Below are 57,017 nucleotides of genomic sequence, written 5' to 3' on the forward strand. Positions count from 1 at the left end.
CGACTGGTCGGGATACATGGCGGAGGCCGTATTGGCATCGGCGGCGACCTGCCAGCCCGAGAGATAGATCGCCTTCAGCCCGGCACGGACCATCTGCATGGCCTGATTGCCAGACAGCGCACCCAGCGCGTTGACGAAGTCCTCTGTCTCGACAAGCTGCCACAAGCGCTTCGCGCCCATTTCGGCGAGCGTATGGCTGATCTCGACCGAGCCGCGCAGGCGGCGCACATCGTCGGGACTGTAGGGGCGCTCGACCCCGTCGAAACGGCCGGCGGCTGCGCCCGAGACCAAAGTGTAAAAATCAGTCATGATCCTGCTCCTCCTCAAGCATCCCTGGCGCTGTCTGCCAGTGCAATTGGTCAAATGCTCTGTCGAAAGAATTACAGCGGCCCAGGATTGCAAGCGAGGGGAAACGGAAGATCTATGTCTTGAAAAGAGTTAGCCTGTCACGCGCTTGACAGGACGTCATTGTGAAGTTGTAAATCTTGTAAAGACGAGATGGTGCCGTCTGTTGTAAAGCTTCCGACAGGAGAGGGTCTATGAGCGACGTCAAGCTGTTTGCGGGGCCACGTGTCCGCCGCATTCGCAATGGTCTTGGTCTCACCCAGACGGGAATGGCCGAAGGCCTTGGCATTTCGCCGTCCTATCTCAACCTGATCGAGCGCAACCAGCGCCCGCTGACGGTGCAGCTCCTGCTGAAGCTGGCGTCGGTCTATAAGGTCGATCTTGAGGGGTTGCGGGCCGAGGCGGGCGGCAGCGTGGCGGAGCTGAAGGCGGTCTTCGCCGATCCCCTACTGGCTGGCGAGCTGCCGGGAGATCAGGAGCTGGTGGAGATCGCCGAGGCGGCGCCGAATGCCACGGCCGGCATCGTCAGGCTCTACCGCGCCTATCGCGAGCAGGCCGAGCGGCTGCGCGATCTTTCGGGCCTCCTGTCTGGCGACGGCGCGGCTCTTGCCGCGTCCTTCGAGACGCGGCTTCCGGCTGATGCCGTGCGCGATCTCTTCGAAAGCCGCCCCAATGTCTTTCCCGAGATCGATGCGGCAGCGGAGGCCTTTCATGCGGCGCTCCAGCCGGGAGAGGAGCTGGTGGTCGGGTTGAAGGACTGGCTGCGGCGCATGCATGGCATTGCCGTGCGCAGCCTGCCTATTCATGTCATGCCCGGCCACCGCCGCCGCTATGACCGTCATTCGATGCGGCTCTTCCTGTCCGAGCGCCTGGGGCCCGAAGACCTGCTGGAGGAGATCGCCGTGGAGGTCGCCGGGCTCGCATTTGACGAGGCGCTGGCCGCCGCGCTTGCGCGGCTGCCGCTAGAAGGGCCGGAAGCCAGACGCATCGCCCGTCGGGTCCTGCTGCGCTATGCAGCACGGGCGCTGATCATGCCGCTGTCGGCCTTTTATGCCGCGTGCCAGCGTGCCTACTATGATCTCGATCTGGTGCGCAGCCGCTTCTCCGTCTCTTTCCGCCAATGTGCGGAGAGAATGACGACACTGAAGCGGCAGGGCCTCCAGGCGCCCGGCTTCTTCCTGATGGAAGTGGATCAGGCAGGCAATCGGCTGCATGCGCGGGGCGCCGAAGGGTTTCCCCGCCATCGCTTTGGCGGTCACTGTCCCAAGCTCGGGCTCCACAGGGCCTTCGCGCAGCCGGGGACGCTTCTGGCCGAACGTGTCGAGATGATCGGCGGGCCCATCTATCTGACGCTGTCGCGCAGCATCGAGGGGCCGCAGGCTGGCTTTGGGGAGCTTTTGCGCCGCACCGCGCTGCTGATCGGCTGCGAAGAGGCCTCGGCCGGCGAGACGGTCTATGGTGCGGCGGCGTTGGCGCTTATCGAAGGCGGACCCGCCTGCCGCCTTTGCGAACGTCAGGGATGCCTGGCGCGCGCGCAAGCGCCGCTGATCCGTCCCCTGGGGCTCGACGAGCGTGTCACCGGCCTCAGTGCCTTTGATTTCGAATGAATATTCTGATGTTCTCCCTGAAAAGAAACGGGATTGCCAATGCAGTGCGAAAAGGCGCTCTTCGCATTGCGCAAAGCTCTTGAGCTTGCCCGGAAAGCTGCCTAGGTTCGCTTCTATCGCGCGCTCGTCCACGTCATGCCCAGGGGAACGACCATGTCCGTCAAAGCCGCCCTTCTCGCCACCGTCATGGCCGCCGTTTCGGCCGGGCTTGCCCACGCGCAGGAGCGCGTCGTCAATATCTACAACTGGTCCGATTATATCGATCCGGCCATTCTGGAAGCCTTCACCAAGGAAACCGGCATCAAGACCGTCTACGACGTCTATGATTCCAACGAGATCCTGGAAAACAAGATGCTGACGGGCGGCTCAGGCTACGACATCGTCGTGCCCACGGGCGATTTCCTCGCCCGCCAGATCGCCGCCGGCGTCTATCAGCCGCTCGACAAGTCGAAGCTCAGCAATCTCCCCAATATGTGGGACGAGATCATGAAGCGCGCCGAGAAATACGATCCCGGCAACAAATACAGCGTCCCCTATATGTGGGGCACGGACGGCATCGGCTATAATGTCAAGAAGGTCAACGAGATCCTCGGCGAGGGCAAGCGCCCGGGCCTGGAGGTGATCTTCGATCCCGCCGTCGCCGCCAAGTTCAAGGATTGCGGCATCTATGTCTTCGACAGCCCGCGCGACGTGATCGGCGCGGCCCTGCATTATCTCGGCCTGTCTCCCGACAGCAAGAACCCGGATGATTTCGCCAAGGCCGAGGCGCTTCTGACCGCCGTCCGCCCGAATATCCGCAAGTTCCACTCCTCCGAATATATCAGCGCGCTCGCTAATGGCGATATTTGCATTGCGATGGGCTATTCCGGCGACATGCTGCAGGCGCGCAAGCGCGCCCAGGAAGCCAAGGCCGGCGTCGAGGTGGATTATTCGATCCCGAGCCAGGGCACGCAGGTCTGGATCGACTCCATGGTCATGCCCAAGGATGCGCCCCATGCCGAGGACGCTCAAACCTTCATCAACTACATGATGCGGCCTGACGTGGCGGCAAAGGCGTCGGAATATGTGTTCTACGCCAATGCCAACAAGGCCTCGCAGGCGGTCATGAGCAAGGAGGTTCTGGAAGACCCGGCGATCTATCCGGATGCCGAGACCTTTGGCAAACTCTATACGGTCAGCGGCTGGGACGCCAAGACCCAGCGTCTGGCGACCCGGATCTGGACCAAGGTTATTACCGGCCAATAAGATCTCTCCTAAGCGCCGCCTCTCGAGGGCGGCGCTTTCGCAAGTGGGATTCAACCCCGTGAGGGCTCCTGTGCGGCCCAGCGGCTTTTGGACCAGAGACGCTCGACACTGTTCGCCGAGCTGTCGATCGCTGATTTAACGCATGCCGTCATCGCGATGTCGCTGCTCTCCTTGCGCGACATGCTTGAGAGGGAACATAAAAGCATGAAGTCACTCGGCATTTTCCGCCGCTCCTTCGCCCCCTGGGCGGATCCGAATGCCAAGCCCTTCATCTCCTTCCGCAACGTCACCAAGCGCTTCGGCGATTTCACCGCCGTCGACAATCTCTCGCTCGATATTTTCACGCGTGAATTCTTCGCCCTGCTCGGCGGCTCGGGCTGCGGCAAGTCCACACTCCTGCGCATGCTCGCCGGCTTCGAACAGCCGACCTCCGGCGAGATTACGCTGGACGGACAGTCACTTGCCGGCATTCCGCCCTACCGCCGGCCGGTGAACATGATGTTCCAGTCCTATGCGCTGTTTCCGCATATGACGGTGGAGAAGAACATCGCTTTCGGTCTGAAGCAGGACGGCATGCCCAAGACCGAGATTGCCGAGCGCGTCGCCCAGATGCTGAAGCTCGTCAAGCTCGAGTCCTTTGCCGGGCGCAAGCCGCACCAGCTCTCCGGCGGCCAGCGCCAGCGCGTCGCCTTAGCCCGTTCGCTCGCGAAGCGGCCCAAGGTGCTTTTGCTCGACGAGCCACTCGGCGCGCTCGACAAGAAGCTGCGCGAGGAAACGCAGTTCGAGCTGATGGACCTGCAATATGAGCTTGGCCTGACCTTCGTCGTCGTCACCCACGACCAGGAAGAGGCCATGACCATGTCCGACCGCATCGCGGTGATGAGCCAGGGCCGGGTCATTCAGGTGGCGACGCCGGCGGAAATTTACGAGGCGCCGAATTCGCGCTTCGTCGCCGAGTTCATCGGCGATGTGAACATGATGGAAGGCCGGGTGGCGCTGGAGAATGGCCACTCCGTGCTGAAGACCGAGGACGGCGTCTCCGTTCCCCTGCCGGAGCCGTTGGCCGAGGGACGCGAGGTGGCGCTGGCCGTCCGGCCGGAAAAGCTCAAGGTCAGCCGTGCGGCCCCGCCCGAGGGCGCCAACCTCTATGCGGTGCGCGGCGAGATCTGGGACATCGCCTATTTCGGCGACATGACTGTCTTCCATGTGAAGCTGCCGAGCGGCAAGATCGTCAAGGCGTCCTCGCTCAATGCCACGCGTGGCGTCGAGGATCCCTTCGGCTATGACGAACAGATCTGGGTGTCCTTCGAGCCGCAGGCCGGCGTCGTGCTGAAGGGCTGAGCGCCATGCAGAACGCGATCTCCGCCGTCACCCGCCGCCTGGTCATCCTCATTCCCTATGGCTGGCTTCTGTTCTTCTTCCTCATTCCCTTCCTGATCGTCCTGCGCATCTCCATGTCGACGACGGCGGTGGCCATGCCGCCATACACGCCCGTCTTCGACTGGACCGGGGGCTGGGAGAGCATTCGCGCCTCGCTGTCGCAGCTGTCTCTCGACAACTACACCTGGCTTGCCGGCGACCCGCTCTACTTCAACGCCTATATTTCCAGCCTCTTGATCGCTCTGGTTTCGACCGCGCTCACCCTTTTGGTCGCCTATCCCATGGCCTATGGCATGGCCAAGGCCCCAACGACGATCCGCCCGACGCTGGTCATGCTGGTCATCCTGCCCTTCTGGACCAGCTTCCTCATCCGCGTCTATGCCTGGATCGGCATCCTGAAGCCGGAAGGGTTGTTCAACCAGTTCCTGCTGTCGCTCGGGCTGATCTCCGAACCCTTGATCATCCTCAACACCAATTGGGCGATCTATATCGGCATCGTCTATTGCTATCTGCCCTTCATGGTGCTGCCGCTCTATTCGGCGCTGGAGAAGATGGATCATAGCCTGACGGAAGCCGCGCTCGATCTCGGCTGCACGCCGATCCAGGCGTTCTGGCGCGTCACCTTTCCCTTGTCGCTGCCGGGCGTGATCGCCGGCTGCCTGCTGGTCTTCATTCCCGCCGTCGGCGAATTCGTCATTCCCGATCTGCTCGGCGGATCGGAAACGCTGATGATCGGCCGCACGCTCTGGAACGAGTTCAACGGCAATCGCGACTGGCCGGTCTCCTCGGCGGTCGCCGTGGTCCTGCTGCTGCTGCTCGTCATCCCGATCATGCTGTTCCAGAATGCGCAGGCGCGGGCCGAGCGCGCCGAGAGGGAGGGCCGCTGATGGTGCGCTGGTCTCGCTTCAACATCGCCTCGATCGTCTTCGGCTTCGCCTTTCTCTATCTGCCGATCGTTCTCCTGGTGATCTATTCCTTCAACGAGTCGCGGCTCGTCACCGTCTGGACCGGCTTCTCGACCAAATGGTACGGCACGCTTTTGACCAATCAGGCCTTGCTCGATGCGGCCTGGGTGACGCTGCGCGTCGGCCTGCTTTCGGCCAGCGCCTCGACCGTTCTCGGCACGCTCGCCGCGCTATCGCTGTCGCGCTATCCGGATTTTCGCGGGCGGGTGCTGTTTTCCGGGATGATCTATGCGCCGCTGGTCATGCCGGAGGTGATCACCGGCCTGTCCATGCTGCTGCTCTTCGTCGCCATCGGCATCGATCGCGGTTTCTGGACGGTGACGCTGGCGCACACCACCTTCACCATGTGCTTCGTCGCAGTGGTCGTGCAGTCGCGGCTGCAGAGCTTCGACCGGTCGATCGAGGAGGCGGCGATGGATCTCGGCGCCACGCCCGTTGCCACCTTCTTTCAAGTCACGCTGCCAATCATCCTGCCGGCCGTGCTCTCCGGATGGGTGCTGGCCTTCACGCTGTCGCTCGACGATCTCGTGATTGCCTCCTTCACCTCCGGGCCCGGCGCGACCACGCTGCCGATGCGCATCTACAGCCAGGTGCGCCTCGGCGTAACGCCTGAGATCAACGCCATCTGCACCATTCTGATCGGCGTCGTCGCCTGCGGAACGCTGATCGCGGCGCTGGCCACACGCCGGCGTGAGTTGCAGCGTCAAAAGGACGAGCGCGCCGCCTTTGCCGAAAGCATGGTCCGCACGGTTGATCCGCCGCCGGCCGCCGCTGGGGGCTGAGCATCCTGCCACGGCAGGCGATCTTGGCGGATCGGCCGCGCAAGAATGGCTGCCGCCTGGGTTATAGCCTGCTTTCCACCTTGCAGCGCAGCGTCCCATCCGCTTTCATACGCGGGCTCTGTTTCAGAGCAGGGCGATGCGCAGCCTGGCTCACGGACGCGAAGAAGGATCGGCCGCGGCAGCCAGGCATGAGTGCCGGCGATGTGGCCCTGGGGAGGATGACGACATGCAGCCCGACAGCGTGACCCATGCCGCAACGGAAGCGCCGCTTTGGGTGCCCTCGCCTGAGAGCATTGCCAAGGCGCCCTTGACCCGCCTGATGGCGCATTGCGCCGCGCGGCACGGCGTGCATTTCGCTGGCGTCGATGCCTTTCAGGCCTGGTCGGTGGCCGAGCGTGGGCTGTTCTGGGAGGCGGTCTGGGATTTTTGCGGCGTGATCGGCGAAAAGGGAGAGACCCTGCTGGTCGATGAAGGCCATATGACGCAAACGCGCTTCTTCCCGCAGGCACGGCTGAACTTTGCGGAAAATCTGTTGCGCGGCTCCGGCGCGGGCGATGCGATCCTCTTTCGCGGCGAGGACAAGGCCGAAGCCCGCTGGTCGCATGACCGATTGCGCGAAGAGGTCTCGCGCCTGCAGCAGGCGCTTGCCGCGCTCGGCATCGGGGAAGGCGACCGGGTAGCGGCGATGATGCCGAACCTGCCGGAGACGCTGGCGCTGATGCTGGCGACCGCCTCGCTGGGGGCCGTCTGGTCGTCCTGCTCGCCCGATTTCGGCGAGCAGGGTGTGCTCGACCGTTTCGGCCAGATCGAGCCGAAGCTCTTCGTCGCCTGCGATGGCTATTGGTACAATGGCAAGCGCCAGGATGTCGCCGACAAGGTGGCGGCGATCGCCGGCAAGCTCGGCTGCCCGGTGCTCGTCGTGCCCTATGCGGGCGATGCACCGGCGCTCGCCGCGCGCCTGGCCGACGGGCGTACGCTGGATGCCTTCACCGCTCCCTTCGCGCCGGCGCCGCTCAGCTTCGTGCGGCTGCCTTTCAGCCATCCGCTCTATATTCTCTTCTCCTCCGGCACCACGGGCGTTCCTAAATGCATCGTCCATTCGGCCGGCGGCACGCTGTTGCAGCATCTGAAGGAGCATCGCTTTCACTGCAGCATCGAGGAGGGCGAGAAGCTCTTCTACTTCACCACCTGCGGCTGGATGATGTGGAACTGGCTGGTCTCCGGCCTTGCCTGCGGCGCCGTGCTTTGCCTCTATGATGGCTCGCCCTTCTATCCCGATGGCCGCGTGCTGTTCGACTATGCCGAAAGCGCTGGCTTTGCCGTCTTCGGCACCTCGGCCAAATATATCGACGCGGTGCGCAAGGCCGAGATCGTGCCGGCCCAGAGCCATGATCTGAGCCAACTCCGGCTCGTGACCTCGACCGGCTCGCCGCTATCGCCGGAAGGCTTCTCCTTCGTCTATCAGGGCATCAAGCCGGATGTGCAGCTCGCCTCGATCTCCGGCGGTACGGACATCGTCTCCTGCTTCGTGCTCGGCAATCCCCTGAAGCCGGTCTGGCGCGGCGAAATCCAGGGGCCGGGGCTTGGTCTGGCCGTCGATGTCTTCGATGAGAACGGCCATCCCGTGCGGGGCGAAAAGGGCGAGCTGGTCTGCACCAAGGCCTTTCCCTCCATGCCGATCATGTTCTGGAACGATCCTGAAGGCACCAAATATCGCGCGGCCTATTTCGAACGCTTCGACAACATCTGGTGCCATGGCGATTTTGCTGAATGGACCCTACATGGCGGGCTGATCATCCATGGCCGCTCGGATGCCACGCTCAATCCCGGCGGGGTGCGCATCGGCACGGCCGAGATCTACAATCAGGTCGAGCAGATGGAGGAAGTGGCCGAGGCGCTGTGCATTGGTCAGGATTTTGACGATGACGTGCGTGTGGTGCTGTTCGTTCGGCTTGCGCCGGGGGTGACCCTCACCGAAGCGTTGGAAAAGGCCATTCGCAGCCGCATCCGCTCCGGTGCCTCGCCGCGCCATGTGCCCGCCAAGATCGTCGCCGTCGCCGATATTCCCCGCACCAAGTCCGGCAAGATCGTCGAACTTGCCGTGCGCGAGGTGGTGCATGGCCGGCCTGTGAAGAACAAGGAGGCGCTCGCCAATCCGGAGGCGCTGGACCTCTTTGCCGATCTGCCGGCGCTGAAGGATTAGCCCAGTGCGCCGACGACCTGCCTCGTGCGTTCGCCAGCTCGCGAAAAGGGAGGTACGGGACTCATCCTTCAAGCCATGTAGGAGAGCGGAGCGCGCTCCATCGTCAGACGGATGCTCGGGGCACAAGCCTCCTCTCCCCAGCGGGGAGAGGGAAGGGTGAGGGGGATCATTGACGCTAGGCTGGGGTGCGCTCGCAAGCAACGCGACGCAATTGAGGATCGCGCTGCGCCTTAAGCCCCCGAGCAGGTGTGGCTGCCTACTCCGCCAGAACCCGCTGCGGCGGAAAGGCGATTTCGACCAGCGTGCCCTCATTGGGCGCGGACGAAATGGCGAAATTGGCGCGGTTGGCCTCCACCATCGCTTTGGTCAGCGGCAGGCCGAGGCCCGTGCCGTCGCCGCGCGCGCGGGTGCCCGTCGTCACCTGGCGGAAAGGCTTCATCGCCTGTTCCAGCTCGCCGCGCGTCATGCCGACGCCTGTGTCACGGATGCGCAGGGTCACCGTGCCATTCTGTTCATAGGATGACGAGACGACGATCTGGCCGCCCGCAGGGGTGAAGCGGATGGCGTTGGACAGGATGTTGAGCACGATCTGCTTGATCGAGCGCTGATCGGCCACGACGCCGGGCACGGCGGAAGACAGCGAGGTGCGGATGATCACGCGCTGCGCATTGGCCTGGGGCTGAACGAGCGCCACGGCCTCCGCCACGGCCTCATTGAGCAGAACGGCCGCGAAGTCGAGCTCCATCTCGCCGGCTTCGATTTTGGAAATGTCGAGCAGGTCGTTGACGATATCCAGGACATAGCGGCCGGACCGCCCGATATCGCCGGCATATTCGACATAGCGCGGATTGCCGATCGGGCCGAAATGCTCGCTCGCCATCATGTCGGAAAAGCCGATGATGGCGTTGAGCGGCGTGCGGATCTCGTGGCTCACACGAGCGAGGAATTCGCTCTTATGCGCATTGGCGGTTTCGGCGGCCCGCTTGGCGTTACGCAGCTCGTCTTCCGTGCGCTTCCACTGGGTAATGTCGCGGATGACGGCGCAATAGCCCTTGGAAAAGGAGAGCCGGCCCATGGTCATGAACAGCGGAATGAAGCCGCCGGAAGCCTCGCGCCCGATCACCTCGCGCCCATCATTGAGCACGCTCGCCACCCCATGGCCGGCAAGCCCGGCCAGATAGTCGATCACGCTTTTCTGGCTTTCATGGGCGAAGAGCATGGCGAAGGGCTTTCCGCGAATGTCCTCGTCGTCATAATTGAACAGCGCATTGGCCGAGCGGTTGAGCGAGCGGATCTCGCCTTCCGGTCCGAGCACGACGACGCCGTCCGTCGCCGTTTCGAGAATCGCGCTGAGTTCGTCCACCTCGATGCGCAGTCGGCTAATCTCTGCGTCGCTGTCGGCGTGGGCAGGCGTCTCGTCCATCGATGACGGCGTGCTTTGCGCAGCGTCATCCGCTGAGGCCGGCTTGAGGACCGGGGCCGGCTGGCTTTGGGAAACCGCGTGGAGCGACGTCTGGCCATTGCCCTTTGGCGGGTCGGAATCGAGCGCGGACAGCGCCAGCATCAGCACGGTGCCCCGATCTTCCCAGCGCACGCTCTGCAGCCGGGCCGACACGGGCACGAGGCGGCCATCATTGCGGATCATCATCACCGCACCGGCCGGCACGTCATCCAGGCCATCATCCTCGCCGACGAAAAGGGCCTCAAGCCCGCCTTCGCCGATCAGTTCGGCCAGCGATCCATAGCCGGTCAGCATCAGCAGGGCAGGATTGGCGTGCAGCAGATCCTCGCCATTGTGAATGAGGATCGCGACCGTCTGCGGATCGACGATCTCTGCCGTCAGCACCGGGCCTTCGCCCGCCGTCGGCCCGAAATGCGCAGTCGTCGCCTGTGTCGGTCCTGCCTGCTCGTTCTGCGTTTGCGGCGTCATTTGCGCGCCGGGTTCCTCGGCCAAATCCGCCTGCGGGGCACCGAAGGCCTCGCCAAGCTGGCGGGCGATCTCGCGGAACGCGGCCTGTTCGCTGCGGCTGAGCCCATCGACGGCACGCCGATGATCCTGAAGATGCACGACCCGGTCATCTTCCGGCGGCGCAGGCGTTACGATCCGCAAAGCTGGTCGCTCGCCACGGAAGGGGTCGTCGGTTTCGTCAGCAGCCGGCTGGTCGTCTTGCGCCGCAGTCCGCTCGTCGCCGAGATCGGCGCGCGGTTCAGCGCCGGCGGGCTCGCCTGCTTTCTCGTCGGTTTCCGGCAAGGCGCTGTGCACTGTGTCGCCATGCGGGCGGTCGGCCGGATTCGCGTGACCGTCATCTTGGTCGAGATCCGCTTCGTCGCCATTTTGGACGCTACCCTGCGCCGCATCCGCGCTGTCCGCGTGCCCTGCAACCGGGGCTTCGTCCTCAAATGCAATAGCCTGGTCATCCGTCCTAAATACAAGAAGGTCTTCGGCATCCGCCTCAGCTTCATCGTCTGAAGCGGGGAAGTCCTCGCGGTCCGAGGTGCCGCTGTTTGCCTCTCCGTCCGTATTGCTCAAGGGTGCCGGCGCGGCATCCTCGGTGACATCGAGCCAATCCAGTCCGTCCACTTCATCAATGGTCTCGGCGTCGGCGGCGTCCTGCGCGAGCGTCTGCGTCTTCGCTTCGGTCAGCGATGCCAGCGTGCCGTCCAGGGCGCCGATCATGGGTCCGATGCCGCTCGTGTCCTCGATCGCATCGGCCAGGCGGACGATGCCGAAACCGCGAAAGCCGTCGAAGGCGCGTTCGCGCGAATAGGTCGGCAGGGCGGCCAGATCGACAGGTGCCCGCAATCTATGGCTTTCAACCGGCCAATAGATCGTCTTGCCCGACCAGGTGTCATGGCGCGCCAGAAGGCTGGCGATGGTTTCCTGCGGGTCGAGGTCCAGCAACGCGGCCAGATCGACGAACAGCAGGCCAAGCACATCCGCAGCCTTCGGGCCGACGGCCTGGGCGAATTCCTCGGAGATCTCGGTAAAACGGCCATCCGCGTCGATCTTCCAGACGAAACGCACCGTGCGCAAAGCGGGATCGAAACGAAAGCCTCCGGAGGCAGCCGTGGGCGAGCGGTCGTCCATCTCCCCTGTCAGCACCTCCGATGCGGCAGGCTCGACGACCTCTGAAATCGGCCCTGCCGGGTCGTCCTGCGCAAGAGCCGTCTCCGCCTGTGCGCCATCGTCTTTCGCAACGCTATCCTGATGCACCACGGCGTTTTCGCCTTGCGCATCGGATGGCCCGTCTCGATCTTCGACCTCTTCCGCCCTCTGGCTTTCATAGGCCATCAGCGCTTCGGCCAGGGTCGTAGGCAGACGCGGTTCATCCTCGCTCGAGGACCGATCGTCCGAAGACGTTGGCATGGGGTCGACTGACAACTCATCCTGCGGCGGACGTGCCGGCGCGTCTGCAGCCAGGTCGATCAAGGCGGCAGCGTCTGCGTTCTGCATGCTCTCGCTTTGCTGATCGTCCTCAGCGGTCTCTCGTGCAGGCAAGACGGCCTGTTCATCGCCGGGCGCATCCAAGTCCGGGGTTTCGTCTGCCGACCTGTTCAAGAGACCGGCAGGATCGGAGGTCTCGGACGCACGCGCTTCACCCTCAGCCGGCGCGTCCGGCACGGATGCCTGGTTTTCGGCGGTCTCGCTGCTCCCCTCCAACAGCACATCGTCCACGGGCATGTCAGGACCGGCCGACGCCTTTGGCGCGTCCAAGGCTTCGGCGCGCGATGATGTGTCGAGCGTGCTCTGCAGCGGCTCCTGGACCAGATCGTCGGTTTCGCTGTTTCGACCGTGCTGCGGATCTGTCGCGGCCCCGGCGCCGTCGTCAGCCTCCACCGCCTGCTCTGCCGTATTCGCTGCTGCCACGAGAGGAGCGGTTGCGGCATGCGACGGGGCAGCCTCGACATTGGTCGTCTCGACCGGGCGCTGTGGCTGAGCAGGGCCATCGAAATCCGGCATGGCATCGAGATGGCCGAGGATCGTTTCGACCGCCAGCAACAGGCTCAAGGGCGGATCGTCGCTGATGCGGCCGATGGCGGCCGGCAGATGGCCCTTGCCGGTCGGCACCGGGCGCTTGATCAGCCATCCGGCATCGCGCGCGGCGGCGCGCACCAAAAGCCGACGCGTGTCCGCCGTCATGCCCAGTGCCGTAAAGCCTGCGGAGGCGGCTAGGACGCCACCGTCGCCGTCCAGCACCGCCATATGCGTATCGGGATCTTCCAGCCCGGCGATCATCCGCTCCGCTGCCCGCGCGTTGGACAGCGATGCGCCGGCGCGCGGTGCGGTGAACAGCACGGCGCGCTCGCTGTCTTTCAACAGGATCAGCTCGACGCTCGCCTGGACCGTGACACGGCGGAAGCCGGCCCCCACGCGCATGGTGAAGCCGCGCCGGTCACCCGGCTGCGCCAGCGCGCGCGCCGCGGCCGCCATCTGCCGGAAGGCAACATCGCCGGCCGGAGGTCCGGCTTCCAGGAAATCGTAGATCGATCCGCCGGAAAACAGCGCCGCACCCTCGCCATTCGACCAGAGAACCTGACGCATGTCGGGCGAAAACAGCACAGCCGCTTCGCCGCGGGCAAAATGCACGCGCACACGCTCGTGAACGGCAATGTCGATGAACGGATAGGATGTCGCGGGCATCGGCTTGAACTTCAGACACGGAAAACGAAGGGCGAGGTGGAGCAGGGAGGTTTGACCCTCCCAATTCTTAACAAGCTATTAATACCGGTCCCGCCCCTTTGGGTCCAGCCATCGCCCTGATCGGCCTTGTGTTTCGCCCGCCAAGGTTAACATGGCAGCGTATATTACTGCGTTGCAAAATAATGTTGCACCGCAACATAAATGGTGCTATATCCCCTTTCATGCGGTGACGTTCTGCGTCGGCCGAAGTTTCGAAGGAGGAAATGACCATGGTAACCAAGACAGCTGCCCAAACGACGCCCGCCGATGTTTTCGGCTTTTCCGCATTCGACCCGAACAAGCTCGGTGCCGGCTTCCGCGATGCAGCGGAAAAGAGCATGAGCCAATCGCGCGATGCGGCGCAGAAGTTCAAGGCGCTGGCAGAAGAGCAGACCAAGACGCTGGAAACGACGCTTGAACAGGCGCGCAGCGGCAGCATCGAGCTCGGCCTGAAGACGATCGAAGCCGTGCGCGCCAATGCCGACGCCACGCTCTCCCATTTCGAAGCCCTGCTCGGCATTCGCTCGGTTTCCGAGCTGGTGGAACTGCAGAGCGCCTTTCTGCGCCGGCAGGTGGAAACCTCGCTGGAACAGGCAAAGGCGCTGCAGGAAACCACGAAGTCGGTCGCCGAACGCGTCGCCAAGCCCTCCACCGAGGCGGCCCGCAAGGCCATGTCCGCCTTCTCGCTCTAAGACGATACGCCAAAAGGTGCGGGGATCATCTTCGCGATAGCCTTTGACGCGGTGACGCGAGGTGGACAAGCGATCCGCGATTTCGCCACGCCAGCCGCCCGCATCAGTGTTTTCCGTACGCAATAAGAGCCGTCTTCCCATTAGGGAGGACGGCTTGTTTGCGTTCAGGAGCACTCTCTTGCGAGAATGCGGCAGCTGCGCATTGCCCGAAGAGGAGCTGGGGATATCCGGATTTTGTGCCCGGCTTGCCGGAAAAACACTTGCAAATTCCCGTCTCTGCGCTTAATCACCCCGCAGCGACGCGTTCGCTTGTGCGGTTGTAGCTCAGTTGGTTAGAGCGCAGGTTTGTGGCACCTGAGGTCGGAGGTTCGAGACCCCCCAACCGTACCATTTTTTATTAATATTTTCATGGGTTTGCGCGAACGGCAATTTTGTCATTGTGTTGTTAAATGCGGACTTCAGGCCTTTTGGAACATATCTGGAACAGTCTCGACTATTTTTAGCCGTTGTCGCGATTAGAGCCCTCCGGGCGTTTTGAATTGAAGACGCCAACTCATGGAGGGAATGCGACCTCCTCATGTGGTTCAATAAGGTCGTATGGCCGCTAGTCGTCGAACGTTGTGCTTTCCGCTTCCGCCAGAACGTGAACCTGCGCGAAAAAGTCTCCTGTCTCGACTGGAGCTATTTTTCAAAGCTGGACACAGTCAAACTTCCCACCGCGCAAAATTCGCCAGTTACATTTTGTTTTCCAAGGCATCCACATCCTTTTTGCTGCCCAATATGAATGCTCAGGGAGCGCGGCTATCGCATCTCGCGGCATACTCAGCAAATTCGGAAAATGGCTATAGATTCCCTTGTTATGTGTGCGACCCGGAGGATAGAAACAGGCACCGACAAGCCGAACGCCCGGAGGCGGGGAAAGCGGCGCTAGAATGGGCGAGACACCTAGAATGAACATGATTACGTCTGAGTTCAGCGAATTCGTTCTATTCTCTGAGGCAGAAGTCCGGGCACTTGATGAAAGAGTGGTTATTCGCGAGAGCCGTGGCAAGCAGGTGCTCTATGTGACTTGTCTTGTCCGCGACAAGGAAGTGCAGCTTAAACCCGAGGAGCGGACTCGCCAGCTTTGGCTGGCCCGCCTGATCGACAAACTCGGTTATGTACGTTCGCGCATCGCCATCGAATACCCGATCACCTTCGGGCGCGACCGTTCCAAACGGGCCGACATCGTGGTTTTCGACGCTGACCGCCCGACCGTCCCGTATATCATCGTCGAGGTGAAGCAGGCCAAGTATAAGGACGGCAAAGAACAGCTTCGGTCCTACTCCCACGCGACCGGCGCACCGCTTGCCGTGTGGAGCGACGGCATTCTGGCCGAGGTCTGGCATCGCAAGAACCCCAACTACTTTATGCCGATCCACGAACTGCCCCGCGCAGATCAGACCATCGAACAGGTCGTGGATCAGCCCTGGACCATCCAGACCCTGATCGACCTTGAAGAAGAACGGGTGAAGGAAGGCAAGTTCGCCCGCTCTCTGCGCGATCTGATCGAGGACATGGAAGACGAAGTTCTGGCCAATGCCGGGGTCGATGTCTTCGAAGAAGTCTTCAAGCTGATCTTCACCAAGCTTTATGACGAGATGAACTCGCACCGGCTGGGCAATGCCCTGCGGTTCCGCAACCAGAACACGGCGGCGCAGCTAAAGGTGGCGATCCAGAGCTTGTTCGACGAAGCCAAAAGGAAGTGGCCCGGCGTCTTCCTTGACGATGAACGCATCCGCCTGTCGCCCGACCACCTGCAAGTTTGCGTCGGCTCGCTGGAAGAATGGAAGCTGTTCAATTCCAACCTCGACGTGATTGACGACGCTTTTGAATACTTGGTCTCCAAATCGTCCAAGGGTGAAAAGGGCCAGTACTTCACCCCTCGCTGGGTGATCGACATGTGCGTCAAGATGATGAACCCGAAAGAGAGCGAGACGGTGATCGACACCGCCTGCGGCTCTGCGGGGTTCACCGTGCACAGCATGTTCCATGTCTGGCGGCAGATCATGCGGGCCATGGGGCGCGAGGAAAGCCACCTTTTCACCATGGAGGCAAAGCCGCCCCGCTGCATCGACTATGTGCGCGACAACGTTTTCGCTATCGACTTTGACGAGAAGAGCGTCCGCGTCTCACGCTGCCTGAACCTGATCGCAGGGGACGGCGAAACCAACGTCCTGCACCTGAACACGCTCGACTGGACGAAATGGGACGAGACCGCCAAGCAGAACGAATGGCTCGACACTTACGGCGACGGCTGGCGGCGCTTGCGCAAGCTCCGCATGAAGGAAAAGGGCGAGGCGGCGGACAGCCCCAGTTATCGCAGCTTCGGCTTTGATGTTCTGATGGCGAACCCGCCCTTCGCTGGGGACATCAAGCAGTCCGACATGCTCGCGCCCTATGATCTGGCCGAAAAGGCCAACGGCAAGCGCGAAACCGCCGTCGCCCGTGACCTGCTGTTTGTCGAACGCAATCTTGATTTCCTTCGGCCCGGAGGGCGGATGGCCGTTGTCCTGCCGCAAGGGCGGTTCAACAACTCGTCCGACAAGCGGATGCGCGAGTTCATCATGGAACGCTGCCGCATCCTCGCCGTGGTGGGGCTGCACCCGAACACCTTCAAGCCGCACACTGGCACCAAGACCAGTGTCTTGCTGGTGCAGAAATGGAACGACGATCCAGCGAAGGGGCCGCTGTGCCCGAAGGTCGAAGATTACGACATCTTCTTTGCCACGCAGCAGGTGGAAAGCGTCGATAACTCGGGCCGTAAGGTCTACCGGCGTGACGCTGACGGCAATGTCCTAAGGGATGACCATGGTCACTTCATAGTTGAACATGACCTGTTCCGTCATGATGCCATGGGACCGGGTGCCGAGATCATTCCGGGCCGCGATGGGGTTGCGGAAGCCTTTGAGGAATTCGCTCGCAAGGAGGGCTTCAGTTTTTTTCCGGTCGCCCCTTCGACCAAGGCCGCCTGAGCGGTCTGTTGAAGGGGCTTGAAGCGTCGATACTGCGGCTATCCGCCGTGGGAGACCTGAACCCCGGATTGCGCTTCGACGCAGAATTCTTTTCTCGGCCAGCGATGATGGCATTGAAAGAAATTCGGCGTGCTCGACACGACCCCTTGCGCGATTTATGCAAAAAAATTCAGCATCCTATTGAAGTGGTGCGCGAGTATGAAGATGAGGGTCTCCTCACCGTTATGGCGAAAAACGTTCGGTCCAACCGCGCTGAAATGTCGGACCCGCGTTTCATGCCCTCGCAATTGCGCTCGGTGGTTGCTCGAAACAAGCTGAATAGGAATGACGTTCTTGTTACGCGGACAGGCGCGAACTTTGGCCAAGCCTCGCCATGGAAGCAGGACTTCGAGGCGTTCGCCTGTGCTGATATTCTCGTATTGCGGGAACCATCAATTCCATCTGGATACCTAAGCAGCTTCCTTGAGTGTGCGAAGGGCAAGCCGCTTGTTCTTAGGGGTGGCTACGGCGCTGGCCAGCCGCACATTGCCCCGCCGTATTTGGCAGACATGCTCATTCCCCGCTTCGGCGCTCTCGAAGGTCGCGTTGATGCAGTTATCGACAGATCGGTGCAGATGGAGGTCGAAGCAGCCTCGACAGTGCAGGCCGCCGAACAGGTCTTGCTCGCCGCCCTCGGCCTTGCCAACTGGACTCCGCCCGAACCGCTCGCCTACACCGCCCGTGCGTGTGAGGTCTTCGCTTCAGGCAGGTTCGATGCGCAGTATTTCAGGCCCTTATTTGCCGAGGTGGCAGACAGGCTTCAAGCCACTGGCGGTTCAGTCGAACTAGGCACAATCCTCTCCGTCAATGCACGGGGTAGGCAGCCCCAGTATGATGAAACTGGCTTGCCTGTTATCAACTCAAAGCATGTTCGCACCCATCATGTGATCCTTGAAGATAACAGAACCGCCACGGAAAGCGGCTCACCAGTTATCATTGAGACTGGCGACGTTCTCCTGAATGGTACAGGGGTTGGAACCATTGGCCGAACCGCACCGTATCTGCATCAAAAACGGGCACTGCCAGACAATCATGTAACAGTGCTACGGACGGATGCGATTGACCCCGTGTATTTGTCGGTATTCCTGAACAGCCCGCTTGGGCAGTGGCAGATCGAGCGGCACATCAAAGGGTCGTCAGGACAGATCGAACTTTACCCGACCGACATTGCTCGGATCATGATTTGGGACGCACCGGATACGGTGCAGCAGTCGGTAAGAGCCGCAATCCTGTCCGCATTCGATGAAGAACGCCGCGCCAATGAACTATTGGAGGCGGCGAAGCGCGCCGTCGAGATTGCGATTGAAGACGGGGAACCCGCCGCCATGGCCTACCTTGACCAAGTAGAGAGGGCAACCTGATGGCCCTGCCTCCACACGCTGCTGACTGGATGAACCGCGCCGAAATCGACTACATCGGCCCCTTCGTCAAAGCCTGGGCTGCATTTAATGCTTGGTATCGACACGCTTCTGGGTCACGCAAAGATCGTGACGGGCTTCGATTCGTAAAGACCCAACCCAATCAAGTTCGTAGCGGGATCATGCCACTTCTGCGCCCACTGCAGCGCGATGGTCACGGCAACATCGCGCCAGACGGCGAACCCGCGCAAAAATTCAAACTGCTGATCCGCGACCTCCATGTTTGTTTGGATGGTTTTCATATAGAGGTAACGCGGGAGGAAGACGTTGTGGAACGCATTTCGTTTCGATCCGTCTGTATAGGTCAGGGCGCACCACTCCCGCAGAGCTCGGACAGCTATGGGCTACGTTACTTGGTGGAAAGGGCGAACGGCGGTTGGCAATGTACGGTCAAGTCCATCGCCAATCCCGCGAATGTGCGAGCGACGATTCAGACGGCGGGATTTGATGTTGACGCGCTCCAAGGTCATGCACAGTTTGCATGGCTATCCGCCGCGCAAAGAGCAACATTGCTAGGAGTTTTCAATCGCTGCAACCCGCGCCCATTGACCGATCTCTTTGCCGAAGGTGGTGCCGAGATCGTGGCGAGTGACGTAACATTCCAATGCAGCGACCAACAATTGTTTGAAGGTCTGATCGAAGTGATTTATGGCCTTCGAAATACCCTGTTGCACGGCGAACTGCAGCCCTCCCCGCAAGCGTTTGCCGCCTACGAGCCTGCTTATCGAATATTGCTGACGTTCCTAAGTTGTGTGAGGTGAAGAGCGTCGATCGCCACAGAGGCTCGTCCGTGAGACCGAAATGTTTCGGGCTTGAGAGTTTCGTTGTGCGGATGCCATGAATATGCCGAGCCACGATGGACCTGGCCCAATGGCTGCCATTACCGCCACCTCGCACCCAATCGGGGATTCTGAGCCCGAGGGGGTGCCGAAGCGGCAGGGCTCCTATCGTGTGGCTCCCTGGAAGCCCATAAGCTATTTGAGCATGTGTTTGCGGCCAAGGTAGACGAAATCGGGATTGATGTCGTATCCACACGGCGAGTGATAAGTATTGCAGGCTAAAGTCTGTCTTGAGTGAACAAAAAACCTGCGGAGAGCCGATGCTTAGAACGCCGTGATAAGCTGTATTCGGTCTATACAGTTTATTTTCACTTTGTTTTCCTGACCGCCGGCAGGCAGACTCGGGCTATTCGCCTGAGTGTTTTCCTTGGCCTACCAGTTCGTGCGTATCGAGCTCTACAGCCGTTCCGGCAAAGCGGGACGGACCACCGATTACATTTTCGATGAGGTTTCACGGGTGCCCTCGGCATCGGTGCATGTGCCTTCGCCGAAGCCCCCTGAACTTTTCTACGGCCTCGGTGCAGACGAGGTAAGGGCGCTGCACGACGAACGGGCTGCCGCGGCCAAGACGTCGAGGACGGACAAGACAGGCAAGACGTCGCTCAAGGCGATCCGCAAGGACCAGAACACGCTCGCCGGCCTGATCTTCTCTCACCCCGTGAGTATGGACGACTATCGCTCAAGCGCGAATGTCCGTCGAGATGTCGCCGACTGGGAACAGCGGTCGATTGCCTGGCTTCTGGAGCAATACGGGGACAGGCTGGTTTCAGTCATCCGGCACACCGATGAAAGCCATCCGCACCTCCATGCATACCTGCTGCCCGACGACATGGAGATGCGGGCAGGCCTTTTGCATCCCGGATATCCGGCCAAGAATGCTGTTCTCGCCGCCGGTCCGCTTCCCGGCGAGGACAAGAAGGCGATGGGGAAAAGGGCCGACCGGGCCTATGTCGCGGGCATGAGGGCATGGCTCGATGATTATCACCAGAAAGTGGCGATCCCCGCTGGCCTCACGCGTCTGGGTGCCGGGAAACGCCGTCTGACGCGAGCGCAATGGCATGCCGAGAAGGCTCAGGCGGCGGCGCTGAAGCAGGCCGTGGAGCGCGCTGCCATCGTTGAAGCCAAGGGTCGCGCATACATCGATCAAACAAAACGAAAGGTCGCCGCGATCAAGGCTGAGGCCGCAGCGGCTAAGGCCTCGGCAGACCGATTCAAAGGCATGGGCGGTACGGTGCGGGCTGTTCTCGATGGCGTTCGTGAGGCCTCACTGCGTGAGAGCGTCCGAAAAGAATTTGCGTCCGAGATGGCGGCGGCAACGGCTGCGGTGGCCAAGGCCAGGGCCGAAACGACGAAGGCAAGAAACTCACAGCGTGATGCTGAGAAACAGGCTGCCGATCAGCGTCATGCTTTCCGGCAGCAGGGGCAGCGGCTGGCTTCGGCCCAACAGGAAATCCGCCAACTGTCGCGCGCGCTGGCCGCCGCGCTCGACGAGCCGACGCCGGCACCGGGAGGGATGACGCCATGACGACAGGTGAGGAGATTTTCTGGCAGAACGCGCGCAGGATACTTTGGGACATGCAGATGCTGCGGCTCGACCCCGCCCACGGGGCGGCAGTGGACATCGTACGCTGGTGTCTGCTGATTCGCGGCAGGCCAACGCACCATCGGCAGGCTTTTCTCGAGCGGGAGTCGCCCGCGCTCCTGGCGTATCTTGAAAAACTAGCCTCATGCGGTGAGCCGCAAGGCTGGCGGACGCTGGAAGAGCGCGTTCGGTTCCGTCTGCGGGTCCTCCGGGAGTATGACATGCAGCCATGCGCCCGCCCGTGGCTGGCGGCCATCTGGCACACGCTCCCGGAAATGGCAGCGCTGGGGCAGGCTATCCTTGATCGCAAGTCCGAAATTCAAGACCTTGCACCCGACGTCGCGCTGCTGGCTTCGGACGCCGCCACGGGCACGGGCGGCGACGGCGACAAGGGCAGCGCGGGAAAGGCAGGATCGGCGACGTCGAACAAGCCTCATTCGCCTCGACGTCTTGAATTTCCACCCGTGCCGGTCGTTGCGACCGAGGCGGAAAAGAAGGCGCTCGATCTCGAGGATGTCTCCGAAATCACGAATACGAAAACCGACGTCGTGCCTGACGGTCCGGACACAGGAAACGGCACGGCGGGGCCGAAGCCGCCCGGAGGGAAACCATGATCGACCTGTTCGCCGAACCTGTTTCGACAAATCTGGCGTGGCGTCTCGTGACCGCCGTCCTTCCTTCCGACGCGACGTCGGCTTGGGGGCGGACGCTCCAGGTGTTTACGTCGACTCTCTTCGCCTTCTGCGCGGTACTGATCGCATACAGCACCGTCTCCGGGATCGTGCAGTCTGCGTACACGGGCAAGGCGCTGGGCGACCGCTGGCACCAGATATGGACACCGCTCCGCGTGATCGTCGGCGCGGGTCTCCTCCTGCCGCTGCCGTCGACGGGGTTCTCACCCGCCCACTACCTGCTGCGCGACGTCGTCGCCCGCGGCGGGATAAATCTCGCCGACGCGTCATGGGGTGTCTTCGTCCAGACGGTGGCGTCGGGGGAGACGACGATCCTGCCAGTGTCGTCCGCAGGGTCAACGGTCGCGATGTCAATCCTCCGCCATGAAATCTGCGCCGCCGTCTACAACAAGGCGGGCAAGCTATGGGGGTGGCACGCACCGTCGCCAGAACCGGCCGGCTCTATTTCCGGTCTCGGCATTCCCGGTTATGCCCAGAAGCTGACATGGAGCTACGGCCCGACATGCGGGCATTTCTCGTACACGATACCTGATGACAGACCGGCGTTTTCTTCCGCACGCCGTGAGGCGGTCGCGGAAATCATTTCCGCTTACAGGGTCGAGGCGAAGCGGTATGCGGAGCTGGCGGCGGAGACGTCGGGGGTGTCGTCCGCCGACGCCGTCACAAGGGCGATTTCGGGCAAGGTTCTGTCCTCGACGATCGTGCAGGATATCCGAACCCGCGGAGCAGCGTTCGACGCGAAGATTTCCGAAGCTGCCAGGATAGAGGCGGCGACGGTGGAAGCGACGTCGCGCTCCAGGCTAATTGAGAACGCCAAACAGGAAGGATTCCTTTCGGCCGGCTCGTATTTCCGTGCGCTCGGCCAGATCAGTGAACTGACGACGGCGATGACAAACGAGATGCCCGAGGATGTCGCGCCGAGGACTGACGGAGACTTCGGGCTGGCGCTCGATCGGGCCTTTGAGGTGCTGCGTCTACAGGTGTCTGGCGAAGCCGACAGAGCCAACCTTTCGGCCAATGATTTCGCGGCGGCGGGCGACGAGGGATCGACCTTCTTGGTGAAGCTCCTCGCGCCGATCTCGCGGGGACTGGCCGAATGGGGCGCGTCCTCATCTGCCGGATCGGGGGACGCGATGTCAAACCTGATTTCGTCGGGACACGCGATGCTATCGATCGCCTGGACGGCAATCGCCGCTGGTGCCACGTTGATGGTGGCGTCCTCGAACTGGTTTTCGTCTGCGGTCGGCGCTGGAGGGGCAGCCGATTTTCTGCTCGGGTGGGGCAACTGGGCTATCGGCGGGCTGATGTTCATCGGCGGCTTGCGTGCCTATGTGATCCCGATCCTTCCGTTTCTTTTCGTATTGGCCGCCGGCATCGCGCTCGTTGCCGCCCTCTTGGAAGCGATGATCGCGCTGCCGTTGTGGTGTCTGAAGTGGATGAAAATGGAGGGTGGCGATGACTTCGCGAGCGAAGGCGTCCGAATGGGCTTGATGCTGACCGTGAACGTCTTCCTGCGTCCTTCTCTCGCAATCCTTGCTTACTGCGGCTCATACCCGGTTTTCGACATCGTTCTCCGGACGATGGACGCGATGTGGGCGACGGCTTTCCTGGCGCAGACCGGCGGCGCAGTCGTCGGCCTCATCGGTTTCCTGTTCATGTCCATCATCCAGCTTTACCTGACATGGTACGTCAGCCTGAAACTGTTCGGGCAGTCGTGGGCCTTGCCGGATCGTGTTCTCGGCTGGCTCGGCCTGCCGGGAACAGCGGGGGAATCGAGTATCGCCTCTGGCGCTATCGGCGGAATGCTCGGTCTTGCCGGACGCGGATTATTGCCGAAAGCTGGTGTGACGATGCTTGCAAAGGGAGGCAAGGCGAAATGAAGAAGACGGTTCTTTGGACGGCGCTCGGGTTCGGTCTAGCAGTCGGATGCGGGATTGCGGGACTGGCACACCTGTCCGCCACGCTGGTTACGCTGACGGTGTTTTGCGCCGTGCCGGCGTTCATCGTTATCGGCCTTGAAACCCTAGACCGTCGAAGGGGCCACCGATGAGATTCCTGTTTTGGCTGACCCGCCAAGCAGATTGAGAGGGCGGCTTTCGGGTCGCCCTTTTGTTATTCCGCGATCATGGACGTCAGTTTGTCCTTGATCTGGTCGCTATCGAATCCCTTCTCGATCAGGCCAAGACGGACGAGGTTTCGAACGATGCCGATGATATCCTGGCTCCGGGCGTCGATGTCTGCGTCCGGCGCGAGCTTCGAAATATAGGCGCGTATTATCCGCTTCATCCCATCGCCTTCGACAGCGGCCATATAGGCATCTGCAACGGCGCGGGCGTCGGGGCGGCGGAGGGCTTTCGCCTTCTGCCTATTCTTGGCCGCGTAGGCTGCCTGACGCTGTCGATGTATGGAAGCGAGTTCTCGTATTGCTCCTTTGGCTCCTGCGACAACATACTCATTGCCCTCGTTCAATGCGTCGACGGGGAACTCTACGACGTCGATGGAGTGCGTTTCGTCTATCAACATGTTACCTCGCTATCCCTATACAACAACGATCTCACGGCGTGAGATTGCATGCAACAGAAATCACGCTGTGAGTTTTTCAGGCAGCGCGAATGAATGTGCGACGTCCAGCGGCCTCGGCAGCGCGCCGGGCTTCGGCCACGCTGGCAGCGGTGCCGAATGCGATACGCTCGTCAGCGCAGAGGTCGTCGATCACTTCCCAAGCGAATGTCCCATCAGCGCAATATGTGACGACGAGATCGAGGGAACGATCGCCGAATGCGAAACCTGCCGCTTCACCGCAGACGTCGTCGTCCTTTGCCCAAGGCAGATGTTGAAGCTCCATGTAAATTCTCCTTTGTTCCTGAAGGTTCAGTTGAAGTTCAGTCCGTCGAACTCGATGAAGTCCGCGGTGTCGCTTAGGCGTTCCGCCGCCGTCATAACGTAGAAGCGATGACGCCCGTCGAGTCCGTATTCTTCACGAACGTGGATTTCGGCTCCGCCGATCTTGTGCTCCGAGACAAATGCGCCCCGACGCCGCTCCTTCATCTCCTTGCCCCTGCGGTCGCCGTCACGCTGCAACGCGTGCAACGCGGGAAGTTGCTTGAGAAAGCTGATGTCGCCCGATGCGCCGAAGACGCCGGCGCTTACGAGGGTTTCTTTGTGCATATGATGCCCTTCTGTTGACATAGCTTCGCCGTTCGCGCCAAAGCCCGTTTTCCTGTTTCTCCGATGTCTCGCTGCTCTAAGGTCTGCTGCTCACTGTCGCGATGACACATTCAGATAAGCGAGTCGCTTTTCGATTCGCAATGATTCTTTTTGTCTAAGATATTGATTGTATTAATTAAAGACTCCGACTGGGGTCTTTAATTTTTTGCTTCTGATTCAATGACGACGCCGTGAGATTTTCCATCCGAGTACCACAGGCAGCAGGAACCAGACGACGATATTGACGGATTCCACGGCGTGAGGTGCCTTGGTTGCTATGACGTACAGCAGCACGAATGACGCCAATGCGACCGGCAGGGACAGGATGGGGAGGGCGAGCATGGGGTCTTCCTTTTCTGTCACGATGTCGCTTCGAGGCGTCGGAACGCCTGGATGCCGTCACGCTGAAATTCGCGCTTCATGGCGTCGGCGGTTCCGGGGATGCGGGAGCGCCGTAACAGGCTACGCGCAGACGTCCGGTTGTCGATCCTGTACAGGGATGCGAGGTAGCAGATCAGGCCGCCGAACTGATCGCGGTGATTAACTTCTTCGACCTGAACCGAAAACGTCAGACCCGAAATGGTTGTCGTTCTGATCTGCATTGGAACTCCCTTTCGGCCTGTTTTCTATGCCTTTTCTTATATCATTCCGTGAGAATTGAGCCCAGGAGATAACGCGGCATGGTTGAGTTGTGCCGGACGTGCGGTTAACGGGATCGGTCGGATTTTACGGGTTTTCTGGCTTGGCCTGTTCCCTGTTCGATGCGGGCCGCAGGCCTAGCTTCGAACCCGCCCGCAGGGCGGCCTTGATGTTCCCCGTCCCGATGCCATCGCATGCGCCGGCGCTCGGAGCGGCAGTCACCCCGCAGGGGCCGCAACGAAGAGGAGGACGGCACCGTCGTTGACAAAGCGAGAACGCTGGCAGGCTTTGCGGTGAGGGTTGGGAGATGGATTCAGACGTAGTTAGACCCATCGGAGCGTAAATTAGTGCTGTACGAGGCTGCATGCGTGGCCGTACAGCACCCTTGTCATTCAAAATGACCCGTGGGTCATCCGAATGCGCGAAGCGCGTCTGAGCGGGAGATGAGCATATCGGAGTGGCAAGCATAGCGTTCCCCGGTGCCGGGGATGACGCGGGAATTCGCGCATGCGGTTTGGGAATCGACGTCTGCCGCAGGAGTGCCAGCAAAGCGACCCGAAACTGGTGGCGCGGGACCGACTGACGCCGAAACCGCATTCAGTATCTCCGGACGCGGGACACGGCCTTCTTCCAAAGCTATCCAGGCTTCATGACAGGCCAGTGCAGTGCTGTCTTCGTCACTGTCGTCCATTAAGATCAGGTATCCCGTTCGAGGAGCAGTTCCATGGTCTGTTTTATCGGTGTGCGAGATCGCGGGTACCTTTTTATCTATACACTGTTTTTCACACCCCTGTTCGAGCGCCTTCACCAGATCATTCCAGCGATTGATGACCGTCCGCCGCGAAACGTGGGCGGCCTTGGCGAGGGCGGATTTCGTGACGTCGACGCCATCCGCTGAAAGCGAGCGGTAAGCGTCAACAAGCTTGGAAATGGTGCGATCCGCGTTAGACTTCGCGGCGTGCCGGCCTCCCGCTGCCTGTCGATCGGCGACGGACGTCATACCGTCCACGACGTCCAGCAGGCGGCCGCGATTAACACTCGGATTTTCCAGCTTGGACGGATCGAAGTTGGCCGCAAGGTAGTCGGCGACCTTGCCCGTCACGTAGCCGACCTGCGTATCGGAAAGCTCGCTCTTCTCCGCGAAGGCGGTCAGCGCCTCATGAAGGTGATCGGCAAGAGCCTCCCGTGTCCCGCGCATCCGCTTGTCGGTGCCGAAGTGCCATTCGGCAAGGGTGCGCTGTCCTTCTGTCCGGAGCGCGTCGAAAATGGCGTTCGATGCCGTGAGCCCCAGGCCGGACTGGACAGCTGCGGCACGACGGGCGAGCACTGGCCGACTTACGCCTGTGTCGACGCGGTCGGCGTATTCCGAGAGCGTGGGCCAGACGTCGGCGTTCGGGGTGATCGTGTGCCAGATCGGCGACGTCGGGCATTTCATCCGCATCGTCATCGTGGGCGCAGCGGGGTCAGCGCCGATGTCGAGCAGCGCCGCCGCCAAGCCGCGGCATACGGCATCAAAGAGCCGGATCGGTTCCTGGCGACACCGTTCGTCCTTCGAATGCCAGACGGCGCTGCCGTAGGGGAGCAACCAGATGAAATGGGGGCGGACAAACTGGCCGTTTTCCAGCCGGTCCCCGACGACGATATGAGGCAGGCACGGAATGCGGCCGTCGCGCACGTGTACCTGCAGTGAGTAGATACACGCCTCCGGGGTCGGGAAAACCCCGTCGCAGTCCACGCGGAGCGCGGCGATGAAGTCTTTGTTCAGCTCGATATAGGGATAATCTAGCGTCAGGACCTTCTCGCGGCACTGAACGGCAAGCGTTGCTTTGTCCCAGGATGCCCGGGCGCGGCCACGGCGGGGAACGAGCGACACGAAATATTTCAAGACGACGTTGTCCTCGGAACGCAGACCGTCTTCGCGGAAGGACTCTCGATACCGACCGCCGACTTCCTTCCCGAACGGTAGTTCGTAACCCTCAATGATACGCTTCCGGACGAGCTCTTTCTGACTGGCATTCTGGACGGCGAACTCGTTGGTGGTGGCCTTCGTCTGTCGCGCAGGCTTTCGGCTGCCTTGGCGCTGGGCCTCGGCATAACGCGTCTCGAACCCGGCCATGCCATTCGAGCGGTCGGGCCAAATTTGTTGACACGGTAGGTTGTGAAAGTCCTCGGTGCCGGCTGGGATATGTCCCAGCCTCGGGGTCACCGTTCAGAAACAGGGGTCTTTACAGCAATCGCGCCAACGGCAATGATCATCTTGCTACTCCAAAAAACACCGCCGAGGGTTCCAGCCCGATGACAGCGGTGTTTTTTATGGTCGTGCGGCGCGGCGCATACGTCAATCGCCGAAAATGCGTTCCGCATCCGAAACGATTTTGCGGTTGCCGTCACGTACGAATACATGATGCTTTCCATGCCCCCACCCGCCCAACGGCGAGGCTGCGGCCCTCCCCCCGGGGGAGGGCCTCACGCCCCTCGCGGGGCGACTGGGTTTCATCGCCGTCGCGCAGGCGCTCGGGCGATGCCGATTATCGCTCTAAAGGCTGCCATTCCCTCTTGAGTCTGTCGTATTCGTCCAGAACGGTGTCCGTCCAAACCGTCATGGCCTTTCGCTTGAGGTGAAGGTGCTGTGCGCCACCATAGGCAAGTCTGGTGATGCGGGCGACATGCTGTTCTCGTGACTCGTCATTTGCGACGTCCAGTCTGTCGGTGCGTCTCACTTCGTGAGCAAGGACTACGGATGAGCCACCGGGAATGCCGGCGGCGTCCATGACGGGCGTGATCGTTCGGCGCGTGTCGTGGGGCGTCCACCATTTGATGCCGTTGGCGGCGAGTAGATCGACGGCGGTGGCGCGCTTTTTCGTCAAGGCATCTCGCGCCCCGAGACGTTTCAAGACGGAAAGAGTGGATGATCTATGAACGTGGATATCATTCTTGCCGCGCTCGGACGGGAATAGCCATTGGCTATCGGGCCGTCCGACCTGATCGAGTTTCGACGCCATATGTCGGACTAGGCGGGGCGGGATCGGGAGGACGTGGGCTACGCCGGCCTTCATGACGCCTTCGCCCCATGCGGCGAGATACCAGCCATCATTTTCGGGATCGGGGACGTAGTCGATCCTCCGGATGGCGAGTGCAGCGCCTTGACGCTGGGCGGTCAGGCATACCCAGTGGAAGGCGGCCGCCACACCGTCACGGATACCGTACTTGTGATCATGCTTCGCCTGCATTCGGCCAGGCAGCCGTTTCATGGTGTAGACGTCGGCGAGTATCAGCGACTTTGCTATGTTCTCGACGCCGGGATTGCGGGTGCGGGGCTTGGTCGTTCGCCCAACCGTCAATAGCTTCCACCAGGGTTCCACGCGGTCCAGCCCGGACTGCCCGCCGTGAACGGACTGGCAGTGGCCAAGAACCGTGCTGACGTTAGAGACGACCTTGCCAGCGGGCGACGGAGAGGCGTGCTTCGTCAACATGACGTCGCGAATGCGTTCGATGTCCGAACGCTTGAGGTTCACGGCCGGCATATCGAGGAGATCGGCAAATTCGGGTTTCGCAAATGTCGATCTGAGCGTTGACACGGTTGGTGCGCGCCATGGTTTCGTGGCGGTATCTGCTGTCTTGTCTTCGATCGTTTTGTCGATGCACTGCTGTAAGGTCCATGTCCCGACCTTCGGGCGCATTTCGCGGACGATGTCGTCGTGCGTGAGGTCGAGCTTGTTTTCGACGACATGATGGTGCTGCCGCAGGAACTCCTCGGCGTAGGGCTCGCCGCCGAAATCGATCTGCCGCTTGACCTTGTCGGCCAATTCCCGGGCGGCCTTGATCGACGGGATGTACCAAGCCTCGCCCTCGTGTGCCCAGCCGAGCGTTTTGCTGATCCCTTTGTATCGAAGGAAAAAAGCGACCTTCTCGCCTTTGAGGCGGAGGGATAGGCCGGTGCATTTCAGGTCGGTGATGTAGTGGCTGCCCCTGTGCCCTGGGCACGCTGCCTTGAGGAAGTCGGTGAGGTGTGAAGGGCGGAGGTCGGCCTTGTCAGAAATCGTCGTCATTGGCGTCTTCAATTCATGTTCTGGAACACGTCTGGAACATTCGCTATCCGAATTTGGGGTCTTTTTGACCCTTCTTGAGGTGGACGTCGAAGTCGTGAATTGAAGGCGATATTCAAGAAAAAGCGATATATGTCAACATATTATGAGGGTTTTGAAAGACCTCGGAATGAGTTGAAATCTTGCAATAACGCTAGGCCGTAGGTTTGTGGCACCTGAGGTCGGAGGTTCGAGACCCCCCAACCGTACCATTTCTTCCCTTTTCGATCAGACAACGAGTGCCGCGTCGTAAGCCGTCGCAACGGCCCGTTCGTGCTCCTTGGCTTGTTGCGCATTAGGCAGCTACGCCGTTCTGAGCCTTTTGCCGCACCAGGATGCGGATTCGTTCGGCGAGATCCTCGGTGACGGGATTGTAGAGAATCAGGCTTAGATCCGGTCTGCCATCGACAGCGAAGGCTGAGTATTCCAGCTCCACCTCACCAAGCACCGGATGGTGCATGTGCTTCGTGCCTTCGCCATGGGCGTTGACGCTGTTTTCCTCCCAAAGCGCCTTGAAATCCGGGCTGGCGCGGCTGAGTTCGTCGACCAGCGCCGTTACCTCCGAAAGGGCGCCCGCGCGGGCGGCATCCGCGCGAAAGGCGCCGATGACGAAGCGGGCGATCGCATGCCAATCATGCTGTGCCGCGCGCACATGCGGATTGCAGAAGACCAGCCGCAGTACATTGCGTTCCCTGGGCGCAAGAGCGTCATAATCCATCATCACCACCGTGGCCGCGCGATTCCAGGCGACGATGTCCCAGGTCGGTGTGCGCACCAGGGCCGGGCAATCCTCCATGCGCTCCAAAAGGCGGGTGAGGCGTGGGCTGATGGCGCCGCCAGCGCTGGGGCGAATCTCCGGTGGGCGCCCGAGTGCCAGCATGAACATATGCGCGCGCTCGGCCTCCGTCAGCATCAGCCCCTTGGCAATGCGGTTCAGCACATCGGCAGAGGGTGCGCCGCCGCGACCCTGCTCCAGCCAGGTATACCAGGTGGCGCTGATATTGGCGCGCTGCGCGACCTCCTCACGCCTCAAGCCCGGCGTGCGCCTTCGGCCGGAAAAGCCAAAGGCGGCAGGGTCGAGATGGGCGCGACGGTGACGCAGAAACGCGCCGAGTGCATCGATAGAGCCGGTCAAGGGCGCATCCTGTTGGTCATTATACTAGGATAAGGTCACAACTTTAACAGCATAGTGCCTGCACGCATAAGAGGGCGTCAATCACGGAGACCTTACGATGCGTATTTTTCTGACAGGCGCGACAGGCTTTATCGGCGCGGCTCTGCTGGGCGAATTGATTTCAGCCGGCCATGAGGTCGTCGGCCTTACCCGCTCGGAGGCGGGGGTGCGGGCAATCGAAGCGGCAGGCGCTGTCGCCTATCGCGGTACTCTGGAGGATCCGGAGAGCCTGCGCGCCGGTGCGGATGCGGCCGATGCCGTGATCCACACGGCCTTCGACCATGACTTTTCCCGTTTCGTCGACAATTGCGCCAAGGATGGCCGGGTCATTCGCGCCCTCGGCCAAGCCCTTGCGGGCTCTGACCGGCCGCTGATCATCACCTCCGGCACAGGCATGGGCAGCCCCGATCATGGAGCCTTGGCCATGGAGAATGTGTTCAATCCCGCCCATCCCAATCCTCGCGTGGTCTCGGAACTGACCGGCGCGGAGCTTCTCGATGCAGGGATCAATCTCTCGGTCATGCGTCTGCCGCAGGTCCACGATACCCGCAAGCAGGGCCTGATCACCCCGCTGATCGACATCTTCAGGGAGAAGGGTGTGGCGGCCTATGTCGGCGAGGGACGCAATCGCTTTTCGGCTGGCCACCTTTCCGATGTGGTCAGGCTTTATCGCCTCGCGGTAGAAAGAGGCAATCGAGGCGCCCGTTATCACGCTGTGGCCGAAGAGGGTATCGAAACCCGCGTCATTGCCGAAGCGCTCGGCCGTGGCCTTGGGCTGCCCGTCATCTCGGTTCCGGCGGAAAAGGCTGCAGAACAGTTCGGCTGGATGTCGATTTTTGCTGGCGCCGACATGCCGGCATCGAGTGCCTGGACCCGCAAGACGCTGGATTGGCATCCCACGGGGCCGACGCTGATGGCGGACCTTGACGCCATGGATTATGGCGCGCTCGCCGCATAAGCGCTGTTCGAGCGGGCCGCTGCTGCTTGTCGGCGGTCCTTCAGCCTGCGCGCGTCCTCTCAGACCGAGCGCATCAGCCCCCCATCGACCCGGATGTTCTGCCCGGTAATGTAGCCCGCGCCATCGGACGCCAGAAAGGCAATGGTCGCGGCGATTTCCTCGCTGGTGCCGTAGCGTCCCATCGGCACGCTCTCGCGCCGTTCCTCCGTTGCCGGCAGGCTGTCGATCCAGCCGGGCAGGACATTGTTGATGCGGATATTGTCCTTGGCATAGGTGTCGGCGAAGAGCTTGGTGAAGGAGGCGAGGCCGGCGCGGAAGACCGCGCTGGTCGGAAACATGGGCGAGGGCTCGAAGGTCCAGGCCGTCGAAATGTTGATGATCGCACCGCCTTTTTGCTCCTGCATGATCGGCGCGACGAGCCGCACGGGCCTGACGACATTGAGGAAGTAGGTGTCCATCCCCTTGTGCCAGTCCTCGTCGCTGATTTCGAGCAGCGACGCACGCGGGCCGTGGCCGGCGCTGTTGACCAGCACGTCGATCCGACCCCAAGCCGCCATCGTCTCATCCACCAGGCGCTTGAGATCGTCCTGCGACTGGTTGGAGCCGGTGACGCCCAGCCCGCCCAGTTCGCCTGCCAGCGCTTCGCCCTTGCCGGAGGACGACAGGATGGCGACGCGGTAGCCGTCCGCCGCCAGCTTTCTGGCCGCCGCCGCGCCCATGCCGCTTCCGCCGGCCACGATCACCGCTACTTTCTCGATCGTCATCCTCATGCTCCTTCATCAGCCGATTCGTGCAGGCAGAATAAAGCCGGCGGCGCGTTCGGCGCCACCGGCTCTCATGCTTGCGCCAAAGGATATCGATCAGGCCGCGCGCTTCAGCGCATCGGCGATGGTCGAGACGATGGTCGCGATCTGCTCCTTCTCGATGGTGAGCGGCGGCGACAGGGCAATGATGTCACCGGTGACGCGCACCAGGAGGCCCTTGTGGAAGCAATCGACGAAGACATCATAGGCGCGCGTTCCCGGCGCACCGGCACGTGGCGCAAGCTCGATCGCGCCGACCAGGCCGAGATTGCGGATATCGACGACATGCGGATGCCCCTTGAGACCATGCAAGGCCTCTTCCCAATCGGCGGCAAGCTCGCCGGCACGGCTCAGCAGGCTTTCCTCCTCATAGATCTCCATTGTCGCCAGACCGGCGGCGCAGGCGACTGGATGGCCGGAGTAGGTGTAGCCGTGGAACAGTTCGATCTGATGTTCCGGGCCGTGCATCAGCCCGTCATGCACCTTGCGGCTGGCAAAGACCGCGCCCATCGGGATCGTGCCGTTGGTAATGCCCTTGGCCGTGGTCATCATATCCGGGATCACGCCGAAATAATCGGCCGCAAACGGCGTGCCGAGGCGGCCGAAGCCGGTAATGACCTCGTCGAAGATCAGGAGAATGCCGTGGGCATCGGCAATCGCGCGCAGCCGTTCCAGATAGCCCTTCGGCGGAAGGATGACGCCGGCCGACCCGGACATGGGCTCGACGATGACAGCCGCGATCGTCTCGGCGCCATGCAGCGCCACCAGCCGCTCCAGATCCTCGGCCAGCTCCAGCCCATGGGCCGGCATGCCGCGCGAATAGGCGTTGCGGTCGATATCCAGCGTGTGGCGCATATGATCGGCCGGGATCTGCGGGAAGACGCGGCGGTTGTTGACCAGGCCGCCGACCGAAATGCCGCCGAAGCCGACGCCGTGATAGCCCTTTTCGCGGCCGATGATCCGCGTGCGCGTGCCCTGGCCGATGGCGCGCTGATAGGCGATGGCGATCTTCAGCGCGGTATCGACCGATTCCGAACCGGAGCCGGTGAAGAACAGCCGGTCGAGCCTGGCCTGGCCTTCACCCGGTGCATGGGCGGCAAGCTTGGCGGCGAATTCAAAAGCAATGGGATGCCCCATCTGGAAGGTCGGGGCGAAATCCATGGTGGCGAGCTGACGCTCCACGGCGGCGGCGATCTTGCGTCGGCCATGGCCGGCATTCACGCACCAGAGCCCCGCGGTGCCGTCGAGGATCCGGTTACCATCGATATCGGTGTAATACATGCCATCGGCCGCGGCGAGCAGGCGCGGCGCCGCCTTGAACTGCCGGTTCGCGGTGAACGGCATCCAGAAATTTTCGAGCGGCGGCATGTTCGGGCGCGGCGTATGGTCCATTGATCTTCTCCTTGATCCTTCACCCTTGAGGTTCCACGCTTTTGCGGCGTGAACAAGACCTTTTCTGTCACTCGGCAAGTTCTTGATTTCGCATGCCGCCAATGGCAGGTGTTGCGCTATTTGCAACAAGCGAAAAGGGGCGTTCGATGTCCGTCGACATTGGCAGCCGGCTGCGCCATCTGCGCCTGCGTCACAACCTCTCCCAGCGTGCGCTTGCCAAACGCGCCGGCGTGACCAATTCGACGATCTCGCTGATCGAGTCCAATGCCTCGAACCCCTCGGTGGGCGCGTTGAAGCGTATCCTGGACGGCATCCCCATAGGTCTCGCGGAATTCTTCGCCTTCGAGCCGGAGCGGCCGAAGAAGGCTTTCTTCGCGGCGGAGGAGCTGACAGAGATCGGCAAGGGCCCGATCTCGTTTCGCCAAGTGGGGGACAATCTCTTCGGCCGCAGCCTGCAGATCCTGAAGGAGTGCTACCAGCCGGGCGCCGACACCGGCAAAGTGCTCCTGGTGCATGAGGGGGAGGAGGGCGGCGTGGTGCTCTCCGGCCGGCTGGAGGTCACGGTGGATGACGAGCGGCGCATTCTCGGGCCGGGGGACGCCTATTATTTCGAAAGCCGCAGGCCGCATCGCTTCCGCTGCGTCGGGCCGGTGCCCTGCGAGGTGATCAGCGCCTGTACGCCGCCGACGTTTTGACGACGTCTCGGGCTATGCAAGGCTGGCCCTTTTAGCAAAAAGTGATAATATCTGGGTGTGGAAAGAGGGCCAGCCATGCCATCCAGTTACAATATTGGAGACTATGTCTTCCGCCGAGTTTCTCAAACAGCTAAAGGCTGAACGGCGCTCAGGTCGTGCCGCGCTATAAGCTGTCTCCACAAGCCAGGCGGCAGATTCAAGACATTTGGCATTCAATCGCCGCTGTCAACGAGCCCGCCGCTGACAAGCTGCTGAGTAAGTTGTTGACCAAGTTCGAGCTCGCCAGCCTGCATCCAGCCATGGGTTCTGCTCGCCCCGAGATCAGCGCCACGGCGCGCATCATCGTGGAAGGGCATTGTCTCGCTATGTACGAGCCCGGCGATGATGGGATTGATGTCGTGGTGGTCGTCCATGGCATGCGTCATCCGAGTTCCTGGCTCGAATAGCGCAAGGCCATCAGTCAGACGTTTTCGACATGTCATGCTTGGTCTTGCGGGATAACGCCCGTCTCAATACGTGTCAGCACCCGATCCATGGCTGCCGTCAGGGCAGCGGTCCCGCCTTTCTGTTCGAAATCGCGAAACACCTGTTCATTCAGGCCTCCGCGTGTTGAGAATTCCGCGCGCAGCTCATCAAGCGGCAGGTCTGATTGCGATGCGGTCTGGGCGAGGCTGGCAAAGAGCGGCGCCAGATAGGCGCGGGCTTTCTCCTGCGCCATGCCCTTCTCTGTCAGCCAGCCGGTCAGGTGCTCCATCATGCCGAAATAGGTGCCCATCAGCGCACTGGCTGCCGCCAGCAGGTCGTAATCCTCCCGGCTTTCGCAAGCTATCGCACGGCCGAGGCGATCGAAGAGGGAGCTCACAGCCTCATCGGGTGGGTAAAGCGCGGTAACGCCCTTGCGCTCGGCCACGAAGGGCAGGGGAATGGCCTGGGTCAGTTCGACCTCGGCGCCGATCCATTCGAGGAGAGTTTGGCGGTCGGTGGCAGCAATCAGGCTCACCACCTTTTGCCGCTGCCGGAAATGAAGCGGGCGGAGCACCGCTTCGGCGATCTGGGGACGGATGGCCAGGAAGACGATGTCCTTGCCCGCCTCGATAACGGCTTGATTGTCGGCTGCGACGGCAACAGAGGCGAAACGGGCTGCAAGAGCCGCCGCGCGATCCGCATTGCGCGGCGACAGCGTCACCGTGATGCTTTCATCCTCGCCGCACAGGCCGGTGACGATGGCTTCCGTGATCGCACCGGTTCCCACAAAGCCGAGCTTCATCCGCCTGTCCTTTCCGCAACGATTTTCCCATGTGCTGTTTTTCCATGGCATAGCCCGTCTGTCGAGCGCCTGCTTGAGATCGGCAAGCCATCAAAATTGTGATGGCTGGACAGGCTGTTAAGCCATGCCAAACGGATCGCGCGCTTGCCCGTGCGGTCGGCCATGCTGTATCGCTGGATGGCAGGATGACGAGATCGGCCGGAGGCAAACGACAGATGACCAAGCTGACCCGCACCAGCCCGGCCCTGATCGACACTCGATCGCTGCGCGTGCGCGCCGCCTGGCTCTATTATAATAGGGGCCTTACGCAGAAAGACATTGCCGACAATCTCGGCATCAGCCGTTCCACCATCATCCGCATGCTGGACGAAGCGCGCAAGCGCGGCGAGGTGCAAGTCTGGATCAACCAGACGCCGGGCGAATGCACCGATCTCGAATTGCAGCTGGAAGAGCGCTTCGGCCTGGATGAGGCCATCGTGGTGCCGGGGGAGGGCACGGCCGAGGAAACCGCGCAGGAGGTGGGCGCAGCGCTCGGCATGTTCCTGTCCGAGGTCGTCACCGATCATTGCGTGCTCGGGGTCGGCTGGGGGCGCACGCTCAATGCCTCGCTCGCCACCTTCCGGCCGTCGCTGCGCCAGGATGTCAAGGTCGTGTCCCTGCTCGGCGGACTTCTGGAAGCCACGGCGATCAACCCCATCGATTATTCCTGGCGGGTGGCAAGCGCCGTGGGCGCCGATTGCCTACTGTTCCTGGCGCCGCTGGTGGTCGACAGTGCCGACACCAAGCGCCGGCTGATCGAGCGTTGCGGCCTGGATGCGCTGTTTCAGCGTGCCGAAACGCTGGATATCGCCGTGGTCAGCTGTGGCGAGGTCGGCAAGGCCGGCAGTTCTCTGTCGGCCGGCTTCCTGCCGCACGATCTGCAGGATTCGCTGGTTGCCGCCGGCGCGGTGGCCGATACGCTCTGCCAGTTCCTGGATGCCGAGGGCCGCACCGTCGCCCATCCGATCCATGACCGGGTAATGTCGGTCGATCTCGATACGGTCGCGACCGCGCGCCATATCGTTCTTGCATCCGGCGGCGTCAAACGCGTGCCGGCCATTCTGGCAACCCTGAAGCGGATGCGCTGCCACACGCTGGTGACCGACGAGGCCGCCGCCCGGCTGCTGCTGGCCGATCCGGCATAGACTCCGCGATCACAGAAAGCGCTGATGCTCGGCCCGCACGATTTCCTGCAGGAAGTCCGCGACCACCCGCACCCGTGTGAGATCACGCGCGCTTTCATGGAACGTCGTCCAATAGCTGCGCCGGATCGAGACATCGGGAAGAATGCGCAGCAGCGCCGGATCCGTGCGGGCGATATAGTCGTGCAGAATGCCGATCCCCGCGCCCGAGCGGACAGCTTCCGTCTGACCTGTCGCGCTGGAGATCTCGAAGCGGGCGTCCCAGCGGCGCAGGATTTCAGCGGAGAAATTCAGCGAAGCGGTAAAGACCAGATCCTCGACATAGCCGATGCGCCGATGGGTTTTCAGCGCCTCGATGGTCTCCGGCCAGCCTTCCGCCTCCAGATAGCTGCGCGCGGCGTAAAGGCCGAGCGTGTAGTCGGTGAGCTTGGCCGAGACCAGCCGCCCCTGATCCGGCCGCTCCAGCGTGATGGCGATATCTGCCTCGCGGCTGGAGAGCGAGAAGGAGCGCGGCACCGGCACGAGCTCGATCTTCAATTGCGGATGACGCTCGATCAGCCGTCCAAGACGCGGCGCCAGGAAGGAGACGCCGAAGCCATCCGGCGCCCCGATGCGCACCGTTCCCGCGGCGGTCGTATCGGTGCGGGTCAGCCGGGCCTGAGCGGCGAGCATTTCCGATTCCATCCGTTCGGCGGCCGGCAGAAACAGCTCACCCTCCGCCGTCATCTCGCAGCCATGGGTGCGCCGCACGAAGAGCCTGGCCGACAGCGCACTCTCCAAGGCCGTCAGCCGCCGGGACAACGTCGCATGGTTGAGGCCGAGCCTCTTCGAGGCCGCCAGGATCTGACCCGTCCGGGCAACGGCCAAGAAAATTCGCACATCGTCCCAGTTCATTCCGGCACGGTCCTATAATTTCTGCACAACGGATGCTTAAACGCGTCCATTGCCACGCGCAAATGAAAGTGCGAGCCTGCTCATCACGATAAGCAGGCGAAAAACCAGGGAGGAACGCCAATGGCCGAAATCGGTCACTTCATCGATGGCAAGCATGTTGCCGGCACCAGCGGACGCACGAGCAATGTCTATAATCCTGCTACCGGCGAGATCCAGGCGACGGTCTCGCTGGCGAGCGATGCGGAGCTTGCCGCAGCCGTTGCCTCTGCCAAGGCAGCACAGCCGAAATGGGCCGCCACCAATCCGCAGCGCCGCGCTCGTGTCTTCATCAAGTTTGTCAATCTCCTCAACGAGCATATGGACGAGCTCGCCACGCTGCTCTCCAAGGAGCACGGCAAGACGATCGAGGATGCCAAGGGCGATATCGTGCGCGGGCTTGAAGTCTGCGAATTCGTCATCGGCATTCCGCATCTGGCCAAGAGCGAATTCACGGAAGGCGCCGGCCCGAATATCGACATGTATTCGATCCGCCAGCCTGTCGGCATCGGCGCAGGGATCACGCCCTTCAACTTCCCGGCGATGATCCCGATGTGGATGTTTGCCCCTGCGATCGCCTGCGGCAATGCCTTCATCCTCAAGCCGTCCGAGCGCGACCCCTCCGTGCCGATCCGTCTGGCGGAGCTCCTGATCGAGGCGGGCCTGCCGGCTGGCGTGCTCAATGTGGTCAACGGCGACAAGTCCGCCGTCGACGCCATCCTGACCCACCCCGACATCTCGGCCGTGTCCTTCGTCGGGTCCACGCCGATCGCGCGCTATGTCTATGGCACGGCGGCGATGAACGGCAAGCGCGCCCAGTGCTTCGGTGGCGCCAAGAACCATATGATCATCATGCCCGATGCCGATCTCGACCAGGCGGCCAATGCATTGATGGGCGCGGGCTATGGCTCGGCCGGCGAGCGCTGCATGGCGATCTCGGTGGCGGTGCCGGTGGGTGAAGACACGGCCAACCGGCTGATCGAGAAGCTGGTGCCGATGGTCGAGAGCCTGCGCATCGGTCCCTACACCGATGAGAAGGCGGATATGGGCCCGCTCGTCACGAAGGAGGCCCAGGCCCGCGTAACCAGCCTGATCGACCGGGGCGTCGAAGAGGGCGCCAAGCTCGTCGTCGATGGCCGTGGCTTCAAGCTTCAGGGCTATGAAGACGGGTTCTTCGTCGGCGGCTGCCTGTTCGATCACGTCACGCCCGACATGGACATCTACAAAACCGAGATCTTCGGTCCGGTCCTCTCCGTCGTGCGCGCCAAGAACTACGAGGAAGCGCTCGATCTGCCGATGAAGCATGAATATGGCAATGGCGTCGCCATCTACACCCGCGACGGTGATGCGGCCCGTGATTTCGCCTCGCGCATCAACATCGGCATGGTGGGCGTCAACGTGCCGATCCCGGTTCCGCTGGCATACCACTCCTTCGGCGGCTGGAAGTCGTCCTCCTTTGGCGACTTGAACCAGCACGGCACGGATTCGATCAAGTTCTGGACGCGGACCAAGACGGTTACCTCGCGCTGGCCGTCCGGCATCAAGGCGGGTGCCGAATTCGTCATGCCGACGATGCGCTGAGCGGCCTCATCACGATATGAACACGGCGGCGGCTTCCTCCGGGAGGCCGCCGTTCTTGCTTTTCTGGATGAAAATCCTCTTCATTTTCAAGATGGCGTCGCAACGAACCTGATTTCGCCTTTTTTGAATTGTTCCAAACTGCAAGGCAGCCTATATCTAGGCTCTGTCGTACGGGGACGCGTCGCAATTTGGCGGCAAGCTCTGCGCGATCGAATGCAGACCGATGCATGACAGCGGTTCCAACGGGATCAGCGCATGTTCGGGGTCCAAAATGTTTTACGGCATCCGCCATGACTGGAGCATCGCATGCGCCTGACCAAGCAGACCAATTATGCGATCCGCATGCTGATGTATTGCGCCGCCAATGACGGACGTTTGAGCCGTATTCCCGAGATCGCCAAGGCTTATGGTGTGTCCGAGCTGTTTCTTTTCAAGATCCTGCAGCCGCTGAACAAAGCGGGCCTAGTCGAAACGGTGCGCGGCCGCAATGGCGGCGTGCGCCTGCCGCGCCCGGCCGATCAGATCACCCTGTTCGATGTGGTCAAGGTGACCGAAGATAGCTTCGCCATGGCCGAATGTTTTGAAGCCGGCGAGATCGAATGTCCGCTGGTCGATAGCTGCGGGTTGAATTCGGCGCTGCGGCGAGCGCTCAATGCCTTTTTCGCCGTGCTCGCCGAATATACGATCGATGATCTCGTCAAGGCGCGCCCGCAGATCAACTTCCTGCTTGGCCTGGAACCGCGACCGCAGACAGCGGCCTGATTGGTTTTCGAGACGGACGTCTCAGCATCTCAGCATAAAAAAGCCGCCCTTCGGAAGATCGGGCGGCTTTTATGTTGGAGGGGAGACGCCGTCAGCGCGCGCCATATTCCCGCAGGATGAACTCGACGGCAGTCGGGTCGAGCTCCGCCTTGTCGATGCGAAAATCCGCGCCATAGTCTTCAAAGGCCTGGAAATAGGGGTCAGCCAGCGAAGAGGAGATGACACCGACGGGGCCGATATAGCCCTTCTGGCGCAGCGCCGGCACGGTCTCGCGAAAATCGGCCTGAGGTTGCAGCCGGTTGTCCATCAGGATCATCGAAACCGGCGCGCCCGACTGCACATAATCGAGCGCCTCCTCGATCGTCTGGCAATAGGCGAGCTCGATCGCCACGCTTTGCACCTTGCGCAGCACGTTGCCGATGATCAGCTTTTCGGCAGGATCGTCATCGACGAGAAGAATATGGGCCGTTTCGGTCATGGTCAGTGCATTTCTCTGGTCGTCGGCGCTGGGAGGAAAGCGCGCGAGCGCCGGCACTCTTCGCCAGCGGTTGTGATGGGGCTCGATGCGCGTCCACCTCCAGATGGCCGCGCATCGGGTCTTCGTCATGTTGGCCGAGCCGGCGCGCCACCATCGGGCGGCGCGGCATGCGCGGCCCTATTGAATGATCTGCTCGCGAATGGCCTTCGCCACCATCTGCGTGCGGTTGACCACATCGAGCTTCTTTAGGATCGTCGCCGTGTGCGAGTTGATCGTATGCTCGGAGACAGACACGATCAGGGCGATTTCGCTGGCTGTCTTGCCATGGGAGATCCAGCGCAGGATCTCCCTCTCTCGGGGGGTAAGCCCCATGCCTGCCTTGCTGATCAAAGCCCTGCGGTAGAAATGGTCGAAGGCGCTGATGGTCTCGAAGGTGAGTTCATGCAGGGCGGCGGTCGTCAGATCCTCCGCATCGCCCAGATAGACGACTGCATAGCGCGCGCCGTTGACGCCATGCACGGGAACGCAGGCCAGCAGGTCGAAGCCGAGCTGCGTGAGCAGGTTGCCTTGGTTCGGCGTCTGGTCCGCAGCCCGCCAGAGCGAAGGGATCGTGGTCTGGTGCAGGGCCTTGAACACGGCCGAGTCGGTAAAGCGATGGCGCTTGTCATATTCCTCGGCAAGGCCGGAGGGGAGATCGTGCAGCACCAGCTTGCCCGCCAGATTGCCGGGGTCCTTCTCATTGCCGAGCTGGAGAATGCCGAAATGCTCGAAGGCGAAGTGTAGGGCCAGCGTGTGGAAAATGCGGAAAAAGTCGACCCGGTTCAGCGCCTTCTCAAGCTCTGAATCGCCCGACGTTCGTTCCTTGATCAATAAAGAAGACAATATCCGGCAATCCTCTCCCTGAATCCCGCGACGCAGTTCACCGCTTTTTTGCCGTAGGCCGCGATCCAACCGCAGACGTCGAAGCCTCTCCTCGGCTCAATGCTCCTCGTGAACCGCCCCACCTCCCGCGAGCCGCATCAAAACCCTTCCACAGGCTTCCACAAGCATATTCTGTTATGCGCAAAAAGAAAAAGGCGCTTCCAAGACCACGGATTATTTCATCAAGTGGCACAAGGCCCTATAGTCCACCCTTGCGATTGACTTTTTTGATAAAGTTGCGTCGTCGCTTACCGACGACCCAGGATACCAGTGAAGTTCATGTCCTGATTTTTGTCCAGATGGAAAAATCTGCGACTGCGCTTCTTGCATCGCTGAAGTAAATAGAGTTCCATCCGCCCGCATGCGGGAGGGTGGATTTCTGTCCATGATCCGTTGCTAGAAAAAAAACAACTGTGGGAAGCTCGTTTATGAAAAAATTCTCCACGCTCGTCGCCGCTGCCACGCTGGCGACCCTGATGTCAGGCACGGCCTGGTCGAAGACGCTGGTCTATTGCTCGGAAGCCTCTCCTGAAGGTTTCGATCCCGGTCTCTACACCGGCGGTCAGACGTTTGATGCCTCCTCCCGCACGGTCTACAACCGTCTGGTCGAGTTCAAGCATGGCGGTACGGAGATTGAGCCGGGCCTGGCCGAAAGCTGGCAGGTTTCGGCCGATGGCACGGTATATACGTTCAAGCTGCGCAAGGGCGTGAAATTCCAGACGACGGATTTCTTCACGCCGACGCGCGAACTCAATGCCGACGACGTGATCTTCTCCTTCGAGCGCCAGTACAAGGCCGACAACGCCTGGAACAAGTATGTCGCCGGTGCTTCCTGGGAATATCTGACGGGCATGGGCTTCCCCGAACTGATCAAGTCGATCGACAAGGTCGACGATCTCACGGTCAAGTTCGTGCTGAACAAGCCCGAAGCGCCGTTCCTGGCCAATCTCGGCATGGACTTCGCCTCGATCATGTCGAAGGAATATGCCGACAAGCTGCAGGCTGACGGCAAGATGGAGCTTTTGAACCAGCAGCCGCTGGGCACCGGCCCCTTCGCCTTCGTCGCGTATCAGCCGGATGCGGCAATCCGCTACAAGGCCAATCCCGATTACTGGCACGGCAAGGAAAAGATCGACGATCTGGTCTTCGCCATCACCACCGATGCTGCCGTGCGTGCGCAGAAGCTCAAGGCCGGCGAATGCCATGTCATGCCCTATCCGAATGCGGCCGACGTGGACGAGCTGAAGAAGGACCCGAACCTGACCGTTATCGAGCAGGAAGGTCTGAACGTCGCCTATCTCGCCTACAACACCACCCAGGCGCCCTTCGACAAGCCCGAGGTGCGCAAGGCGCTGAACATGGCCGTCAACAAGCAGGCCATCGTCGATGCCGTCTTCCAGGGTGCGGCCAAGGTGGCCAAGAACCCGATCCCGCCGATCATGTGGGGCTATAACAACGCGGTCGAGGACGACAAGTACGATCCCGAAGCTGCCAAGAAGATGCTGACGGATGCCGGCGTCTCCGGTCTGAAGATGAAGATCTGGGCCATGCCCGTCTCGCGCCCCTACATGCTCAATGCGCGCCGCGCGGCCGAGCTGATGCAGTCCGACCTGGCCAAGATCGGCGTCGAGGTCGAGATCGTCTCCTACGAATGGGCGGAATATCTGAAGCTGTCGAAGGAAAAGACCCGCGACGGCGCCGTCATCCTCGGCTGGACCGGCGACAATGGCGATCCGGACAACTTCCTGGACACGCTGCTCGGCTGCAACGCCGTCGGTGGCAACAACCGTTCGCAGTGGTGCAGCAAGGAGTTCGACGATCTGGTCAAGAAGGCCAAGGTGACCTCCGATATCGCCGAACGCACCAAGCTCTACGAACAGGCGCAGGTCGTCTTCAAGCGCGAAGCACCCTGGAACACGATCGACCATTCCGTCGGGTTTATTCCGGTGAGCAAGAAGGTCACCGGCTTCAAGATGGATCCGCTCGGCATTCATCGCTTCGACGGCGTCGACATCGAAGAATAGTCCATCCATCCCGTCCGTCGGCTACCGGAAAACGGTGCCGCGGCGTCTCTTCGGCGGCCCGATCGCGATCGGGCCGCCGTTTTGTCATCCGAAGGAAAGCGAAATGCTGCGCTTCATATTCGGACGCCTGCTCGTCCTGATTCCCACCTTCATCGGCGTCTCCATCATCGCCTTCGCCTTCATTCGTCTGCTTCCCGGCGATCCGGTCATGCTGATGTCGGGCGAGCGCGTGATGGCGCCGGAGCGCCATGCCCAGATCATGGCGGAGCTCGGTCTCGACCGTCCGATGTACATTCAATATTTCGACTATCTCGTCGGCCTCTTGCAGGGCGATTTCGGCAAGTCGATCATCTCCAAGCGCTCGGTGCTGACGGACTTCCTGACGCTGTTCCCGGCGACGGTGGAGCTGTCCTTCTGCGCCATCGTGTTGGCGGTGGCGCTCGGCATTCCCGCCGGCATGCTGGCCGCCGTCAAGCGCGGCACCTGGCTCGACCAGACGATCATGGGCACCGCGCTGGTCGGCTATTCCATGCCGATCTTCTGGTGGGGCCTGCTCTTGATCATCTTCTTCTCCGGCTATCTCGGATGGACGCCGGTGTCGGGCCGTATCTCGCTGATGTATTTCTTCAAGCCGGTCACCGGCTTCATGCTGATCGACAGCCTGATTTCCGGTCAGGCTGGGGCTTTCAAATCCGCCGTCACCTATCTGATCCTGCCGACCATCGTGCTCGCCACCATTCCGTTGGCGGTGATCGCCCGGCAGACGCGCTCGGCCATGCTGGAAGTGCTGGGTGAGGATTACGTGCGTACCGCGCGCTCCAAGGGCCTGTCGCCGTTCCGCGTGGTCGGGCTGCATGCGCTGCGCAATGCGATGATTCCCGTCATCACCACCATCGGCCTGCAGATCGGCGTGCTGCTTGCCGGCGCCATCCTGACGGAGAGCATTTTCTCCTGGCCCGGCATCGGCAAGTGGATGGTCGATTCCGTCTTCAAGCGCGATTATGCCGTGGTTCAAGGCGGGCTTCTGCTGATCGCTGCCGTGATCATGATCGTCAATCTCGTGGTCGACGTGCTTTACGGGCTCGTCAATCCGCGCATCCGGCGCTGAGGAGGACCACCATGGCCGCGACCGAAACCAAGACCGCCGCACCGCCTTCGGGCCTCGCGGAATTCTGGTTCTATTTTTCACGCAACCGGGGCGCCGTCCTCGGCCTCGGGATCTTCCTCGTCATTCTCTGTCTGGCGATCGCGGCTCCCCTGGTGGCGCCGCATTCGCCGAGCGAGCAGAACCGTGCGGCGCTTCTGCTGCCGCCGGTCTTTGCAAAGGGCGGGCAGTTGACCTATCTCATGGGCACCGATCCGGTCGGGCGCGATATTCTCTCGCGGCTGATCTATGGCGCCCGCTTCTCGCTGTTCATCGGGCTCGTGGTCGTCAGCCTCTCCGTTATCTCGGGTGTGCTGGTCGGTCTCGTCGCGGGCTATTTTCGCGGCCGGGTCGATACGGTGATCATGCGGCTGATGGATATCGTGCTCGCCTTCCCCTCGCTGCTTCTGGCACTTGTGCTGGTGGCCGTTCTCGGGCCGGGACTCGTCAATGCGATGATCGCGATCTCGCTCGTCAACCTGCCGCATTTCGTGCGGCTGACGCGCGCTTCCGTCATGACCGAGCGCACCAAGGATTATGTCATCGGCAGTCAGGTGGCCGGCGCCGGCACGCTTCGGCTGATGTTCATGACGATTCTGCCAAACTGTCTGGCACCGCTGATCGTTCAGGCGACGCTCGCCTTTTCGGCGGCGATTCTCGATGCGGCAGCACTCGGCTTCCTCGGCATGGGCGCCCAGCCGCCGACGCCGGAATGGGGCACGATGCTGGCGGAGGCGCGCGAATTCATTCAGCGCGCCTGGTGGGTGGTGACCTTTCCCGGTCTGGCCATCCTCATCACCGTGCTCGCCATCAATCTGATGGGCGACGGCCTGCGCGACGCGCTCGACCCGAAGCTCAAGCGGTCCTGACCGCGGGAGACAAATCATGCCTCTTCTCGAAATCCAGAACCTGACCGTGGAATTTCCCACGATCTCCGGCCTTTTCCGCGCCGTCGACGGCGTCTCGCTGACCTGCGATACCGGCGAAATCCTGTCCATCGTCGGCGAGTCGGGCTCGGGCAAATCCGTGTCCATGCTGGCGCTGATGGGCCTGCTGCCAGGCAATGCCCGCATCACCGCCGACCGCATGCAGTTCGACGGCAAGGATCTCCTGACGCTTTCGGCCCGCCAGCGTCGCTCCGTCATCGGCAAGGACATGGCGATGATCTTTCAGGAGCCGATGTCGAGCCTCAATCCCTGCTTTACGGTCGGCTATCAGCTTGGCGAGACGCTCCGGCTGCATATGGGGCTGGGCCGTGCTGCGCGCCGGGCTCGCTCGATCGAGCTTCTGCAACTGGTTGGTATTCCAGCACCGGAGGACCGGCTGGGCAATTATCCCCACCAGATGTCGGGCGGGATGAGCCAGCGCGTGATGATCGCCATGGCGCTTGCCTGCAATCCGAAACTGCTGATCGCCGACGAGCCGACCACCGCGCTGGATGTGACCATCCAGGCGCAGATCCTCGAACTTCTCGTGCGCCTGCAGCGCGAGAACGGCATGGCGCTGGTGCTCATCACCCATGATATGGGCGTGGTCGCCGAAACCGCCGAGCGCGTGCAGGTGCAATATGCGGGGCAGAAGGTCGAGGAGCAGCCGGTGACGGGTCTCTTCACCGATCCGCACCATCCCTACACCGCCGCTCTCCTGGCGTCCCTGCCGGAACGTGCGGTGGTTGGCCAGCGGCTGCCGTCCATTCCCGGCGTCGTTCCCGGACAGCATGACCGGCCGGATGGATGCCTGTTTTCGCCGCGTTGCGCCTTTGCCACCGATCTCTGTCGGCGCGAGGTGCACGCCCAGGGGCCGGACTTCGGCCAAGCGCTCTGCAATTACCCCCTGAGGCTCGGCATCCCGACGGGACACCCGACCATGTCCGTGGCGCTTGCCGGGGAGGATGCGTGATGACCCAGCCTATGATGGACAAGCCGGAGCCATCTTCCCTGCTCGGCGCGCCTGTGCTCGAGGGCCGCGATCTCACGCGTTATTACGCGATCTCGCGGGGTGCGTTCAAACCGAGCGCGACCGTCAAGGCCCTGAACGGCGTCAGCTTCTCGCTGCATTCCGGCCGGACGCTGGCGGTGGTCGGCGAATCTGGTTGCGGCAAGTCGACGCTTGCCCGGTTGGTCACCATGATCGAGGACCCGACATCCGGAGATCTGCTGATCGATGGCCAGCCGGCGCATGTGGGCGATCGCTCGCTGCGCAGCCTGGTGCAGATCGTCTTCCAGAACCCGTATGGCTCGCTCAATCCGCGCCAGAAGGTCGGCACGATCCTGGACGAGCCGCTGCGCATCAACACCAAGGACGACGCTGCCACGCGCCGGGCCAAGGTCGAGGAGATGATGCGCAAGGTCGGCTTGAGGCCCGAGCATTACGATCGGTATCCGCATATGTTTTCCGGCGGCCAGCGCCAGCGCATCGCCATTGCCCGGGCGCTGATGCTGCGGCCGAAGGTGCTGGTGCTGGACGAGCCGGTCTCCGCGCTCGACCTGTCGATCCAGGCGCAGGTGCTCAACCTTCTGATGGACCTGCAGAAGGAGATGGGGCTCGCCTATCTCTTCATCTCGCATGGCCTGTCGGTCGTGCGTCATATCGCCGACGACATCATGGTCATGTATCTGGGGCGGCCGGTGGAAACGGGGACGTCCGAGGCCGTCTTCGCCAATCCACAGCATCCCTATACCGCCGCGCTCCTGTCGGCGACACCGATCGCCAATCCGCAAGGGCGGCGCCAGCGCATCGCCCTGCAGGGCGAACTGCCGTCGCCTTTGAAGCCCCCGTCCGGCTGTCCCTTCAATCCGCGCTGCTGGCGGGCAACGGATGAATGCCGCCAGATCATGCCGGCGCTTTCAGGCGATGTCGCGCAGCAATTCGCCTGCTATCACCCGCTCGGTGACAAGCCGCCATCGCCGCCGTCTGAATGAAGCATCGCATCGGAGCGCCTGTCCTCGGCGCCCCGATGTCTCTCCATCGTCCGTTCCTTCGAAGTGCGATCTCTCTTGTCGGTGGCCTGTGCATGCCGACAGGCTTTTGACGGGCGCCATCGTTGATGGTCTCGCCATGCGCCAAAGAGCGCAATCGAAGGAGATCCGACATGTTCAAGACTGCCCTTACCGGCGCGTTCGCGCTCGCCGCGCTCTCGTCCGTTGCCCTGTCTTCGGCCGCCTATGCCGATGACGACAACGCCGCCTGTACCAAGGAGCCGAAGGCGAAGTGGATGACGACCGAGGCGATCTCCGCCAAGGCCGTTGCCGCCGGTTATAGGGACGTGAAGAAGGTCAAGGTCGAAGGCACCTGCTACGAGGTCTATGCCAAGACAGCCAAGAATGAGCGCACCGAAGTGGTCATGAACCCGATGACCGGCGATGTGGTGAAGGTCGAGACGGCTGAATGACCGCGACGCCATCCACGCAGGATGTCGGCAAACCGGACGGCGATCTGCCGTCTGGCGCAAAGGTCCGGGTCTGGGACCCGGTCGTGCGCCTGTTTCATTGGGGCGTCGTTGCCGGCTGCGCGCTCAATCTCTTCATGCTGAGGCCGGGCAAGCTGCCGCATCGCTATGTCGGCTACGCCATCGCCGGCCTTTTGGCCCTGCGCATCCTCTGGGGCTTCATCGGCACGCGCCATGCTCGCTTTGCCGATTTCGTGCGGGGTCCGAGAACGGTTGCCGTCTATCTCGGCGATGTCGCCAAGCGCCGGGAGGCGCGCTATCGCGGCCACAATCCCGCCGCCAGCGTGGTCATGCTGCTGTTGATGACGCTTCTCGCCGGCACGGCGCTCACGGGCTGGATGCAGACGCTCGATGCGTTCTGGGGCGAGGATTGGGTGTCGGCGGTGCATGAGACGCTTGCCAACGCAATCATGGTCATTGCAGGATTTCATATCGCTGCGGCGATCATCGAAAGCCTGCGTCACCGCGAGAACCTGATCTGGTCGATGATAACAGGTCGCAAGCGCGCCTGATGGGGCGTGAGGCAAACAGGGAGGAAGCATGCGGCTTTTGCTGGTGGAGGATAGCGCCCGTCTCGTCGAGCTCCTGAGCGAGACCGTGCGAGAGGCAGGCTGGCGGCTGGATGCCGTCAGCACCATCGCCGACGCGACCCTTTCACTTGGCATGCGCGAGCATGATCTCGTGCTGCTCGACCTCGGGCTACCCGATGGCAACGGACTCGATCTCCTGCGCCGCATCCGCCAGGACCACAAGGACCTGCCGGTCATCCTCATCACCGCCCGTGGTTCGGTGGAGGAGCGGATCGAGGGACTGGATGCCGGGGCCGACGACTATCTTGTCAAGCCCTTCCATCACCGCGAATTCCTGGCCCGCTGTCGGGCCATGCTGCGCCGCAGCCCCGTCGCGCTGCAGCCCATTCTCGAAGCCGGTGCCTTGCGTTTCAACCCCGCGACGGCGGAGCTGACCTGCGACGGTCAGATCGTGCCGCTGCCGCCGCGCGAGCGCGCTTTGATGGAGCTTTTGATGCGGGATGCGGGGCGGGTGGTTCAGAAGCGCCGGCTGGAGCAGGCGCTGTCCGGCTTTGGCGAGGAGATGACGCCCAATGCGCTCGAACTTGCCGTCTCGCGCCTGCGCAAGAAGCTGACGCCGCTGCACACCCGCGCCAATCTGGTCACCGTGCGTGGCGTCGGCTACATGCTGCAGGCACTGGTATGAGTGACGCCAGCCCGGTGCCTGCCCGTCGGCCACGCAGCCGCTCGCTAATCGGCATCGTCTCTTCGCGCATCGTCGTCTTCACCGTTCTGGCGATGCTGCTCGAACTCGGCATCGTTCTCCTGCAATATTGGACCGATGACGATGAACTCGGTGCTTTCCTCATCAATGACGAGACGGAGATCTTGGCGACAGGCCTGAGCGCGCCCGGCGGCCGGCTGCGTTTCGACATGACGCCCAAACTTGCCGAGCGCTATGTGTTCGATCCCAGCGAGGATCAGAATGATGGTGCCATCTATGTCCGGGTGCGCACCGCATCCGGCCAGGTGCTGTTTTCCAACTGCGCCCAGGCCTGCGAGCGTCATTTTCTGCCGGTGGAGATCAGTCCCCCAGATTTCTGGCAGCGCAGCATCGCGCCTGGAAAGCCCTTGAGCGTCTCCGGCGGGCGCACCTTTCGCGTCGGCGAGGAAGATGTCTTCGTCGAGCTGGCCGTGCTGGGCGATCCCCACGGTTTCGTGCGTGGCGTGCTTGCCCATGAGCTGCGCGACCATCTGATCATCCCCATGCCGCTGATGTTCGGCCTGGTTGCCTTTGGCACCATCCTTTCGGTCTGGGCGGCCTTGAAGCCCGTGACGGCGGCGGGGCGCGCAGCCGATCAGATCGACCCGCGCACCCATTTCGGCGCGCTTTCGACCGACGGCATGCCACAGGAGGTCGCCACATTTGCCCATGCGGTCAACCGGCTGCTGGCCCGCGTGCAGGATCTGATCCAGGCGCAGAAGGTCTTCTCCACCTCGATCGCGCACGAGATTCGCACGCCTGTGAGCATCATCCGCATGGAACTGGAGCGGATCGACGATCCTCGCGCGCGCAAGGCCGAGCAGGACCTGGAAGCTTTGACCCACATGCTGGAGCAACTGACGGCGCTCGCCAAGCTCGATATCGTCGATCCCCAGTCCTTGCGCACCGTCGATCTCGGCGCGCTGGCGGAAGAGAGCGTGGCGCGGCTTGCGCCCTTCGTCTTCTCCCAGAACCATTCGCTAGAGCTGGTCGGGGAGGGGAACCCGCACGTGCGGGCCCTGCCGCCCCTCATCGACAACATGCTGCGCAATCTCGTGGAAAACGCCGTCAAGCACACGCCTGCCGGCACGCACATCACGGTGCGTGTTCTCCAAGAGGGAGCCATCGAGGTCGCCGACGATGGCCCCGGCTTCAATCCGGAGCCGGCCACGGAACTGGAGCGCGGGCGCATCAAGAGCTCGGACCAGCTCGGGATCGGACTGAAGATCGTGGAGCGCATCGCCGCGCTGCACCAGGGGCACCTGTCGATCGAGAGCGCGCTGGGCAAGGGGACGCGCATCCGCCTGAGCCTCAATCCCGCATGATCGCGCCGCTCTCGGGTTTTCATTGCCGCGGCCATGGTCTAAACGGGCAGGGCCGCTCAATGACGGATCGGTCGCAGGCGTGATGCCGCGCGGTCCCGGCGGATCGAGACAGTCACCAGACAGGGGATTTCCAAGATGGACATCAAACGCATCGACGTCGGCCCACGCATGAGCCAAGCCGTCATTCACAACGGCACCGTTTATCTGGCCGGTCAGGTCGGCGAGCCGAGCGGCGATGTCTCCGAGCAGACCAGCCAGGTGCTGGCCAAGATCGACCGCCTTCTGGCCGAGGCCGGTACCGACAAGACCCGCATTCTCTCCGCCACGATCTGGCTGAAGGACATGGCGGATTTCGGCAAGATGAACGCTGTCTGGGACGGCTGGGTGCCGGCCGGCAACGCGCCTGCCCGGGCTACGGGCGAATCTGCCCTGGCGACACCGGATTACCTCGTCGAAATCATCGTCGTGGCGGCGCTCTAAACTTTTCGTCGTCGCATCTGGCCGAAAGCCGGTTTCTGCTTTCGGCCAGATGCTCTGTGGTTTTCAAGCCTCCGCTATCCAAGAAAAAGGCGCCCTCTTGGGAGCGGCGCCTTTTTTATGCAACGGCGGCTGGGTCAGTTGCCGATGCGGGCTATGCCCGTTTCGCCATTGTTGCGCACCCATTTCACCTTGTTCGGGCCTGCATCCGACAGCACAAAGCACATGCTGTTGCCGTCATACCAGGTCTTGAACTGCTGACAGAGACGGTCATCCGCGATCCACCACTTGCCGCTATCGGACGGCTTCACCAGCTTGCCGATGCCCAGCGCCTGCCCGTCGCCATCCACTTCGCCATTCGTGCGATAATTCAGCGGAAACTCGCCGCCCATCGGTGCCGCGAGATAGATCGTGCGCCCGACGATTTTCTCCTTGATGTCAGCCGCCTTGAGCCGCCCGTCCTCGGCTGCAGCCGGCAAGGCGAAACTCAGGCTGAGGGCAAACAGGATCGAGCGGTGCATGGCGGCGTCCTCGGCTGGTTGAAACTCCTCGCCTCGTTACGCGCCAGCGTCAGATCGGATCAGCGGTTTCGCCGTCAGCCGGGCAGCGATTTGTCGAGAAACTCCACTTCGCCGCTGTCGAGATCATAATAAGCAGGCACGACCTTGACGCGGCCGGCACGCACCAAGTGGGCGGTTATGGCGCTCTCCAGGAAGATGCGCTTGACGCCGCGCAGAGCATGGGCGCGGGCGACACGCTCGGGAAAGCCCTCGCGCCGATCCCTGTCCTTCGTGGCGATCTCGACGATGCCTTCGATCATATGGCCGATATTGCCTTCGGGCTTGGTGCCCTTCAAGGCGGCATCGCAGCCGGCGGCAACAGCGCCGCAGCGCTTATGCGCCATCACGACGACCAGCGGCACATGCAAATGCTCGACGCCATATTCGATGGTCCCGAGCACGTCCGTATCGACCACATTGCCGGCATTGCGCGCCACGAACATCTCGCCCAGCGTCACCCCGCCGAAGATCAGCTCAGGAACGACGCGGCTGTCGGAGCAGGTCAGCACGATCGACCAGGGCTTCTGCACCTTGGCAATCTCCGCGCGGCGCTCGATGAAGCCGGCCGCGCCCGCTTCCGCATCCTGCACGAAGCGCTTGTTGCCATAGACCAGCCGATGCAGCGCTTCATCGGGGCTGGGTGGCGGATCCTCACCAGCCAGAGCGTGCCCGGCGAAGCCTGCCGAGGCGGACAGAAGACCGGCCCCGGCAAACCGCATGAAACTGCGTCGGCTCACCCCGGCGCTGATGCACTGCTGACACATGGTCTCAATCCCCTCTTGGTGAACCCCCACAGGTTCGTCTTGCCCTCTGCCCGTCTTGCGGGCCCAATGCCCTATGGAAGCAAGGCAAGATGGAGGAAAGGTTATCGCTGCACAGAACCAGCTGATTTATGCACAACGCATAAGAAAAGTGGCTGGTATCGGCATCTCTTTATCCGGTTAATCCTCATTAAGCTTTCGGGAACAACAAAGGCCGTCACACGTTTGTGGGCAGATCGGTCAACGACCCGACCAAAACGACCGCAAAGCCAGAAAAACAACGAATGGCTTTGCCGCTCCGCCGCCGGTCTTCTCGACTCTTTTGAAAGGGACTCACCATGCTTTACTGGCTGCCCAGGCTCTGCCTGATCGTGCTTGCTGCCCTCGTCGTCGGCTTCGGCATTCTGCCGTCCACGTCGCAGGACGTTGCCTCGACGCTGATCGTCGTTCTGCTCGGCCTCGGCCTCTTCTCACTGACGATGCATGTCTTTCCGCCTGAGCGCTATTGATCCTCTGTGCATGCGCCCGGCCTGCCGGCCGGGCGCATGATTTGAAGTGGAAGACCGGGGCTGGGGACGAAAGCCGGCGCAAATTTCGCGTCTTGTACAGGGCCATCCGGAGAGGTTTTGTACCGCCCGAAGACTATGGAGAGTGGTGATGAGCGCTTCCTTCGCCGGGCGTGGAATGTTCAAGAACAAGACCAAGGTCGATCTCGAACTTCAGCAGCTACTCGACCGCGAACCGGAACAGCCTTATCGCAGCGTGTTGGACCTCATGGTCGCCTGGTCGATCATCGGTATGTTCATCATCGCAACCTCCGTCGTCATCTATCTCCTCGAGCCGATCCTGATGCCGGTGACGCTGGCGATCGTCGTCGGCATGGTGCTGGGTCGCGCTGCCGACCAGTTGTCACGCTTCGGTCTGCCGCCCGGTGCCGGAGGTCTGTTTCTCGGCCTTATCTTCGCGGTCGGCCTGTTCCTTCTTACCAACGCCCTGATTGAGCCGGTGAGCAATCTGTTTGCAGCCGCGCCGGCGATGGTCGAGCACAGCGTCGAGCGCGTCATGCCGTTTCTCAACCGGTTCGAATGGGCCCGTCACGTGATTGCCGGTGCCGACGAAAAAGCGATTTCGGACCTGGCCATGGCCAATGCCGGGGCGGTGCTCGGCGCGCTGGCGGCCGGGCTGACGCCGGCGCTGATCCAGGCCCTGATCTTCCTGGCGGCACTCGGCCTTTTCCTTCTTGGGCGCACCCATCTTCGCAAGACGATCATCATGGCTCTTGTGACGCGCGAACGGCGGCTGACGGCGATCCGCATCATGAATGCGACCGAAAATGCGGTGGGATTCTACTTTTCCACGGCGAGCCTGATCTATCTCGCGCTCGGCACGATCACGGGGCTGATCGCCTTTGTCGGCGGCCTGTCGGTCGCGCCTCTCTGGGGCGTCTTTGCCTTCATCTCCAGTTTCATCCCCTATCTCGGCGTGACGGCCATGACCATTGCGCTGATGTCCGCAGGGCTGATGACGCATGACAGCGTGTTGCTGGCGCTCGCGCCGGCAGCCGGCTTCTTTCTCCTGCATCTCGTCATGGAAAACCTGGTGACGCCGGCCATTCTCGGCCGCCGACTGGAGATCAACCCCTTCCTGATCTTCATTGCCATCATCTTCTGGACGTGGATGTGGGGTGCGGTCGGCGCAATGCTCGCCATGCCGCTCTCGCTGATCGCCATGACGATCTTCAACGAAGTGCGCAGCCACCCGCCGGAGCGCCAGCTTCCGGGCTGATCCCCCAAGCCCCTTCACGTTCGTGTCACACCATTTTCCAGCCGGCGAAGCCATGTCCGCTTCGCCGGTTTTGCCATGCCCCGACGATCGTTGAAGACTGAGATCTCGCCCGCCGAAGCCTCGGCTTCAGAGATGATCCAGCCCCGCCTCTCCACCGTATCATCATCAACATCCTGAAGCCGACAGAGCCATCCGTGCTTTGCCGGCCTTTGCCGCGCCATGCCGTCTGGCCGCGCGGCATCTGCTTCCCCTGACACCTGGAGAATGCGCGATGTCGGTGATCATCGATACCGAGAACCTGTCACAGGACGATCTGCACAATGGACGCTCCCCCTGGGGCGCCGCTCAGTCCCCGCCCAGGCGCCATGCGCTTCGGGAGAGCATGACGACCGATGTGCTGGTGATCGGTGGTGGCATTACGGGCTCGCTGGTGGCCGAACATCTCGTTGCGCACGGGCATCAGGTCGTGTTGGCCGATTGCGAGACGCCGGGTCTTGGCAGCACCGCCGCGTCCACCGCCATGCTGCAATGGGAGATCGACGAGCCGTTGAAGCGGCTGACGGACATTTATGATTTCGAGGCCGCAGCCGAGATCTACCGCAAGAGCTTCTCGGCGGTTCAAGGGCTGACGCGTCTGGTGGCCGAGGCGGGGATCGACTGCCAGTTCAGCCCGCGCGCTACGCTCTACATCGCTGCTGACGGGGTTGGCCATCGCGATCTAGAGGAGGAGGCGGCGTTGCGCGGCAGGGCCGGCCTGCCGAGCGAATTCGTGGATGGGCAACATCTGCAGGCACATTTCGGCTTCCGCCGCGATGGCGCGATCCTCTCGCCCGGCTCGGCCGATGCCGACCCCTTGCTCCTGTCCTGGGGCCTTCTGCGTCGGGCCGAGCGCGCCGGCCTCAAGCTGGTGGATGCCAAGGCAGAGACTTTCGACGCCGATAGCCGCTGTGTTCAGGTGGAAATGAGCAATCGTCTGGTCGTCGAGGCGCGGCATGTGGTGCTGGCAACCGGCTATATCATGCCGGACTTCGTCAAGACCGACCTGCACAGCACCGTCTCCAGCTGGGCGCTGGCGACTGTTCCCCAAACCCCGCAAGGACTTTGGCCCGGCCTGCCGCTCGTCTGGGAAGCGTCCGAAGACTATCACTACATGCGTGCCACCGCCGACGGCCGGATCGTCATAGGCGGCGAGGATGACGATACGCAGGACCATGACGAGCGGGCAGCCAAGACGGCGATGAAGCAGGAGAAATTGCTGAGGGTGCTGGCCGAACTCTGCCCCGGCGCAAACCAAGCTGTGACCCATGCCTGGGCCGGCGCATTCGGCACGACGGAGGATGGCCTGCCTCTGATCGGCCGTGTGCCGGGGCATAGCCGCATCTACGCCGCCTATGGCTACGGCGGCAATGGCATTACGTTTTCCTACATGGCTTCACGCATGCTGGCCGCCGAGATTGCCGGCCAGCGGGAGGCTTGGTTCGACCGCTTCGCGATCGACCGGCCAGTACCGTGAAATAAAACGCCAGGTGCCCTTCGGCGGCCCTGCCAAGAGTTTCTTCGCCCTGATTGAGCTGCAGGAGACGATCCTGCAGCATCCGAGGGCGTTTGTTAAACCTATGATGCTGTATTGGAGCCTGACTTAACGGGCTCGACCCGCATGTTCATCGAAGAAAAGGGCCTGGCTGATCAGGGCTTTCACCATGTCCGGGTTGAAGGGCTTGGTGACGAGGAAAGCGGGCTCGGGTTTTTCGCCCGTCAGCAGACGCTCGGGAAAGGCGGTGATGAAGATCACGGGGATGGTGGAGCTCTTCAGGATCTCGTTGACCGCATCGATGCCGGAGCTGCCATCGGCAAGCTGAATATCGGCCAGAACCATCTCCGGCTTGGTGCGGTGGAAGAGTTCGACGGCCTCGGAATGGGTGCGCGCAATGCCGGAGACGCCGTGACCGAGACTGCGCACCATGTCCTCGATGTCCATGGCGATCAGCGGCTCGTCCTCGATGATCAGGATTTCCGTTGCGACCTGCGCGGAAATTTCCTGCGAGGCCTTGCGCAACAAAGCACCTGTCTCGTCGGTTGAGAGGTTCAGGATCTCGCCCGTTTCCTCAGGCGTGAAGCCCTCGACCGAAACGAGCAGAAAAGCTCTGCGCGCATCGGGCGCGATGTTTTGCAAATTGTCGGCGGCACGTTGCTCCCAGGCAAAGGGGGATGTGGTCTCTGTCGGGGAAATGGTGACGTGGTCGAAGAGCTGGCAATAAAGTTTGAAGACGCTGACGCGGTCCGTAGAGGCATTGGGAAACAGGCTGATGTCGCTGATCAGCGCCTCAAGCACCGCTGCGACATAGGCATCACCCGACGTCTGCGAGCCGGTGACCGCGCGCGAGAAGCGACGGAGATAGGGCAGGTGGGCGGCAATGCGCATGGAAAGTGACATTTAAGACGTCCTTGGGTATGATGAACTGAATTCTCGGAAGGCGGCCCCGCTCACGCTCCAGAACCAGCGGAACCGTTTGACCATTTTTTCCTGTCCATGGGAAGTTTGATGAGGATAAAATCCATGACAGAGAGGCTTTGGCCCGTGGTTTCGAACAGGGCAGCCCTATGCGAACCGGCTCGTATCCAGAATAGCGCGTGTGGGAGCATGTCGCACTGATGTCTGATTAT

At 61.9% G+C, this 57,017-nt stretch carries 53 protein-coding genes and 1 tRNA gene (2 of these 54 cut by a window edge); 34 read left to right on the forward strand and 20 right to left on the reverse strand.

Translation table 11 applies throughout. The annotated features are described in order from the left end of the window. A protein-coding gene (aceA, locus tag BMX61_RS16420) for an isocitrate lyase (protein WP_075629340.1) crosses the window boundary here: on the reverse strand, positions 1-309 show its beginning. The gene continues 981 nt to the left of window position 1, outside the view; the window shows 309 of its 1,290 coding nt (coding positions 1-309); its start codon is at positions 307-309; its stop codon lies off the left edge, out of view. 230 nt (positions 310-539) lie between these two features. On the opposite strand from aceA, the gene BMX61_RS16425 reads away from it, so the two are divergent. The 6 genes from BMX61_RS16425 to BMX61_RS16450 all read left to right on the forward strand — a co-directional run bounded on the left by BMX61_RS16425 (position 540) and on the right by BMX61_RS16450 (position 8,527). After that, the gene (locus tag BMX61_RS16425; RefSeq protein WP_075629339.1) at positions 540-1,952 is read left to right on the forward strand and encodes a helix-turn-helix domain-containing protein; all 1,413 of its coding nucleotides are present in this window, start codon (positions 540-542) and stop codon (positions 1,950-1,952) included. Between the two features lie 153 nt (positions 1,953-2,105). After that, complete coding sequence (locus BMX61_RS16430; protein ID WP_075629338.1) at positions 2,106-3,197, forward strand: polyamine ABC transporter substrate-binding protein; 1,092 nt, start codon at positions 2,106-2,108, stop codon at positions 3,195-3,197. A gap of 204 nt (positions 3,198-3,401) precedes the next feature. Further along, positions 3,402-4,538 carry an ABC transporter ATP-binding protein gene (locus BMX61_RS16435; protein ID WP_075629573.1) on the forward strand — a complete coding sequence of 379 codons (1,137 nt, stop codon included), beginning with the start codon at positions 3,402-3,404 and terminating at the stop codon, positions 4,536-4,538. A 5-nt stretch (positions 4,539-4,543) separates the two neighbouring features. Then, the gene (locus BMX61_RS16440; RefSeq protein ID WP_075629337.1) at positions 4,544-5,464 is read left to right on the forward strand and encodes an ABC transporter permease subunit; all 921 of its coding nucleotides are present in this window, start codon (positions 4,544-4,546) and stop codon (positions 5,462-5,464) included. Beyond that, positions 5,464-6,324 (forward strand): ABC transporter permease, encoded by an 861-nt coding sequence (locus BMX61_RS16445; protein ID WP_075629336.1) that lies wholly within the window; start codon positions 5,464-5,466, stop codon positions 6,322-6,324. Before BMX61_RS16440 ends, BMX61_RS16445 begins: the two co-directional genes overlap by 1 nt. A 226-nt stretch (positions 6,325-6,550) precedes the next feature. Next, positions 6,551-8,527, forward strand: a complete 1,977-nt coding sequence (locus BMX61_RS16450; protein WP_075629335.1) for an acetoacetate--CoA ligase — start codon at positions 6,551-6,553, stop codon at positions 8,525-8,527. Between the two features lie 256 nt (positions 8,528-8,783). Here the strand turns inward: BMX61_RS16450 and BMX61_RS25100 are convergent, their stop codons facing one another. Then, a complete protein-coding gene (locus BMX61_RS25100; protein WP_234794713.1) occupies positions 8,784-13,169 on the reverse strand; it encodes an ATP-binding protein in 4,386 nt (1,461 codons plus the stop codon). Between the two features lie 269 nt (positions 13,170-13,438). Between BMX61_RS25100 and BMX61_RS16460 the strand changes: the two genes are divergently transcribed. From BMX61_RS16460 to BMX61_RS16495, 8 genes are all read left to right on the forward strand, one after another. Beyond that, positions 13,439-13,900 carry a phasin gene (locus BMX61_RS16460; RefSeq protein WP_075629572.1) on the forward strand — a complete coding sequence of 154 codons (462 nt, stop codon included), beginning with the start codon at positions 13,439-13,441 and terminating at the stop codon, positions 13,898-13,900. A 313-nt stretch (positions 13,901-14,213) separates the two neighbouring features. Further along, a tRNA-His gene (locus BMX61_RS16465) sits at positions 14,214-14,290 on the forward strand. A gap of 560 nt (positions 14,291-14,850) precedes the next feature. Continuing rightward, a complete protein-coding gene (locus BMX61_RS16470; protein ID WP_083639604.1) occupies positions 14,851-16,914 on the forward strand; it encodes a type I restriction-modification system subunit M in 2,064 nt (687 codons plus the stop codon). Between the two features lie 8 nt (positions 16,915-16,922). Next, positions 16,923-18,314: a restriction endonuclease subunit S domain-containing protein gene (locus BMX61_RS16475; protein WP_083639603.1), complete on the forward strand. Its 1,392-nt coding sequence runs from the start codon at positions 16,923-16,925 to the stop codon at positions 18,312-18,314. After that, positions 18,314-19,132, forward strand: coding sequence for a hypothetical protein (locus tag BMX61_RS16480; protein ID WP_075629334.1), 819 nt, complete (start codon positions 18,314-18,316; stop codon positions 19,130-19,132). The genes BMX61_RS16475 and BMX61_RS16480 overlap by 1 nt, the downstream gene beginning before the upstream one ends. A 445-nt stretch (positions 19,133-19,577) precedes the next feature. Then, a complete protein-coding gene (locus BMX61_RS16485; RefSeq protein WP_139198948.1) occupies positions 19,578-20,735 on the forward strand; it encodes a plasmid recombination protein in 1,158 nt (385 codons plus the stop codon). Further along, positions 20,732-21,406, forward strand: a complete 675-nt coding sequence (locus BMX61_RS16490; protein ID WP_075629332.1) for a hypothetical protein — start codon at positions 20,732-20,734, stop codon at positions 21,404-21,406. The genes BMX61_RS16485 and BMX61_RS16490 overlap by 4 nt, the downstream gene beginning before the upstream one ends. Further along, positions 21,403-23,364, forward strand: coding sequence for a DotA/TraY family protein (locus BMX61_RS16495; protein WP_075629331.1), 1,962 nt, complete (start codon positions 21,403-21,405; stop codon positions 23,362-23,364). The genes BMX61_RS16490 and BMX61_RS16495 overlap by 4 nt, the downstream gene beginning before the upstream one ends. Positions 23,365-23,596: 232 nt before the next feature. Here BMX61_RS16495 and BMX61_RS16500 read toward each other — a convergent pair whose 3' ends face one another. From BMX61_RS16500 to BMX61_RS16530, 9 genes are all read right to left on the reverse strand, one after another. Next, positions 23,597-24,007: a hypothetical protein gene (locus tag BMX61_RS16500; RefSeq protein WP_075629330.1), complete on the reverse strand. Its 411-nt coding sequence runs from the start codon at positions 24,005-24,007 to the stop codon at positions 23,597-23,599. A 76-nt stretch (positions 24,008-24,083) separates the two neighbouring features. Then, positions 24,084-24,329, reverse strand: a complete 246-nt coding sequence (locus tag BMX61_RS16505) for a hypothetical protein (RefSeq protein WP_075629329.1) — start codon at positions 24,327-24,329, stop codon at positions 24,084-24,086. A 26-nt stretch (positions 24,330-24,355) separates the two neighbouring features. Beyond that, positions 24,356-24,652, reverse strand: a complete 297-nt coding sequence (locus BMX61_RS16510) for a hypothetical protein (protein WP_075629328.1) — start codon at positions 24,650-24,652, stop codon at positions 24,356-24,358. Between the two features lie 216 nt (positions 24,653-24,868). Beyond that, on the reverse strand, positions 24,869-25,033 hold the full coding sequence (locus BMX61_RS24755; protein WP_170854964.1) for a hypothetical protein: 165 nt from the start codon (positions 25,031-25,033) through the stop codon (positions 24,869-24,871). A 17-nt stretch (positions 25,034-25,050) separates the two neighbouring features. Then, on the reverse strand, positions 25,051-25,293 hold the full coding sequence (locus BMX61_RS16515; RefSeq protein WP_075629327.1) for a hypothetical protein: 243 nt from the start codon (positions 25,291-25,293) through the stop codon (positions 25,051-25,053). 446 nt (positions 25,294-25,739) lie between these two features. Continuing rightward, positions 25,740-27,446 (reverse strand): hypothetical protein, encoded by a 1,707-nt coding sequence (locus tag BMX61_RS16520; protein WP_075629326.1) that lies wholly within the window; start codon positions 27,444-27,446, stop codon positions 25,740-25,742. An 86-nt stretch (positions 27,447-27,532) separates the two neighbouring features. Then, positions 27,533-27,745 (reverse strand): hypothetical protein, encoded by a 213-nt coding sequence (locus BMX61_RS24365; protein ID WP_139198949.1) that lies wholly within the window; start codon positions 27,743-27,745, stop codon positions 27,533-27,535. 113 nt (positions 27,746-27,858) lie between these two features. Further along, the gene (locus BMX61_RS16525; protein WP_075629325.1) at positions 27,859-29,379 is read right to left on the reverse strand and encodes a site-specific integrase; all 1,521 of its coding nucleotides are present in this window, start codon (positions 29,377-29,379) and stop codon (positions 27,859-27,861) included. A gap of 331 nt (positions 29,380-29,710) precedes the next feature. Beyond that, positions 29,711-30,550 carry a helix-turn-helix transcriptional regulator gene (locus BMX61_RS16530; protein WP_075629324.1) on the reverse strand — a complete coding sequence of 280 codons (840 nt, stop codon included), beginning with the start codon at positions 30,548-30,550 and terminating at the stop codon, positions 29,711-29,713. Positions 30,551-30,647: 97 nt separating this feature from the next. On the opposite strand from BMX61_RS16530, the gene BMX61_RS16535 reads away from it, so the two are divergent. Continuing rightward, on the forward strand, positions 30,648-31,547 hold the full coding sequence (locus BMX61_RS16535; RefSeq protein ID WP_075629323.1) for an SDR family oxidoreductase: 900 nt from the start codon (positions 30,648-30,650) through the stop codon (positions 31,545-31,547). Between the two features lie 59 nt (positions 31,548-31,606). On the opposite strand, the gene BMX61_RS16540 is transcribed toward BMX61_RS16535, so the two are convergent. Next, complete coding sequence (locus BMX61_RS16540) at positions 31,607-32,311, reverse strand: SDR family oxidoreductase (protein ID WP_075629322.1); 705 nt, start codon at positions 32,309-32,311, stop codon at positions 31,607-31,609. Between the two features lie 96 nt (positions 32,312-32,407). Next, on the reverse strand, positions 32,408-33,742 hold the full coding sequence (locus BMX61_RS16545) for an omega-aminotransferase AptA (protein WP_075629321.1): 1,335 nt from the start codon (positions 33,740-33,742) through the stop codon (positions 32,408-32,410). A 146-nt stretch (positions 33,743-33,888) separates the two neighbouring features. Here BMX61_RS16545 and BMX61_RS16550 point away from each other — a divergent pair, with 146 nt between their 5' ends. Next, the gene (locus tag BMX61_RS16550) at positions 33,889-34,437 is read left to right on the forward strand and encodes a cupin domain-containing protein (protein ID WP_075629320.1); all 549 of its coding nucleotides are present in this window, start codon (positions 33,889-33,891) and stop codon (positions 34,435-34,437) included. 155 nt (positions 34,438-34,592) lie between these two features. Next, positions 34,593-34,883, forward strand: a complete 291-nt coding sequence (locus BMX61_RS16555; RefSeq protein WP_075629319.1) for a type II toxin-antitoxin system RelE/ParE family toxin — start codon at positions 34,593-34,595, stop codon at positions 34,881-34,883. 32 nt (positions 34,884-34,915) lie between these two features. Here the strand turns inward: BMX61_RS16555 and BMX61_RS16560 are convergent, their stop codons facing one another. Further along, entirely contained in the window at positions 34,916-35,704 is a 789-nt protein-coding gene (locus tag BMX61_RS16560) for a pyrroline-5-carboxylate reductase (protein WP_075629318.1), read from the reverse strand. A gap of 215 nt (positions 35,705-35,919) precedes the next feature. Between BMX61_RS16560 and BMX61_RS16565 the strand changes: the two genes are divergently transcribed. After that, entirely contained in the window at positions 35,920-36,888 is a 969-nt protein-coding gene (locus BMX61_RS16565; RefSeq protein ID WP_075629317.1) for a sugar-binding transcriptional regulator, read from the forward strand. Between the two features lie 9 nt (positions 36,889-36,897). On the opposite strand, the gene BMX61_RS16570 is transcribed toward BMX61_RS16565, so the two are convergent. Beyond that, positions 36,898-37,779, reverse strand: a complete 882-nt coding sequence (locus BMX61_RS16570; protein ID WP_075629316.1) for a LysR family transcriptional regulator — start codon at positions 37,777-37,779, stop codon at positions 36,898-36,900. A 120-nt stretch (positions 37,780-37,899) separates the two neighbouring features. Between BMX61_RS16570 and BMX61_RS16575 the strand changes: the two genes are divergently transcribed. Both BMX61_RS16575 and rirA read left to right on the forward strand, forming a co-directional pair. Continuing rightward, positions 37,900-39,396 carry a CoA-acylating methylmalonate-semialdehyde dehydrogenase gene (locus tag BMX61_RS16575; RefSeq protein WP_075629315.1) on the forward strand — a complete coding sequence of 499 codons (1,497 nt, stop codon included), beginning with the start codon at positions 37,900-37,902 and terminating at the stop codon, positions 39,394-39,396. Between the two features lie 306 nt (positions 39,397-39,702). Beyond that, positions 39,703-40,158 (forward strand): iron-responsive transcriptional regulator RirA, encoded by a 456-nt coding sequence (gene rirA / locus BMX61_RS16580; protein WP_075629314.1) that lies wholly within the window; start codon positions 39,703-39,705, stop codon positions 40,156-40,158. A gap of 91 nt (positions 40,159-40,249) precedes the next feature. Here the strand turns inward: rirA and BMX61_RS16585 are convergent, their stop codons facing one another. Beyond that, positions 40,250-40,636, reverse strand: a complete 387-nt coding sequence (locus BMX61_RS16585) for a response regulator (protein ID WP_075629571.1) — start codon at positions 40,634-40,636, stop codon at positions 40,250-40,252. 177 nt (positions 40,637-40,813) lie between these two features. Further along, a complete protein-coding gene (locus BMX61_RS16590) occupies positions 40,814-41,518 on the reverse strand; it encodes a helix-turn-helix transcriptional regulator (RefSeq protein ID WP_139198950.1) in 705 nt (234 codons plus the stop codon). 467 nt (positions 41,519-41,985) lie between these two features. On the opposite strand from BMX61_RS16590, the gene BMX61_RS16595 reads away from it, so the two are divergent. The 10 genes from BMX61_RS16595 (at position 41,986) to BMX61_RS16640 (ending at position 51,250) form a co-directional block, all read left to right on the forward strand. Next, positions 41,986-43,581, forward strand: coding sequence for an ABC transporter substrate-binding protein (locus BMX61_RS16595; RefSeq protein WP_075629312.1), 1,596 nt, complete (start codon positions 41,986-41,988; stop codon positions 43,579-43,581). A gap of 103 nt (positions 43,582-43,684) precedes the next feature. Then, a complete protein-coding gene (locus BMX61_RS16600; RefSeq protein WP_075629570.1) occupies positions 43,685-44,689 on the forward strand; it encodes an ABC transporter permease subunit in 1,005 nt (334 codons plus the stop codon). Between the two features lie 11 nt (positions 44,690-44,700). Continuing rightward, complete coding sequence (locus BMX61_RS16605; protein WP_075629311.1) at positions 44,701-45,594, forward strand: ABC transporter permease subunit; 894 nt, start codon at positions 44,701-44,703, stop codon at positions 45,592-45,594. Positions 45,595-45,610: 16 nt separating this feature from the next. Next, positions 45,611-46,624 carry an ABC transporter ATP-binding protein gene (locus tag BMX61_RS16610; RefSeq protein WP_075629310.1) on the forward strand — a complete coding sequence of 338 codons (1,014 nt, stop codon included), beginning with the start codon at positions 45,611-45,613 and terminating at the stop codon, positions 46,622-46,624. Then, the gene (locus tag BMX61_RS16615; protein WP_407703783.1) at positions 46,624-47,646 is read left to right on the forward strand and encodes a peptide ABC transporter ATP-binding protein; all 1,023 of its coding nucleotides are present in this window, start codon (positions 46,624-46,626) and stop codon (positions 47,644-47,646) included. Before BMX61_RS16610 ends, BMX61_RS16615 begins: the two co-directional genes overlap by 1 nt. A 170-nt stretch (positions 47,647-47,816) precedes the next feature. Continuing rightward, positions 47,817-48,116 (forward strand): PepSY domain-containing protein, encoded by a 300-nt coding sequence (locus BMX61_RS16620; RefSeq protein WP_075629309.1) that lies wholly within the window; start codon positions 47,817-47,819, stop codon positions 48,114-48,116. Next, the gene (locus tag BMX61_RS16625; RefSeq protein WP_075629308.1) at positions 48,113-48,685 is read left to right on the forward strand and encodes a cytochrome b/b6 domain-containing protein; all 573 of its coding nucleotides are present in this window, start codon (positions 48,113-48,115) and stop codon (positions 48,683-48,685) included. The genes BMX61_RS16620 and BMX61_RS16625 overlap by 4 nt, the downstream gene beginning before the upstream one ends. Positions 48,686-48,713: 28 nt before the next feature. Then, complete coding sequence (locus BMX61_RS16630; RefSeq protein WP_075629307.1) at positions 48,714-49,388, forward strand: response regulator transcription factor; 675 nt, start codon at positions 48,714-48,716, stop codon at positions 49,386-49,388. Next, positions 49,385-50,770 carry a sensor histidine kinase gene (locus BMX61_RS16635; protein WP_075629306.1) on the forward strand — a complete coding sequence of 462 codons (1,386 nt, stop codon included), beginning with the start codon at positions 49,385-49,387 and terminating at the stop codon, positions 50,768-50,770. Before BMX61_RS16630 ends, BMX61_RS16635 begins: the two co-directional genes overlap by 4 nt. Before the next feature lie 135 nt (positions 50,771-50,905). Beyond that, positions 50,906-51,250: a RidA family protein gene (locus BMX61_RS16640; RefSeq protein WP_075629305.1), complete on the forward strand. Its 345-nt coding sequence runs from the start codon at positions 50,906-50,908 to the stop codon at positions 51,248-51,250. Between the two features lie 134 nt (positions 51,251-51,384). Here BMX61_RS16640 and BMX61_RS16645 read toward each other — a convergent pair whose 3' ends face one another. Both BMX61_RS16645 and BMX61_RS16650 read right to left on the reverse strand, forming a co-directional pair. Then, positions 51,385-51,768, reverse strand: a complete 384-nt coding sequence (locus BMX61_RS16645; protein WP_075629304.1) for a hypothetical protein — start codon at positions 51,766-51,768, stop codon at positions 51,385-51,387. Positions 51,769-51,842: 74 nt separating this feature from the next. Next, positions 51,843-52,571, reverse strand: a complete 729-nt coding sequence (locus BMX61_RS16650) for a carbonic anhydrase (protein WP_075629303.1) — start codon at positions 52,569-52,571, stop codon at positions 51,843-51,845. A gap of 335 nt (positions 52,572-52,906) precedes the next feature. Here BMX61_RS16650 and BMX61_RS24760 point away from each other — a divergent pair, with 335 nt between their 5' ends. From BMX61_RS24760 to BMX61_RS16665, 3 genes are all read left to right on the forward strand, one after another. Then, on the forward strand, positions 52,907-53,077 hold the full coding sequence (locus BMX61_RS24760; protein ID WP_092742860.1) for a hypothetical protein: 171 nt from the start codon (positions 52,907-52,909) through the stop codon (positions 53,075-53,077). Positions 53,078-53,225: 148 nt separating this feature from the next. Further along, entirely contained in the window at positions 53,226-54,353 is a 1,128-nt protein-coding gene (locus BMX61_RS16660) for an AI-2E family transporter (protein WP_075629302.1), read from the forward strand. 271 nt (positions 54,354-54,624) lie between these two features. Continuing rightward, positions 54,625-55,866, forward strand: a complete 1,242-nt coding sequence (locus BMX61_RS16665) for an NAD(P)/FAD-dependent oxidoreductase (RefSeq protein ID WP_075629301.1) — start codon at positions 54,625-54,627, stop codon at positions 55,864-55,866. A 126-nt stretch (positions 55,867-55,992) separates the two neighbouring features. Here BMX61_RS16665 and BMX61_RS16670 read toward each other — a convergent pair whose 3' ends face one another. Then, positions 55,993-56,787: a response regulator gene (locus tag BMX61_RS16670; RefSeq protein WP_075629300.1), complete on the reverse strand. Its 795-nt coding sequence runs from the start codon at positions 56,785-56,787 to the stop codon at positions 55,993-55,995. 197 nt (positions 56,788-56,984) lie between these two features. On the opposite strand from BMX61_RS16670, the gene BMX61_RS16675 reads away from it, so the two are divergent. After that, positions 56,985-57,017, forward strand: the beginning of a protein-coding gene (locus tag BMX61_RS16675) for a NepR family anti-sigma factor (protein WP_234801477.1). 177 nt of this gene lie beyond the right edge of the window; 33 of the gene's 210 nt are visible here — the first part of the coding sequence; it begins with the start codon at positions 56,985-56,987; the stop codon falls past the right edge of the window.

It is taken from the genome of Xaviernesmea oryzae (assembly GCF_900109605.1).
Classification (GTDB): domain Bacteria; phylum Pseudomonadota; class Alphaproteobacteria; order Rhizobiales; family Rhizobiaceae; genus Xaviernesmea; species Xaviernesmea oryzae.

Coding starts and splice junctions, on each gene's coding strand:
- BMX61_RS24755 (WP_170854964.1), bottom strand. CDS start 25,033: ATGCTCGCCCTCCCCATCCTGTCCCTGCCGGTCGCATTGGCGTCATTC.
- BMX61_RS16490 (WP_075629332.1), top strand. CDS start 20,732: ATGACGACAGGTGAGGAGATTTTCTGGCAGAACGCGCGCAGGATACTT.
- BMX61_RS16565 (WP_075629317.1), top strand. CDS start 35,920: ATGACCAAGCTGACCCGCACCAGCCCGGCCCTGATCGACACTCGATCG.
- BMX61_RS16570 (WP_075629316.1), bottom strand. CDS start 37,779: ATGAACTGGGACGATGTGCGAATTTTCTTGGCCGTTGCCCGGACGGGT.
- BMX61_RS16605 (WP_075629311.1), top strand. CDS start 44,701: ATGGCCGCGACCGAAACCAAGACCGCCGCACCGCCTTCGGGCCTCGCG.
- BMX61_RS16435 (WP_075629573.1), top strand. CDS start 3,402: ATGAAGTCACTCGGCATTTTCCGCCGCTCCTTCGCCCCCTGGGCGGAT.
- BMX61_RS16600 (WP_075629570.1), top strand. CDS start 43,685: ATGCTGCGCTTCATATTCGGACGCCTGCTCGTCCTGATTCCCACCTTC.
- BMX61_RS16610 (WP_075629310.1), top strand. CDS start 45,611: ATGCCTCTTCTCGAAATCCAGAACCTGACCGTGGAATTTCCCACGATC.
- BMX61_RS16650 (WP_075629303.1), bottom strand. CDS start 52,571: ATGTGTCAGCAGTGCATCAGCGCCGGGGTGAGCCGACGCAGTTTCATG.
- BMX61_RS16640 (WP_075629305.1), top strand. CDS start 50,906: ATGGACATCAAACGCATCGACGTCGGCCCACGCATGAGCCAAGCCGTC.
- BMX61_RS24760 (WP_092742860.1), top strand. CDS start 52,907: ATGCTTTACTGGCTGCCCAGGCTCTGCCTGATCGTGCTTGCTGCCCTC.
- BMX61_RS16635 (WP_075629306.1), top strand. CDS start 49,385: ATGAGTGACGCCAGCCCGGTGCCTGCCCGTCGGCCACGCAGCCGCTCG.
- BMX61_RS16660 (WP_075629302.1), top strand. CDS start 53,226: ATGAGCGCTTCCTTCGCCGGGCGTGGAATGTTCAAGAACAAGACCAAG.
- BMX61_RS16480 (WP_075629334.1), top strand. CDS start 18,314: ATGGCCCTGCCTCCACACGCTGCTGACTGGATGAACCGCGCCGAAATC.
- BMX61_RS16510 (WP_075629328.1), bottom strand. CDS start 24,652: ATGCACAAAGAAACCCTCGTAAGCGCCGGCGTCTTCGGCGCATCGGGC.
- BMX61_RS16620 (WP_075629309.1), top strand. CDS start 47,817: ATGTTCAAGACTGCCCTTACCGGCGCGTTCGCGCTCGCCGCGCTCTCG.
- BMX61_RS16550 (WP_075629320.1), top strand. CDS start 33,889: ATGTCCGTCGACATTGGCAGCCGGCTGCGCCATCTGCGCCTGCGTCAC.
- BMX61_RS16575 (WP_075629315.1), top strand. CDS start 37,900: ATGGCCGAAATCGGTCACTTCATCGATGGCAAGCATGTTGCCGGCACC.
- BMX61_RS16670 (WP_075629300.1), bottom strand. CDS start 56,787: ATGTCACTTTCCATGCGCATTGCCGCCCACCTGCCCTATCTCCGTCGC.
- BMX61_RS16545 (WP_075629321.1), bottom strand. CDS start 33,742: ATGGACCATACGCCGCGCCCGAACATGCCGCCGCTCGAAAATTTCTGG.
- BMX61_RS24365 (WP_139198949.1), bottom strand. CDS start 27,745: ATGGAAAGCATCATGTATTCGTACGTGACGGCAACCGCAAAATCGTTT.
- BMX61_RS16515 (WP_075629327.1), bottom strand. CDS start 25,293: ATGCAGATCAGAACGACAACCATTTCGGGTCTGACGTTTTCGGTTCAG.
- BMX61_RS16645 (WP_075629304.1), bottom strand. CDS start 51,768: ATGCACCGCTCGATCCTGTTTGCCCTCAGCCTGAGTTTCGCCTTGCCG.
- BMX61_RS16425 (WP_075629339.1), top strand. CDS start 540: ATGAGCGACGTCAAGCTGTTTGCGGGGCCACGTGTCCGCCGCATTCGC.
- BMX61_RS16540 (WP_075629322.1), bottom strand. CDS start 32,311: ATGACGATCGAGAAAGTAGCGGTGATCGTGGCCGGCGGAAGCGGCATG.
- BMX61_RS16535 (WP_075629323.1), top strand. CDS start 30,648: ATGCGTATTTTTCTGACAGGCGCGACAGGCTTTATCGGCGCGGCTCTG.
- BMX61_RS16500 (WP_075629330.1), bottom strand. CDS start 24,007: ATGTTGATAGACGAAACGCACTCCATCGACGTCGTAGAGTTCCCCGTC.
- BMX61_RS16505 (WP_075629329.1), bottom strand. CDS start 24,329: ATGGAGCTTCAACATCTGCCTTGGGCAAAGGACGACGACGTCTGCGGT.
- BMX61_RS16560 (WP_075629318.1), bottom strand. CDS start 35,704: ATGAAGCTCGGCTTTGTGGGAACCGGTGCGATCACGGAAGCCATCGTC.
- rirA (WP_075629314.1), top strand. CDS start 39,703: ATGCGCCTGACCAAGCAGACCAATTATGCGATCCGCATGCTGATGTAT.
- BMX61_RS16595 (WP_075629312.1), top strand. CDS start 41,986: ATGAAAAAATTCTCCACGCTCGTCGCCGCTGCCACGCTGGCGACCCTG.
- BMX61_RS16585 (WP_075629571.1), bottom strand. CDS start 40,636: ATGACCGAAACGGCCCATATTCTTCTCGTCGATGACGATCCTGCCGAA.
- BMX61_RS16470 (WP_083639604.1), top strand. CDS start 14,851: ATGAACATGATTACGTCTGAGTTCAGCGAATTCGTTCTATTCTCTGAG.
- BMX61_RS16525 (WP_075629325.1), bottom strand. CDS start 29,379: ATGACGACGATTTCTGACAAGGCCGACCTCCGCCCTTCACACCTCACC.
- BMX61_RS16625 (WP_075629308.1), top strand. CDS start 48,113: ATGACCGCGACGCCATCCACGCAGGATGTCGGCAAACCGGACGGCGAT.
- BMX61_RS16495 (WP_075629331.1), top strand. CDS start 21,403: ATGATCGACCTGTTCGCCGAACCTGTTTCGACAAATCTGGCGTGGCGT.
- BMX61_RS16430 (WP_075629338.1), top strand. CDS start 2,106: ATGTCCGTCAAAGCCGCCCTTCTCGCCACCGTCATGGCCGCCGTTTCG.
- BMX61_RS25100 (WP_234794713.1), bottom strand. CDS start 13,169: ATGCCCGCGACATCCTATCCGTTCATCGACATTGCCGTTCACGAGCGT.
- BMX61_RS16460 (WP_075629572.1), top strand. CDS start 13,439: ATGGTAACCAAGACAGCTGCCCAAACGACGCCCGCCGATGTTTTCGGC.
- BMX61_RS16665 (WP_075629301.1), top strand. CDS start 54,625: ATGTCGGTGATCATCGATACCGAGAACCTGTCACAGGACGATCTGCAC.
- BMX61_RS16630 (WP_075629307.1), top strand. CDS start 48,714: ATGCGGCTTTTGCTGGTGGAGGATAGCGCCCGTCTCGTCGAGCTCCTG.
- BMX61_RS16445 (WP_075629336.1), top strand. CDS start 5,464: ATGGTGCGCTGGTCTCGCTTCAACATCGCCTCGATCGTCTTCGGCTTC.
- BMX61_RS16520 (WP_075629326.1), bottom strand. CDS start 27,446: ATGGCCGGGTTCGAGACGCGTTATGCCGAGGCCCAGCGCCAAGGCAGC.
- BMX61_RS16450 (WP_075629335.1), top strand. CDS start 6,551: ATGCAGCCCGACAGCGTGACCCATGCCGCAACGGAAGCGCCGCTTTGG.
- BMX61_RS16440 (WP_075629337.1), top strand. CDS start 4,544: ATGCAGAACGCGATCTCCGCCGTCACCCGCCGCCTGGTCATCCTCATT.
- BMX61_RS16615 (WP_407703783.1), top strand. CDS start 46,624: ATGACCCAGCCTATGATGGACAAGCCGGAGCCATCTTCCCTGCTCGGC.